At 73.2% G+C, this 55,590-nt stretch carries 52 protein-coding genes; 20 read left to right on the forward strand and 32 right to left on the reverse strand.

Annotated features, from left to right (window positions below):
- Window positions 1–246, forward strand: a 246-nt coding sequence (locus tag ABZ565_RS30890; protein ID WP_361034145.1) for a winged helix-turn-helix domain-containing protein, incomplete at its 5' end; no start/stop codon positions are given.
- The gene (locus ABZ565_RS30895) at window positions 243–1,439 is read left to right on the forward strand and encodes a HAMP domain-containing sensor histidine kinase (RefSeq protein WP_361034148.1); all 1,197 of its coding nucleotides are present in this window, start codon (window positions 243–245) and stop codon (window positions 1,437–1,439) included. The genes ABZ565_RS30890 and ABZ565_RS30895, both read left to right, overlap by 4 nt.
- Here ABZ565_RS30895 and ABZ565_RS30900 read toward each other — a convergent pair.
- Complete coding sequence (locus ABZ565_RS30900; protein ID WP_361034151.1) at window positions 1,388–2,764, reverse strand: VWA domain-containing protein; 1,377 nt, start codon at window positions 2,762–2,764, stop codon at window positions 1,388–1,390. The genes ABZ565_RS30895 and ABZ565_RS30900 overlap by 52 nt on opposite strands.
- Before the next feature lie 267 nt (window positions 2,765–3,031).
- Between ABZ565_RS30900 and ABZ565_RS30905 the strand changes: the two genes are divergently transcribed.
- Entirely contained in the window at window positions 3,032–3,439 is a 408-nt protein-coding gene (locus ABZ565_RS30905; protein ID WP_361034154.1) for a S4 domain-containing protein, read from the forward strand.
- Between the two features lie 15 nt (window positions 3,440–3,454).
- Here ABZ565_RS30905 and ABZ565_RS30910 read toward each other — a convergent pair whose 3' ends face one another.
- Both ABZ565_RS30910 and ABZ565_RS30915 read right to left on the reverse strand, forming a co-directional pair.
- On the reverse strand, window positions 3,455–4,408 hold the full coding sequence (locus ABZ565_RS30910; RefSeq protein ID WP_361034157.1) for an NADP-dependent oxidoreductase: 954 nt from the start codon (window positions 4,406–4,408) through the stop codon (window positions 3,455–3,457).
- 43 nt (window positions 4,409–4,451) lie between these two features.
- Window positions 4,452–5,342: a hypothetical protein gene (locus ABZ565_RS30915; protein ID WP_361034160.1), complete on the reverse strand. Its 891-nt coding sequence runs from the start codon at window positions 5,340–5,342 to the stop codon at window positions 4,452–4,454.
- 121 nt (window positions 5,343–5,463) lie between these two features.
- Here ABZ565_RS30915 and ABZ565_RS30920 point away from each other — a divergent pair, with 121 nt between their 5' ends.
- Complete coding sequence (locus ABZ565_RS30920) at window positions 5,464–5,862, forward strand: hypothetical protein (protein ID WP_361034163.1); 399 nt, start codon at window positions 5,464–5,466, stop codon at window positions 5,860–5,862.
- A gap of 92 nt (window positions 5,863–5,954) precedes the next feature.
- Window positions 5,955–7,082, forward strand: coding sequence for a MerR family transcriptional regulator (locus tag ABZ565_RS30925; protein ID WP_361034166.1), 1,128 nt, complete (start codon window positions 5,955–5,957; stop codon window positions 7,080–7,082).
- Between the two features lie 63 nt (window positions 7,083–7,145).
- On the opposite strand, the gene ABZ565_RS30930 is transcribed toward ABZ565_RS30925, so the two are convergent.
- The 3 genes from ABZ565_RS30930 to ABZ565_RS30940 form a co-directional block, all read right to left on the reverse strand.
- Complete coding sequence (locus ABZ565_RS30930; RefSeq protein ID WP_361034169.1) at window positions 7,146–7,568, reverse strand: universal stress protein; 423 nt, start codon at window positions 7,566–7,568, stop codon at window positions 7,146–7,148.
- A gap of 96 nt (window positions 7,569–7,664) precedes the next feature.
- Window positions 7,665–8,318, reverse strand: coding sequence for an FMN reductase (locus tag ABZ565_RS30935; protein ID WP_361034172.1), 654 nt, complete (start codon window positions 8,316–8,318; stop codon window positions 7,665–7,667).
- Between the two features lie 2 nt (window positions 8,319–8,320).
- Window positions 8,321–9,400, reverse strand: coding sequence for an LLM class flavin-dependent oxidoreductase (locus ABZ565_RS30940; RefSeq protein ID WP_361034175.1), 1,080 nt, complete (start codon window positions 9,398–9,400; stop codon window positions 8,321–8,323).
- A 179-nt stretch (window positions 9,401–9,579) separates the two neighbouring features.
- Between ABZ565_RS30940 and ABZ565_RS30945 the strand changes: the two genes are divergently transcribed.
- A complete protein-coding gene (locus tag ABZ565_RS30945) occupies window positions 9,580–9,978 on the forward strand; it encodes a VOC family protein (protein ID WP_361034178.1) in 399 nt (132 codons plus the stop codon).
- Window positions 9,979–10,011: 33 nt separating this feature from the next.
- Here the strand turns inward: ABZ565_RS30945 and ABZ565_RS30950 are convergent, their stop codons facing one another.
- From ABZ565_RS30950 to ABZ565_RS30965, 4 genes are all read right to left on the reverse strand, one after another.
- Window positions 10,012–11,931 carry an NAD-binding protein gene (locus ABZ565_RS30950; RefSeq protein WP_361034181.1) on the reverse strand — a complete coding sequence of 640 codons (1,920 nt, stop codon included), beginning with the start codon at window positions 11,929–11,931 and terminating at the stop codon, window positions 10,012–10,014.
- 30 nt (window positions 11,932–11,961) lie between these two features.
- A complete protein-coding gene (locus tag ABZ565_RS30955; protein WP_361034184.1) occupies window positions 11,962–16,848 on the reverse strand; it encodes a DNA repair ATPase in 4,887 nt (1,628 codons plus the stop codon).
- A 286-nt stretch (window positions 16,849–17,134) separates the two neighbouring features.
- The gene (locus tag ABZ565_RS30960) at window positions 17,135–19,234 is read right to left on the reverse strand and encodes a flotillin family protein (RefSeq protein ID WP_361034186.1); all 2,100 of its coding nucleotides are present in this window, start codon (window positions 19,232–19,234) and stop codon (window positions 17,135–17,137) included.
- A 116-nt stretch (window positions 19,235–19,350) separates the two neighbouring features.
- The gene (locus ABZ565_RS30965) at window positions 19,351–19,995 is read right to left on the reverse strand and encodes a hypothetical protein (protein WP_361034189.1); all 645 of its coding nucleotides are present in this window, start codon (window positions 19,993–19,995) and stop codon (window positions 19,351–19,353) included.
- 321 nt (window positions 19,996–20,316) lie between these two features.
- On the opposite strand from ABZ565_RS30965, the gene ABZ565_RS30970 reads away from it, so the two are divergent.
- Window positions 20,317–21,402: a helix-turn-helix domain-containing protein gene (locus ABZ565_RS30970; RefSeq protein WP_361034192.1), complete on the forward strand. Its 1,086-nt coding sequence runs from the start codon at window positions 20,317–20,319 to the stop codon at window positions 21,400–21,402.
- Window positions 21,403–21,523: 121 nt separating this feature from the next.
- Here ABZ565_RS30970 and ABZ565_RS30975 read toward each other — a convergent pair whose 3' ends face one another.
- Entirely contained in the window at window positions 21,524–23,752 is a 2,229-nt protein-coding gene (locus ABZ565_RS30975) for a hypothetical protein (protein ID WP_361034195.1), read from the reverse strand.
- Window positions 23,753–23,932: 180 nt separating this feature from the next.
- On the opposite strand from ABZ565_RS30975, the gene ABZ565_RS30980 reads away from it, so the two are divergent.
- Window positions 23,933–25,435, forward strand: a complete 1,503-nt coding sequence (locus ABZ565_RS30980; protein WP_361034198.1) for an MFS transporter — start codon at window positions 23,933–23,935, stop codon at window positions 25,433–25,435.
- On the opposite strand, the gene ABZ565_RS30985 is transcribed toward ABZ565_RS30980, so the two are convergent.
- A complete protein-coding gene (locus ABZ565_RS30985) occupies window positions 25,432–25,944 on the reverse strand; it encodes a nitroreductase family deazaflavin-dependent oxidoreductase (RefSeq protein ID WP_361034201.1) in 513 nt (170 codons plus the stop codon). The two genes, ABZ565_RS30980 and ABZ565_RS30985, sit on opposite strands and share 4 nt — an antisense overlap.
- 131 nt (window positions 25,945–26,075) lie before the next feature.
- Here ABZ565_RS30985 and ABZ565_RS30990 point away from each other — a divergent pair, with 131 nt between their 5' ends.
- On the forward strand, window positions 26,076–26,621 hold the full coding sequence (locus ABZ565_RS30990) for a MarR family transcriptional regulator (protein WP_361034205.1): 546 nt from the start codon (window positions 26,076–26,078) through the stop codon (window positions 26,619–26,621).
- Window positions 26,622–26,631: 10 nt separating this feature from the next.
- On the opposite strand, the gene ABZ565_RS30995 is transcribed toward ABZ565_RS30990, so the two are convergent.
- The 6 genes from ABZ565_RS30995 to ABZ565_RS31020 form a co-directional block, all read right to left on the reverse strand.
- The gene (locus ABZ565_RS30995) at window positions 26,632–27,873 is read right to left on the reverse strand and encodes a cation:proton antiporter (RefSeq protein ID WP_361034208.1); all 1,242 of its coding nucleotides are present in this window, start codon (window positions 27,871–27,873) and stop codon (window positions 26,632–26,634) included.
- A 2-nt stretch (window positions 27,874–27,875) separates the two neighbouring features.
- Window positions 27,876–28,346 (reverse strand): TrkA C-terminal domain-containing protein, encoded by a 471-nt coding sequence (locus ABZ565_RS31000; protein ID WP_072487793.1) that lies wholly within the window; start codon window positions 28,344–28,346, stop codon window positions 27,876–27,878.
- A 195-nt stretch (window positions 28,347–28,541) separates the two neighbouring features.
- Window positions 28,542–29,987 carry an SPFH domain-containing protein gene (locus ABZ565_RS31005; RefSeq protein ID WP_361034212.1) on the reverse strand — a complete coding sequence of 482 codons (1,446 nt, stop codon included), beginning with the start codon at window positions 29,985–29,987 and terminating at the stop codon, window positions 28,542–28,544.
- Between the two features lie 69 nt (window positions 29,988–30,056).
- Window positions 30,057–30,566 carry a hypothetical protein gene (locus tag ABZ565_RS31010; RefSeq protein WP_361034215.1) on the reverse strand — a complete coding sequence of 170 codons (510 nt, stop codon included), beginning with the start codon at window positions 30,564–30,566 and terminating at the stop codon, window positions 30,057–30,059.
- 108 nt (window positions 30,567–30,674) lie between these two features.
- A complete protein-coding gene (locus ABZ565_RS31015) occupies window positions 30,675–31,160 on the reverse strand; it encodes a peroxiredoxin family protein (protein ID WP_361034218.1) in 486 nt (161 codons plus the stop codon).
- An 82-nt stretch (window positions 31,161–31,242) separates the two neighbouring features.
- Window positions 31,243–32,436, reverse strand: coding sequence for an MFS transporter (locus tag ABZ565_RS31020; RefSeq protein WP_361034221.1), 1,194 nt, complete (start codon window positions 32,434–32,436; stop codon window positions 31,243–31,245).
- A gap of 77 nt (window positions 32,437–32,513) precedes the next feature.
- Here ABZ565_RS31020 and ABZ565_RS31025 point away from each other — a divergent pair, with 77 nt between their 5' ends.
- A complete protein-coding gene (locus ABZ565_RS31025) occupies window positions 32,514–33,266 on the forward strand; it encodes a helix-turn-helix transcriptional regulator (RefSeq protein ID WP_361034224.1) in 753 nt (250 codons plus the stop codon).
- A gap of 144 nt (window positions 33,267–33,410) precedes the next feature.
- On the forward strand, window positions 33,411–35,111 hold the full coding sequence (locus ABZ565_RS31030) for a SpoIIE family protein phosphatase (RefSeq protein WP_361034227.1): 1,701 nt from the start codon (window positions 33,411–33,413) through the stop codon (window positions 35,109–35,111).
- Window positions 35,112–35,117: 6 nt separating this feature from the next.
- On the opposite strand, the gene ABZ565_RS31035 is transcribed toward ABZ565_RS31030, so the two are convergent.
- From ABZ565_RS31035 to ABZ565_RS31050, 4 genes are read right to left on the reverse strand one after another with little or no spacing between them, the layout of a single operon-like run.
- Window positions 35,118–35,711 carry a hypothetical protein gene (locus ABZ565_RS31035; RefSeq protein ID WP_361034230.1) on the reverse strand — a complete coding sequence of 198 codons (594 nt, stop codon included), beginning with the start codon at window positions 35,709–35,711 and terminating at the stop codon, window positions 35,118–35,120.
- Window positions 35,708–36,955 carry an MAB_1171c family putative transporter gene (locus tag ABZ565_RS31040; protein WP_361034233.1) on the reverse strand — a complete coding sequence of 416 codons (1,248 nt, stop codon included), beginning with the start codon at window positions 36,953–36,955 and terminating at the stop codon, window positions 35,708–35,710. Before ABZ565_RS31040 ends, ABZ565_RS31035 begins: the two co-directional genes overlap by 4 nt.
- A 47-nt stretch (window positions 36,956–37,002) precedes the next feature.
- The gene (locus ABZ565_RS31045; protein WP_361034236.1) at window positions 37,003–37,563 is read right to left on the reverse strand and encodes a toxin; all 561 of its coding nucleotides are present in this window, start codon (window positions 37,561–37,563) and stop codon (window positions 37,003–37,005) included.
- A 3-nt stretch (window positions 37,564–37,566) separates the two neighbouring features.
- Window positions 37,567–38,013 (reverse strand): hypothetical protein, encoded by a 447-nt coding sequence (locus tag ABZ565_RS31050; RefSeq protein ID WP_073966530.1) that lies wholly within the window; start codon window positions 38,011–38,013, stop codon window positions 37,567–37,569.
- Window positions 38,014–38,613: 600 nt separating this feature from the next.
- On the opposite strand from ABZ565_RS31050, the gene ABZ565_RS31055 reads away from it, so the two are divergent.
- Window positions 38,614–40,077 (forward strand): DEAD/DEAH box helicase, encoded by a 1,464-nt coding sequence (locus ABZ565_RS31055; protein WP_361034239.1) that lies wholly within the window; start codon window positions 38,614–38,616, stop codon window positions 40,075–40,077.
- On the opposite strand, the gene crcB (ABZ565_RS31060) is transcribed toward ABZ565_RS31055, so the two are convergent.
- The 3 genes from crcB (ABZ565_RS31060) to crcB (ABZ565_RS31070) are packed head-to-tail and all read right to left on the reverse strand — an operon-like array spanning window position 40,049 to window position 41,189.
- Window positions 40,049–40,423 (reverse strand): fluoride efflux transporter CrcB, encoded by a 375-nt coding sequence (gene crcB / locus ABZ565_RS31060; protein ID WP_361034242.1) that lies wholly within the window; start codon window positions 40,421–40,423, stop codon window positions 40,049–40,051. The two genes, ABZ565_RS31055 and crcB (ABZ565_RS31060), sit on opposite strands and share 29 nt — an antisense overlap.
- On the reverse strand, window positions 40,420–40,773 hold the full coding sequence (locus ABZ565_RS31065) for a DUF190 domain-containing protein (RefSeq protein ID WP_361034245.1): 354 nt from the start codon (window positions 40,771–40,773) through the stop codon (window positions 40,420–40,422). Before ABZ565_RS31065 ends, crcB (ABZ565_RS31060) begins: the two co-directional genes overlap by 4 nt.
- Entirely contained in the window at window positions 40,770–41,189 is a 420-nt protein-coding gene (crcB, locus tag ABZ565_RS31070; RefSeq protein ID WP_361034248.1) for a fluoride efflux transporter CrcB, read from the reverse strand. The genes ABZ565_RS31065 and crcB (ABZ565_RS31070) overlap by 4 nt, the downstream gene beginning before the upstream one ends.
- Before the next feature lie 261 nt (window positions 41,190–41,450).
- Between crcB (ABZ565_RS31070) and ABZ565_RS31075 the strand changes: the two genes are divergently transcribed.
- Both ABZ565_RS31075 and ABZ565_RS31080 read left to right on the forward strand, forming a co-directional pair.
- A complete protein-coding gene (locus ABZ565_RS31075) occupies window positions 41,451–42,230 on the forward strand; it encodes a peptidoglycan recognition protein (protein ID WP_361034251.1) in 780 nt (259 codons plus the stop codon).
- 47 nt (window positions 42,231–42,277) lie between these two features.
- Window positions 42,278–42,862, forward strand: coding sequence for a GNAT family protein (locus ABZ565_RS31080; RefSeq protein WP_361034254.1), 585 nt, complete (start codon window positions 42,278–42,280; stop codon window positions 42,860–42,862).
- Between the two features lie 44 nt (window positions 42,863–42,906).
- On the opposite strand, the gene ABZ565_RS31085 is transcribed toward ABZ565_RS31080, so the two are convergent.
- The gene (locus ABZ565_RS31085; protein WP_361034257.1) at window positions 42,907–43,323 is read right to left on the reverse strand and encodes a DUF4267 domain-containing protein; all 417 of its coding nucleotides are present in this window, start codon (window positions 43,321–43,323) and stop codon (window positions 42,907–42,909) included.
- A 32-nt stretch (window positions 43,324–43,355) separates the two neighbouring features.
- A complete protein-coding gene (locus ABZ565_RS31090; protein ID WP_361034260.1) occupies window positions 43,356–43,745 on the reverse strand; it encodes a VOC family protein in 390 nt (129 codons plus the stop codon).
- 121 nt (window positions 43,746–43,866) lie between these two features.
- On the opposite strand from ABZ565_RS31090, the gene ABZ565_RS31095 reads away from it, so the two are divergent.
- The 4 genes from ABZ565_RS31095 (at window position 43,867) to ABZ565_RS31110 (ending at window position 48,557) form a co-directional block, all read left to right on the forward strand.
- A complete protein-coding gene (locus ABZ565_RS31095; protein ID WP_361034263.1) occupies window positions 43,867–44,448 on the forward strand; it encodes a TetR family transcriptional regulator in 582 nt (193 codons plus the stop codon).
- Between the two features lie 82 nt (window positions 44,449–44,530).
- Window positions 44,531–46,720 (forward strand): MMPL family transporter, encoded by a 2,190-nt coding sequence (locus ABZ565_RS31100; protein ID WP_361034266.1) that lies wholly within the window; start codon window positions 44,531–44,533, stop codon window positions 46,718–46,720.
- Between the two features lie 5 nt (window positions 46,721–46,725).
- Entirely contained in the window at window positions 46,726–47,916 is a 1,191-nt protein-coding gene (locus ABZ565_RS31105; RefSeq protein WP_361034269.1) for a sensor histidine kinase, read from the forward strand.
- Window positions 47,913–48,557 (forward strand): response regulator transcription factor, encoded by a 645-nt coding sequence (locus ABZ565_RS31110; protein ID WP_361034272.1) that lies wholly within the window; start codon window positions 47,913–47,915, stop codon window positions 48,555–48,557. The genes ABZ565_RS31105 and ABZ565_RS31110 overlap by 4 nt, the downstream gene beginning before the upstream one ends.
- A gap of 2 nt (window positions 48,558–48,559) precedes the next feature.
- Here ABZ565_RS31110 and ABZ565_RS31115 read toward each other — a convergent pair whose 3' ends face one another.
- The 3 genes from ABZ565_RS31115 to ABZ565_RS31125 all read right to left on the reverse strand — a co-directional run bounded on the left by ABZ565_RS31115 (window position 48,560) and on the right by ABZ565_RS31125 (window position 51,896).
- Window positions 48,560–48,898, reverse strand: coding sequence for a P-II family nitrogen regulator (locus ABZ565_RS31115; RefSeq protein WP_361034275.1), 339 nt, complete (start codon window positions 48,896–48,898; stop codon window positions 48,560–48,562).
- Complete coding sequence (locus ABZ565_RS31120) at window positions 48,895–50,205, reverse strand: ammonium transporter (protein WP_361034278.1); 1,311 nt, start codon at window positions 50,203–50,205, stop codon at window positions 48,895–48,897. The genes ABZ565_RS31115 and ABZ565_RS31120 overlap by 4 nt, the downstream gene beginning before the upstream one ends.
- Window positions 50,206–50,357: 152 nt before the next feature.
- Window positions 50,358–51,896, reverse strand: a complete 1,539-nt coding sequence (locus tag ABZ565_RS31125) for a hypothetical protein (RefSeq protein WP_361034303.1) — start codon at window positions 51,894–51,896, stop codon at window positions 50,358–50,360.
- A gap of 388 nt (window positions 51,897–52,284) precedes the next feature.
- Here ABZ565_RS31125 and ABZ565_RS31130 point away from each other — a divergent pair, with 388 nt between their 5' ends.
- Window positions 52,285–53,301 (forward strand): glycoside hydrolase family 11 protein, encoded by a 1,017-nt coding sequence (locus ABZ565_RS31130; RefSeq protein ID WP_361034281.1) that lies wholly within the window; start codon window positions 52,285–52,287, stop codon window positions 53,299–53,301.
- Window positions 53,302–53,364: 63 nt separating this feature from the next.
- Here ABZ565_RS31130 and ABZ565_RS31135 read toward each other — a convergent pair whose 3' ends face one another.
- Entirely contained in the window at window positions 53,365–54,276 is a 912-nt protein-coding gene (locus tag ABZ565_RS31135; RefSeq protein WP_361034284.1) for a glycosyltransferase, read from the reverse strand.
- Window positions 54,277–54,422: 146 nt separating this feature from the next.
- On the opposite strand from ABZ565_RS31135, the gene ABZ565_RS31140 reads away from it, so the two are divergent.
- Window positions 54,423–55,211 (forward strand): PASTA domain-containing protein, encoded by a 789-nt coding sequence (locus tag ABZ565_RS31140; protein ID WP_361034287.1) that lies wholly within the window; start codon window positions 54,423–54,425, stop codon window positions 55,209–55,211.
- A 29-nt stretch (window positions 55,212–55,240) separates the two neighbouring features.
- On the opposite strand, the gene ABZ565_RS31145 is transcribed toward ABZ565_RS31140, so the two are convergent.
- Window positions 55,241–55,588 carry a hypothetical protein gene (locus ABZ565_RS31145; protein WP_361034290.1) on the reverse strand — a complete coding sequence of 116 codons (348 nt, stop codon included), beginning with the start codon at window positions 55,586–55,588 and terminating at the stop codon, window positions 55,241–55,243.
- Window positions 55,589–55,590: the final 2 nt, after the last annotated feature.

Below are 55,590 nucleotides of genomic sequence, written 5' to 3' on the forward strand. Positions count from 1 at the left end.
GTACGGCGGTCGGCGACCCGGGACGGGCGGGACCTGGATCTGTCACCGAAGGAGTTCACCGTGCTCCAGCTGCTCCTGGAGGCCGACGGCGGGACAGTCAGCGCGGAGGAGCTGCTGGAACGGGCCTGGGACGCCAACGCCGACCCCTTCACCGGTGCCGTCCGGGTCTGCATGAGCAAGCTGCGGAGCAAGCTCGGGGAGCCGGCCGTGATCCGCACCGTCCAGGGCGTGGGGTACGCGCTGTGAGGCGCCCGGCCCGGCTGCCGCACTTCACGGTCAGGACCCGCATCGCCCTCGTCTACGGCGGGGTCTTCCTGGTCCTCGGCGCGGCCCTGCTGGCCACGGTCAATCTGGCCTCCCGCGCCGGTACGGACTCGCAGGCGCGTGCCATCGCGGACACCGCCGTCGTGGTCCAGCCGGGCTACGCGGTCAACGGTCCGCTCGCCAGCCGCCGCCGGCTCGGCCCGCCGTCCGTCTACGACCTCACCGACCATGTCAGCGACGCGGCCGGCCACCAGCTGCTCATCTGGTCCGCCGCCGCGCTGCTGGTGATGACGGCCTGCGCGGTGGGCGTCGGCTGGTGGACGGCGGGGCGGGTCCTGAGGCCCGTCCACGTGATGACCGCCAAGGCGCGCAAGCTCTCCGCGCACACGCTCCACGAGCGGATCGCCTCCAGCGGGCCCGACGACGAGCTGAAGGAGCTGGGCGACACGCTCGACGCGCTGCTGGCACGGCTGGAGCGGGCCTTCGACGGCCAGCGGCGGTTCATCGCCAACGCCTCGCACGAACTGCGTACCCCGCTGGCCACCCAGCGCGCGGCGATCCAGATCGGCCTGGACGACCCGACGCCGGAGGACCTCGTCCGCACCCGGCAGACGCTCCTGGACAACAACCGGCGCAGCGAACGGCTCATCGACGGCCTGCTCGTCCTGGCCCGCAGCGAGCGAGGGCTCGACAAGAGCGAGCGGGAACCGGTGGACCTGGCCCGGGTGGTGGCGGAGGAGGCGGACCGGCATCCGGGCGTCCGGCTCGACACCCGGCCCTGCCCGGTGCGCGGGAACCGGCTGCTGCTGGCCCAGCTGGTGGCGAACCTGCTGGCCAACGCGGTGACGTACAACGTGCCCGGCGGAAGCGTCGATGTGTCGGTGCTCCCGGCCGGCGGCGGGGTCCTGCTGGAGGTCCGCAACACCGGTCCCGTGGTGGACGCGGCGGACATCCCCGGGCTGTTCGAGCCGTTCCGCCGGGGCGAGGGCAAGGACCGGATGGGGCCGGGCTCGGGGCTCGGCCTGTCGATCGTCCGGTCCATCGCGCTGGCCCACGACGGTACGGTCACGGCGGTGCCGGGCCCCGGGGGCGGGCTCGCCGTGACCGTACGCCTGCCGGCGTCTCAGGAACGCGTGGCCACCCACGCGGGGAGCGCGGCCAGCAGCTCGCGGTAGAACGTGGTGTCCGGCACCTCGCGGGGGGCGGGGCCGGCGTGGAAGAAGCCGGTGTTCGGGGCGTCCAGCTTCCGCAGGAAGTCGAAGCCCTTGGCGTCCTTCTCGCCGAACGCGACGAACTGGAAGAACAGCGGCAGCCGGGCCGCCGCGTCGAGCGCCTGGCGGGCGGCCTGCCGGACGTCCGGCGGCCCGTCCGTCTGGAAGACCACCAGCGCGGGGCCGGTCGCCCCGGACTTCTCGTAGTGCGCGACGACCTCCTCGACCGCGCGGTGGTAGTTCGTCCGGCCGAGCCGGCCGAGGTCCGCGTTGAGCGCGTCGATCCGGCCCTCGTGGCCGTCCAGCTCCACCGTGCCGGTGCCGTCGATGTCGGTCGAGAAGAACACGACCTGCACGGTGGCGCTCTCGTCCAGGTGGGCGGCGAGCGCGAGCGTGCGGTCGCCCAGGTGCTGGGCGCTGCCGTCCTTGTAGAACGGGCGCATGGAGCCGGAGCGGTCCAGGACCAGGTAGACGGTGGCGCGCAGCCCGGTCAGCCCGTGCGCCTTCAGCCCGGCCTGCGCCGCCTTGTACGCCCCCGCCAGCTCGGGCGCCCGCGCCTTGACCTTGGCGAGGGTGAGCGCGGGCTTGCCGGGGGCGGCCGGGGCTGCCGTGGCCGCCTCGGGCTCCGGATCCATGTCGATGGTGATCGGCGCGGGGGCGGCGGCCGCCTTCGGCTCGGGGGCCACGATCGGGGCCGCTTCGGCCACCGGCTCCGGCTGTGGGGCCTCGCTCGCGATGACCGGCTCCGGCTCGGGGGCCTCCGTGGCCACGACCGGCTCGGGGGCCGCGATGGGCTCGACGGCCGGCTTCGGTACCTCCGGCTCCGCGACGGGGGCGACGGTCTTCGCGACCGGCTCCGGCTCGGCGACGGTCTCCGCGACCGGCTCCGGCTCCACGACGGGCGCCGGGGTCTCGGCCACCGCCTCCGGCGCCACCGGGTCGGGGGCCTCCGCCTCGGCGGCCGCCACCGGGGTCTCGGCCTCGGGCGCCTCCGGCTCCACCGCGTCCGGGCCCTTGCCCTGGGCCGGGACCGTGGGTGTGGGCGGGTTGTCGAAGGCCGCGGCCACCAGGTCCGACGCCTTGGCGTCCTCGTCCGACGCCTTCGTGTCCTCGTCCGACGACGCGGGGGCGGGCACCGAGATCCTGACCGGCGCCTCGTCCTCCGCCGCCGGCTCCGGCCCCGTGGCACTCGAGTGCTCGCCCTGGGGCGGGACCGTGGCCGTCGTCGGGTCGTCCTGGTCCGTGCGGTCACGGCCGAACACCTTGCGCAGCAAGCTCCGAATGCCCATGGGCGAGCCTTTCGCGTGAGTTGGGTGCGATGAATGTCCGTACTGCGGGAATTGATCCCTGGCCAGGGCGGATACGTAAGGTTAGCGGCCGGATAAGGCCGTTCGGCGGCACGGCCCGCATGTGGGACAACCGAGAGCGAACCGAGCCCGGACCGAGTCCTGAGGCTCCGTACGGCCGTTCACGGCGCCCCCACTTCACCTGCACCGCGTAGGCGTCGAGTTGACGCGGGAACGTACCGGCCGGGACCACCGCATACAGTCGGACGCATGGTTTCGGGTGAGGCTCCGCAGACGGAGGGCAGTGTCCGGGTCGATGTCTGGATCTGGTCGGTCCGGCTCACGAAGACCCGGGCGCAGGCCGCTGCCGCCTGCCGTGCGGGTCATGTGAAGGTCGCGGGCGAACGCGCCAAGCCCGCGCAGTCGGTGCGCGTCGGTGACGAGGTACGGCTCCGCCACGCGGGCCGGGACCGGATCGTCGTCGTGTCGAAGCTGGTGAAGAAGCGGGTGGGCCCGCCGGTGGCCGCCGAGTGCTTCATCGACAACAGCCCGCCCCCGCCGCCGCGCGAGGCCGCGATCCAGGTCCCGGTACGCGACCGGGGCGCGGGGAGGCCGACGAAGCGGGACCGCCGCGAGATGGACCGGCTGCGCGGAATGGACCCCGGCCCGACGGAGTAGCCGGCGTCCCGCGCGTCAGCGGTGCAGCGCGATCACCGTCTTGCCGCGCGCCCCGCCCGCCCGGTTGCGCGCCAGGGCCGACGGCGCCTCCTCCAACGGCAGTTCGGCGTCGACCGGCACGCGCAGGATGCCGTCCGCCGCGCCCGCCGCCAGTACGTCGAGCAGGACCGGGCTCGGATCGAGACGGAAGTCGACGCCCCTGACGCCCTCGGGCAGCCGGGCCCCGGCGGCGGCGCCCCGGGTGGAGAGCGCGATGCCGCCCGGCCGGACCGCCGCCGCGTGCGCCGCGAACGCGTCCGGGGCCGCCGACGCCAGGTCGGCCAGCGCGTCGATGCCGTCCGGGCAGGCCCTCCGCAGCGCCTCGGCGGGCGGGCCGTCCGTGAGGTCGACCGAGGCGGCGGCGCCCAACGACCCCATCCTGGACCGCTCGTCACCGCGCACCGCCGCGATCACGCGGACATCGCGGGCCCGGGCGAGCTGGGTCAGACAGCAGCCGACCCCGCCCGCCGCCCCGACGACCAGCAGGGTCTCGTGGCCGCGCAGCGCCACCGCCTCCAGGATCTGCGCGGCGGCCATCCCGGCGGACGGCAGCGCGGCGGCGGCCCGGGCGTCGAGGCCACGCGGGACGAGGGCGATGGCGGAGTCCTGCGGCACGCACAGGTACTCCCCGTACGAGCCGCACGCGTCGGCCACGCCCGCCCGCCCGAAGACCCGGTCCCCCACCCGGAAGCGGTTCTCGCCGCCGCCGATCATGTCGACGCGGCCCGCGTAGTCCACGCCGACGACGAACGGGAAGGTCCGGGGCGCCGGGGCGAGTTCACCGGCCGAGCCGTCCGCGACCTGCCAGTCCAGCGGGTTGAGCGACGCGTACTGGACCCGCACCCGGACCTCGCCGGGCCGTGGCTCCGGCTTGGGCAGCTCGACCAGCACCGGGTCGCCCCGCAGCGCGCTGACGGCGATGGCTCGCATCCGTACACCTCCCAGTCGTGCCGCTCCGGCGGGAGCGGCCGCGTCATTCCGCCGGCGCCGGCAGCACCCGCTGGGCCCAGATCCGGGCCGCCACCGCGCACACCGCGACGGCCAGGCCCAGGCCGAAGACGATCCACACCGTGGTGCGCAGCGAGGAGGTCAGCGCGTCGTAGACGGCCGCGGCGGCGCCGGTGTCGCTGTCCGGCACCTCGTCGAGCACCCGGTCGCGGGCGAGCGCCAGCGCTCCGCGCAGCACCAGCGCGCCGAGCGCGAAGCCCGCGCCCGTCACGGCGGTGCCGGCCAGCGCGGCCAGGGCGCGGGGCCGGCGGCCGGGTCCGCCGCGCGTCCAGGCGAGCGCGATGGCGAGCAGCGCGAAGACGAGCGTGCCGACGGCCGGCCACACACTGGCGGAGCGCAGCCACCGGAAGCTCTGCCGCAGCTGGTCCGCACGGTCGGCGGAGACCAGCTGGATGTCGGTGTGCTGGACGGGGATCTGATCGGCGAACGGCACCCCGTTGTCCACCAGGTTCTGCTTCACCTGCTCGGTGACGGGTGCCAGGTCGATCGTGACGCTCTCGCCGCTCTGCCCGTCCAGTGCGGCGGTGACCGTCTCGTGCGCGGTGCGGTTGGCGGCGGTCCAGGCGTCCTGGAAGGCGTCCGTGGTGGTGAAGGACCGCACGGCCTGGTGCAGGAACTCGCGCACGGTGTCCTGGAGCGGCCCGACGTCGATCTGCTTCATCGCGCCGTCGGTGATCAGATCGGCCACGGTGCCCTGCACCTCCGGGTCGTCGGCGAGCGGGGCGACGGCGGACACGTAACGGTCCGTGTCGTCGATCTCCAGGTCGACCCAGGCGGACAGCGCGCTCAGCGGCACCAGGACGGCCAGCAGCACCAGCAGTACCGCCGACAGGGCCACCGAGAGATACGTCCGCACCCCTCCAGGGAATCCCGGATGGCGCCGGGACGCCCCGGACCGTGGGCCATCCGAGTTGCCGGGCGGCCCGACCAGGTGTGCTCTGGAGGGAAAGCGGGGGTGACGGAAGGAGCTCTCTGCCATGGCCGCACACGCTTCGGTGCCGGCACGCGGGAGGCATGCGACACCCGCCCGGCACCGCCCGGTCCTCAGCTGGGCGATCCCGGTCGCGCTCGGCCTGATCATGGGCTGCTACGCGACCGCCATCGTCCGCGGCGGCGGGGTCCTCACGGGCACCCGGCTCGCCCTCGGACTGGTCTCAGGCGCCGTGCTCGCGGTGCTCTGCTTCGGTCTCGGCCGGATCCAGAACCGGCTGCCGCGCGAGCTGCGGGCCGCCGCGTACGGGGTGCTGACCGGCGGTTCGATCGGCTTCCTCTACAGCCTCTCCGGTGCGAGCATCCTGTCGGCGTCGGTGATCGGGCTGATCCTCGGACTCGGCGGACTGCTCGCCGCGTACTACTACTTCTACACGCGGGAGTGACGCCCGCGCCCACCCGCACGTCCTCGGTCCTTGACCTTCTCCATGGGGGAAGGCCAAGGATCGAGTGTGCCGGGGCGGGGAGTCCGCCCGGTATGAGGAGGCGTGCGGTGACGGAGTACGGGCAGGGGCGGGGCCCCGGCGCGGAGCTGGTGACGATCGGGGCGTTCGCCCGGCTGTCCCGGCTCTCCGCGAAGGCGCTGCGCCGCTACGACGAGCTCGGCCTGCTCCCGCCGGCCCTGGTCGACCCGGTGAACGGCTACCGGTACTACGACCCGGCGCAGGTGCGGGCGGCCCGGCTGGTGGCCTGGCTGCGCCGGATCGGGATGCCGCTCGCCCGGATCAGGGAGGTGATCGCGCTGGACTCAGGCGCGGCCGCCGCGGCGATCCGGGCGTACTGGGCGCGCGTCGAGGCGGAGACGGCGGCCCGCCGTGACCTCGCGGCCTTCCTCATCGACCAGCTGTCGACGGAGGACGTCATGACATCGGTGGGCACACTCGGAATCCGCTACGCGGCCCGGACGGACACGGGCGCGGTGCGCGAGACCAACCAGGACGCGGTCTACGCCGGGGCCCGGCTGCTCGCGGTCGCCGACGGGTTCGGCGCGGGCGGGGCGGGGGCCAGCACGGCCGCGATCGAGGCCCTGAAGCCGCTGGCGCCGGGCGCGGTGCCGGCGGCGGAGCTGCTGAACACCCTGCACGACGCGGCGGAGCGGGCGGCGCTCGCGGTGCGGGACGCGGTGGCGGGGGACGGCGGGGGCGGGGCGCCGGAGGAGTCGGGCACGACGCTCACGGCGATGATGTGGACGGGCTCGCGGCTGGGGCTGGTGCACATCGGGGACTCGCGGGCCTATCTGCTGCGCGGGGGCGAGCTGTTCCGGATCACGCACGACCACAGCCTGGTCCAGTCGATGATCGACGACGGTTCGCTGACGGAGGAGGAGGCGTTCTCGCACCCGCAGCGCGCGATGCTCCTCAAGGTGCTGTCCGGTGACGGCCCATACGGCGGGCCCGATGTGGACGTCCGGGACGCGCTGCCCGGCGACCGCTACCTGCTCTGCTCGGACGGGCTCTCGGCGGTGGTCGACGGCGCGGAGCTGGCACGGGTGCTGGCCGCGGCGGACGGGCCGGCCACCGCCGTGGGCGCGCTGATCGAGCTGGCGGAGGCGGCCGGCGCGCCGGACAACGTGGCGTGTGCGGTGGCGGACGTCGTGGAGCTGTGAGTACGCGGGAGGGCCCCGCACCACGCGTGGTGCGGGGCCCTCCCGCCGTACCGGTCGTGCCGGTCAGGTGCGGACGACGGTCACCGGGCACGAGGCGTGCTGGGTGACGTGCAGGCTGACCGACCCGAGCAGGGTCGCCTTGAAGCCGCTGTACCCGCGCGCGCCCACGACCAGCAGGTTCGCGCCCTCGGCCCGGTCGAGCAGGGCCTGTGCCGGGTTGCCGATCACGACGACCTTGCTGACGGCGGCGGCGGCCTGGGCGCCCAGCGCCTCCTCCAGCGTCTCGGTGAGCGACACGGTGGCCATGGCCTGGGGGTCGAAGTCCTCCGGGAGGCCCGGCATCATCGACGCCCAGCTGGTAGCGGGGTACTCCCAGCTGTTGACGGCCTCCACCGTGTCACCGGTCAGCTCTGCCTGGCGTACGGCCCAGTGCAGTGCCTTGACCGACGACTCGGAGCCGTCGACGCCCACCACGATCCTGCCCATCTCTGCCTCCAGCTGGGTTCTGCGGTTGTGCTCGGGTCACCTGTTCCCGTACGACTCTAGTCAAAACGGGCGAAACGGCGATCTCCGCAGGTCCGGTCAGGCCGGGCGGAGTGCCGCGAGCTGCTGCTCGAAGGGGACCACCTCGTCGTCCAGCCCGGGGGTCCGGGACGCGCCGGAGACCGCGCGGCCGCCCGTGACGGCGTCGGCCAGCTCCCCGCCCGCACGCCGGATGCGGGCGGGCAGGCCCTCGGTGTACTCGTCGCCGGACGCGCCCCAGTCCTCCGACGCCGCGTAGACCGAGGTCGGCAGCGTGACGGCACGCAGGTAGGCGAAGAGCGGGCGCATCGCGTGCTCCAGGACCAGCGAGTGCCGGGGCGTGCCGCCGGTCGCGGCGACGAGCACGGGCTTGCCGGTCAGCGCGGTGTTCTCGACCAGGTCGAAGAACGACTTGAACAGACCGCTGTACGAGGCGGTGAACACCGGCGTGACCGCGATCAGCCCGTCCGCGCCCGTCACCGCGGCGAGCGCGTCCTCCAGGGCGGGCGGCGGGAAGCCGGACACCAGGTGGCTCGCGATGTCCGCGGCCAGGTCGCGCAGTTCGATCACCCGGACGTCGACCGGGCGGTCCTGCCCGGCATCGAGGCGCTCCCGGGTGGCGGCGGCCAGCCGGTCGGCCAGCAGCCGGGTCGAGGACGGGTTGCTGAGCCCGGCCGATACGGCGACGATCCTCACGGGTTCGGTGGCGAACACGGTCAGCTCTCCTTCGTGGCGGCGTAGGCGGGGTGCAGCGGCGCGGTCTCGGGGACCCCGGCCGGGCGCAGGGCGGCGAACTCCTTGCGCAGCACGGGGACGACCTCCTCGCCGAGGATGTCCAGCTGCTCCAGCACGGTCTTCAGCGGCAGTCCCGCGTGGTCCATCAGGAACAACTGGCGCTGGTAGTCGCCGACCGCGTCCCGGAAGCCCAGCGTCCGCTCGATGACCTCCTGGGGCGAGCCCACGGTCAGCGGCGTCTGCCGCGTGAAGTCCTCCATCGAGGGCCCGTGGCCGTAGACCGGCGCGTTGTCGAAGTACGGGCGGAACTCGCGTACCGCGTCCTGGGAGTTCTTCCGCATGAACACCTGGCCGCCGAGGCCGACGATCGCCTGCTCGGCGGTGCCGTGGCCGTAGTGCGCGTACCGCTGGCGGTACAGGTGCACCATCTTCTTCGTGTGCTCCATGGGCCAGAAGATGTTGTTGTGGAAGAAGCCGTCGCCGTAGTACGCGGCCTGCTCGGCGATCTCCGGGGAGCGGATGGAGCCGTGCCAGACGAACGGCGGCACGCCGTCCAGGGGGCGCGGAGTCGCGGTGAACGACTGGAGCGGCGTACGGAACTTGCCCTCCCAGTCCACGACGTCCTCCCGCCACAGCTTGTGCAGCAGGGCGTAGTTCTCGATGGCGAGCGGGATGCCCTGGCGGATGTCCTTGCCGAACCACGGGTAGACCGGGCCGGTGTTCCCGCGTCCCATCATCAGGTCCACGCGGCCGTCGGCGAGGTGCTGGAGCGTCGCGTAGTCCTCGGCGATCTTCACCGGGTCGTTGGTCGTGATCAGCGTGGTCGAGGTCGACAGGACGATGTTCTTCGTCTGCGCCGCGATGTAGCCGAGCGTGGTGGTCGGTGACGAGGGGACGAACGGCGGGTTGTGGTGCTCACCGGTCGCGAAGACGTCGAGCCCGACCTCCTCGGCCTTCCGCGCGATGGCGACGGTGGCCTTGATCCGCTCGTGCTCGCTCGGCGTCGTACCGGTGGTGGGGTCGGTGGTGACGTCCCCGACGGTGAAGATCCCGAACTGCATGGCGTCCGCCTCCTGGTCGGTGGTGGTTGAACGTTGAACTAACTGGACGCATCGTACAACGGGGGGTGGGGGCGGGGTATTCCTTCCCCGGGACCAGGACCGATGGCCGATGCGCGCCGCCCGGTGGCCCTCATACGCTGCGGCAACGCGGCCACGCGCCGCCCGACGAAGGGACGCCCGTGTCATTCACCGCCGAGACGCATGTCCGCCTCGCCCGCCCCTCCCGCGATCTCGGCGCCGCCGAACGGTTCTGGGTGGAGGGGCTGGGGCTGACGGTCCTCTTCCGCGCGGACGCGGGGCGGGAGCCGGGAACGCATGACCTTCTCATGGTGGGGCATCCCGGTGGCCCCTGGCATCTGGAGCTGACGCGGGGACCGGTCGACCCCCGGCCCACCGAGGAGGACCTGCTCGTCCTGTACCTGGACGGGCCGGTTCCGGACGACCTGGTCGCCCGGCTGCTCGCCTGCGGCGGTACGAGGGTGTCCTCCCCGAACCCGTACTGGAACGAGTGGGGGGTGACGGTGGAGGACCCGGACGGGTACCGGCTGGTCCTGTGCCGCCGGGCCTGGCGGCCGTAACCCCGTCCAGCCCGGAGCACCCGGCAACGGGCCTCAGCGGCGCGTGAGCGCTCGCCGCCCCAGCAGCTCCGCCAGGCCCCGGCGCGTCGCCGCGATGATCACGCGGTCCGTGGGCCGCAGCACGTACCCCGGGTGGATGTTCCAGACGAGGGAGCCCGGGGCCACGTCCAGGGCCAGGACGCGCCACGCGCCCTCGCGGAACGCCTGGTCGACGGTGCGGCCCTCCAGCTGGGGGTGGCCGCCGACCTCCACCGACGCGAACAGGAGCACCTTGCGTTCGACCGGGATCGCGCCCAGGATCTGCCGGCCCATCATCGCGACCGCGAAGGAGGGGCCCGCCAGGTGGGAGACCGAGCGGGAGCGGGTGATCGCCTGCGGGTGCGCCGTGCGCAGCGTGCGGTAGACCGCCGTGGCGAACTCGTCGTCGAAGAGGCGGACCGTCACCCGCAGGCTGGGCTTCAGCGACCTGGCGTACAGCGCCGCCTCCAGGTTCGTCGTGTCGGCGCTGGTCAGCGCGAGGAGCCCGCGCGAGCGGCCGATCTTGGCCGCCTCCAGGACCCCCTCGTCCGTGACATCGCCGAGCACGACCGGCACGTGCAGCCGCCGGGCGAGGGGGATGCCCCGCGCGTCCGGGTCCTCCTCCACGCAGACCACCGGGATGCCCAGCTCCCGCAGGTGCACCAGGACCCGGGTACCGATCTTGCCGAGGCCGAGCAGCACCACGTGCCCGGAGAGCCCGCGCGGCGGCCGCCGCAGCGAGGAGGCGCTGCGCAGCGAGCCGAACGCCTCCAGCACACCGGCCACCAGCAGCGGCAGCAGCATCAGGCCCGCGATGCCGGACAGGATCTGGATCACCTGGCGGGCGGTGGGCTCACCGATCGCCGGGTCGCCCATCGCGAACAGGTCGAGCAGGGTGAGGTAGGCCGCGTGCAGCGGATGGTCGCCGGTGGTGAACGAGGACGCCACCGCGAGCCCGAGCACCGCGAGCCCGACGCCCAGTGCCGACCACCGCAGCCGCCGCGAGAAGAACTGGCTGAGCGGCGCGCTCCGCCCGCTCATCCGGGGCTTCGGGGCGGCCGGGCCCGACTGCGTGACGGCCTCCAGGACGACCGTGCCGCGCCCGGTCGCGGCGGCGATCTCCGCCGGCCCGGGCAGCAGTTGCGGCCCCTCCGCGCCGCTGCTGTCGGAGCCCTCGGCGCCCGCCGGGTCGTGCGTGGTGGAGGAGAGCAGGGCCAGGGTGCACAGGCCCGGATCGGCGACCTGGCCGCCCCGGGGCGGCGTGCGCTCGGCCGCCCGCAGGAACAGGCCCTCCGCCCGGATCACCCGCGTCGATCCGGCGAGCGCGGTGGCCGCGAGGGCGGGCGCGGCGGTGTCGGCGTCGGACAACACCGTGGTGGAGGCGTCGATCGCGGCCGGGTCGAGCCCGGGGGACGCGACGGCCGCCGCCTGGTCGAGCAGGGTCTCCAGATGCTGGCCCAGCTTCCGGTTGTAGAGCCGGATCACCAGCCGGACACGGGGGTTGAGCCGGCGTGCGGTCAGCGCCGCGCGGATGTTGCGCTCGTCGTCGTCGTAGACGAGGGCGACCGCCGACGCCCGGGCGATGCCCGCCTCCGCCAGCGACTCGTCCGACGGCTCGGCCGCCTGGAGGATGCGCACCGCCTCGACGCCGGCGTTGGTGTCCCCGTCCGAACCGTGCGGCAGCCCACCGCCGTTGCGGTTCATCGCGGACGCCATCCGCCCGAACAGCGCGGCGGCCCGCCCGCGCCCGTTCAGCGGCTCGTCCGGCCTGACCGCACCCCGCTCCGGCGGCACGACGAGGGTGACCCGTTCCCCGTAGACGTACCGCAGCTCCACGGCGAGCCGCTGGGCGAGCGCGTCGTCCCCGCAGACGACCATGTGGCCGGTGAACGGGGAGGGTTGGGGTTGCTGGGGGAAGGACACGTGTCCCAGCATGCCTTGCTCCCTTCCGTTGATCGAGGAGGGTCAGCGGTCGTCGTGCGGCCCGGCCGGCAGGCGGCGGGGGTCGGTGGCGCGCCCGATCGCCGTCTCGACGGCCGCGATCCGGTCCGCGAGCAGCCCCAGCGCCGCCACCGCACGGGTCATCGGATCGCCCTCGGGCCCGCCGAGCGCCTGGGTGCGGACGTACGAGGCGCAGAGCGCCGCCCACCGCTCGGCCTGCGCGAGCGTGAGCGTGCCCCGCAGCGCGGCGAGCTTCAGGAGCGCGGCCTCCGCGCCGCTGGTGAGGGTCTGCGCCTCGCCCGCGTAGTGGTCGTCCACGACGGCGGACAGCTCGGCGTCGTTCATCACGGGCGCGATCCGCTCCGCGATCCGGTTCATGTTGCGGTACGAACCCTGGAGCCGGAACGGCGGTTCGGTGCGGGTGGCGTCGGTCTGCGCGGCCGACGCGATGTACGCGGCGTTGACCGCGAGCACCGTGTCGCGGGCCCGCAGCAGATGCCGCAGCACGGCGGTGATCCGGTCCACCTCGGCGGGCGCGTAGGGGTGTCCGAGCTGTTCCGGACGGGCCGTGGGGTCGTCGGACGCGAGCCGCAGCAGCAGCGCCAGGTCCTCGCGGGAGCGGCCGGCGAGCGGGGCCAGGACCGGATTCGCGGTCAGCGCGTTCTCCACGAAGCTCAGCGCGAAGACGTCCTCACGGCCGCTCAGCACCTCGCCCAGGTTCCACACGTCCGCCCGGTTGGCGAGCATGTCGGGCACCTGGAAGCGCGCGCCGGACTCGGTGTACGGGTTGCCCGCCATGCACACCGCGAACCGCTTGCCCCGCAGGTCGTACGTGCGCGGCTCGCCGTCCCGGACGCCCTCGACGCGGCGCGTGGCGTCGCAGAGCGGGATGAACTTCTGGAGGAGTTCCGGCGAGGTGTGCTGGATGTCGTCCAGGTGGAGCAGCGTGTTGTTGCCCGCCTCAAGGGCGAAGTTGATCTTCTCGATCTCCTGGCGCGCGGTGGCGCTGCCCGCCTGGGCGGGGTCGAGCGAGGTCACGCCCTGGCCCAGGTTCGGGCCGCTGACCTTGACGAGGACGAGCCCGAGCCGGTGGGCGACGTACTCCATGAGCGTCGTCTTGCCGTAGCCGGGCGGAGATACGAGCAGCAGCAGGCCCTGCGAGTCGGTGCGGCGGTCGGCGCCGGCGGTGGAGAGCTGCTTGGCGAGGCTGTCCCCGATCAGCGGCAGGTAGACCTCGTCGAGCAGCCGGTTGCGGACGAACGCCGGCATCACGCGCGGCCGGTGGTCGTCGAGCCGCAGCCGGGTCCGCTCGGCGGCGACCAGGGCGGCGCGCCGGCGTTGGTAGGCGCGGAATCCGGGCACGGCGACGCTGCGGAACTCTTCGGTGCGCGCGAGGAGTTCGTCGATGCGGACGGTGAGCCGGCCGCGCTCGATGCGCGGGTGGACGCCGAGGAGACCGTCGACGGTCTCGGTGAGCGGCGCGTCGGCCTCGTACCGGCCGAGCAGGGGCTCGGGGCACAGCTCCACGGCGACGGCCTCCGCGAGGTCGCCCGGGTCGGTGTCCGTGCCGCTCGCCCCGGCGTACGAGGTGAGCCAGCCCTCCACGAGCTGGCGCCGGGCCGGCAGGTCGTCGGCGAGGGCGGCGAGGTCGTCGTCGTACGCCGACGTGCCGGTGGCGTGGCGGAACTTGTCCAGGAACGCGACGGCGGAGGCGCCCGTCACGAAGCCCTCGGGGCCGGCGGTCAGCTCCTCGAAGAGGTACGCGGCGACGGTACGGGAGCTCTCGCCGCCGATCACCGACGCCCACTCCTCCTGGAGCGTGGCGACCGCCGGGGCGAGCCCGAACGCCTCCCGGGCGCGCGCCAGCGAGCGGGCCCGGCGCGTCCAGGACACCCGGCGGCCCTCGTCCGCCTCATGGGCCCAGAAGAGCTGGGCGGCGGCCCGGACGGCCGGCGGGAAGCGCAGCAGCCCGGCGCCCGCGCGCAGCCGCAGCAGCGCGGCCAGGATCGCGGTCGCGTCCTCGTCGTGGACCCCGCGCTGGTATCCCTCGTCGTACGCGGCGGCAGCCGCTTCCCTTACGAGCTTGGCGAGTTCGCCGCTGTCCAGGGCGGACAGCCGGTCCGCGCCCTGCTCGCCGAGGAGGCGGGCGGCCAGGTGCTCGCCCCGGTAGACGGTCGCGGATTCGGAGGGGAGCGTCCGGTCCCAGTACGGGCGGGTCGCGGCGAACTCCGGGTCGGTCACCGGCATCCGGTAGTCGGTCCCGGTGACGGCGAACGCGAGCGTGCCGCCCTGCGGCACGAGGGTCAGCTCGAACGGCTGGGTGTTCACCGCGAACCGGTGCCGGCCGAGGCGGATCACGGACCCGCCGTCCGCGTACAGCTCGTCCCGGTCGCGCAGGGCCCGGCCCGCCTCCTGGCGGGCGGCGAGCAGCCGCCCGTCCAGCTCCTCCGCGCGCACGGTGTCCCCGAGCGCCCGCAGCTCCTCGGAGGTCCGCCGGACCTTGGCGACCATCGGGTCGGAGGCGAAGTAGGTGTGGACGGCGTCCGCGTCCGGGAGGGCGGCGCCGCGCCGGGCGACCGACTCCAGGACCCGCGCCGCGGAGTCCGCGAGGCGTTCGGCGCGGCGGGCCAGAGCGTCCTGGAGGCCCTGCTTGCGCGCCGAGAACGCCTCGTACACCTCCGTCCGGCGCTCGCCCAGCTCGGCCAGGAAGTCGTCGTACTCCGCGAACCGCGCCTCCAGGTCCTCCAGCTGGAGCAGCAGCCTCGCCAGCTGCTCGTCGCAGGACTCCGGGGTCCCGGCGGCGGCCAGCGCGGCGGTGACCGCCTGCCCGAGCAGCGCGGACCCGGCGGCGAACTCGGCCCGGCCCTCGTGGTCCGCGAGGGCGCGGCGGCGGGCGTCGAGCGTGGCGCGGGCCCGGTTGACGGCGCCCAGGACCTCCGCGATGCGCTCCAGGATCGACGTACGGACCACCCCGTCGCCGATGTCCAGTCCGGCGACGACGTCCGTGACCGTGCTCAGGCCGTCCGCCATGGCGGCCAGCCGGTCGCCGAGCGCGGTGGCGTCGGTGACCGTGGCGAGCCCGGCGGCCTCCTCGGTGAGGCGGGCGATGTCCTCGTGGTAGCCGGCGAACGCGTCGTCCCCGGCCAGGAACGTGACCGCGCGGCGGGCGGCCGCCTCGATGTCCTCGGCGGTGGTGGCGGTCAGCTCCTCGATGCGCGCGGTGTCCGCGTACCGCATCTCGGCGAGGGTCGCCAAGCGGCCGTGCGCGCGCCGCAGTCCGGTGAGCCGGTCCACCCACTCGGCGGCGGTGCGCGGGGCCTCGCCGCGGACCCGGCGGACCAGGGCGGTGATGCGGTCGGCGGTCTCGGTGAGCGCGTCGGCGGCCTGCCGGGTGAGCGCCTGGACCGCCTCGAACTCCGCGACGACCTGTTGCGCGGTGTCCCGCAGTTCGCCCAACGGCGTGGCGAGCGCGCCGAGGCCGGCGTCGTCCAGCCAGTGGTAGCGGTCCCCGGCCCGTACGCAGTCGGCGGCCAGCCGGTCGTACACGGCGGCGGTCGGCGCCGTCCCGGACGCGGCGTGCGCGAGGGCCAGGCAGTCGGAGATGCCGCGCACGAGGTCGGCGTTGCCGACCCGGGCCAGCGGGCCCTCGCCCGCCGGGCGGGACGCGGCATACGTGTCGGAGACGTACGGCGTCCGCCAGCGCTGCAACGGGTGGACGCGCGCCGCGCCGCCCTCGCCGCCCTCCACCGGGTCGCGCAGCACGACGAGCGTGCCGTCGTCCAGCAGCGCGTGGCCCCGGCCCTGGAGCGGGGTCGCCACCTCCTGGCGGATCACGTTGTACGGCAGAAGGAGGCTGCGGCCGTCCTGCCGGGACCGGAAGACGTACAGCACGTCCTCGCCGTTCGGGGAGCGGACGGCCTCCTCGAAGACCGGGTCGGTGAGCGGCCGCGCGATGTCGAACGTCCTGGCTTCGCCGGTCGTCAGGTAGAACCCGCCGGGGAAGATGATCCCCTGGTCCTCGGGTAGCCGCCTGCAGGCCGGACCGATGGCGTCGAGGCGGGTGACGGTCCCGAGCAGCGCGTTGAAGACGAGGTGGCGCCGCGCCTCCTCCTTGTACGGGCGCACCCGCAGCAGCACGAGCGGGCCCAGCTCCGCGTACTCGACCTCGGCGTCGGCGAGCGACTGGAGGGGTTCGGTGACGGGCTCCTCGTAGATCCCGTCCGGGGTCTCCGTGTCGTTGACGGTCTTCACGGTGAGCCTGCCGCCGAGCGTGTCCACGTACAGCTCGGCCTCGCAGCCGATGGCGATGTGCGGGTGGCGGCCCGCGACGTGGGCCTCGCGGCCTGCGGCCGTCCAGGCGAAGTCGTGCGCCGGCGGGAAGACGTGGTCGCGCTCGCCGCGCGCGTCGAGGAACGCGCCGGGGGAGCCGTCCGGGTTCAGCGCCCAGCGCAGGACCCGGATGTCCTCGGCGGTCTCGCCGGTACGGAAGACCGCCAGGAGGCGGCCCTCGGTCCGGCGCAGCCGCAGCAGGCGGGCGTCCCGGAAGTAGCGGTGCAGGCCGTCGAACTCGCGGACGAAGTCGGTGTCGGTGAGCGGGGTGCCGGTGCCGGGGGTGAGGTCGGCGGCGTACAGGGCGAGTACGTCGTCCACGGTGGGCCGGCTCTGCCGGCCCGGGCCGCGTTCGAAGCCGAACAGCAGCTCGCCGCCGAGTGCGACGAGGTCGCGGGGGGTGACGGGGCGGTCCGTCCGGATCTGCTCGCTGCGGACGAGCTGGAGGCCGGTGGCGCCGAATGCCTCGGTGCGGCGGGCGTTGAGGGCGGTGGCCCTGCGGGCGAGCTCGGTGGCGTGGGTGCGGAGGCGGCGCCGCAGGACGTCGTAGTCCCCGGCGGCGGGGGCGGTCACGGTGTCCACTGGGTGCTCCTTGCGGTGTGGCGTGCGGCGGTGTCCTCGATCGCCGGACGGGCTTGTCATGCCCGCCGGGCGGGCCAGTTCGATCTGCGGGCGGGCCGTGGCGTGCTGTCCGGGCGCCCTCGATCGCCGGACGGGCTTGAGAGGTCCGCCCCACCCAGCCCCGTCCGGCGCTTGCGGACGGACGGGGCTGGAGTGGGCGTTCAGGCTGCGGACGTCGGGCCCTGCAAGCCCGTCCGGCGCTTGGGGACGGACGGGGCTCCAGTGGGGCGTTCGGGCAGCGGATCCCCTACGCCACCGGCGTACCGTTCAGGCCGGCCGGGGTCAGGCCGCTGACCGGGACGTCCGCCAGGCCCAGCGACTTCGCGTGGTCCAGCAGCGCGCGGACCTGGTCCGCACCCACCCCCGCCGATGGCGCGGCCATCAGCCGCATCAGCAGCGCCGACACCGTCAGGTTCTGCACGTCGCCCGTGGACACCGACGACAGCACCCGCGTCAGGTCCTCCGTGAACGAGGACGCGTCGTTCAGCCACGGGCCGGCCAGGGCCCTCGCCGTGTCCGAGTTCCCCACGAAACCGTCCAGGCTCTTGCCCATCGAGATGGACGACACCAGCCGGTCGAAGAACACCGACTCGCCGCCGACGATGTCGATGTCCGCGTTCTCCAGACCCGTGGCGAGCACCGTCGCCTGCGCCTCGGCGACCTGCCGCTGGACGTCGAGTCCCGCGAGCCGGATCTCCTTCTCGGCGGCCAGCCGCAGCCGGTACTCCTCGTGCCCGCGCGAGGCGTCGTCCAGCGCCGCCATCGCGGCCGCCTTCTCCGTGAGGCCCGCCGCCTCCGCCTTCAGCTTCTCGCCGATCATCGCCGCGTCGGCCCTCGCCTGCGCCTGCGTACCCTCCGCGTCCGCGAGGGCCTTGAGACGGGCGCCCTCGGCCTCGGCCCTGAGCCGCGCGGACGTGGCCTCGGCCTCGGCGAGCCCCGTCTTCTCGATCACCTCCGCCGCCGCGTCCCGCACCTGGACGTCCGCGAGGCCGGGCGCCGCCGACTCCGCCCGGATGCCCTCGGCCAGCCGCAGCTTGGCCTGCGCGTCCAGGTCGGCGGTCTTCAGCCGCGCCTCCGCCAGCGTCAGCTGCTCGGCCGCCCGGTGGGTGGCCGCCGCCTCCGCCGCCTCGGCCGCCTTGATGTCCTTGACCAGCCGCTCCTGCGCCTCCGCCTCGGCGGCGATGATGACCGACTTGCGGGTGCGCTCGGACTCCTCGACGGACCGGAGCGTCTTGATGGACTCCTCCTGCTCGGCGACCGTACGGTCCACCGCGATCCGCTCGCGGATGACGTCGGCGACCTCGCGGCGCTCCGCCTCGACCTCCTTCGTCGCGGCGATGCGGTTCAGTTCGGTCTCGCGCTCGCGCCCGATGACCTCCAGCAGCCGGTCCTTCTCGATGCGCTCGTTCTCCACGGCGATGACCCGCTCGCGGTTCTTCTGCGCGACGGCGATCTCCCGGGCCTGGTTCTCCCGCTGGATGCCCAGCTGCTCCTCGGTCCTGATGAACGCGGCCTGAGCGCCCAGGCGTTCCTCCTCCTGGACCCGGGCGGTCACCGCCTCCTCGCGGGCCCGCAGCGTCTCAACCTCGCGGCGCTGCTTGATCTCCGCCTCGGCCTGCCGGCGCTCCAGCTCCAGGATGGTCTCCCGGGCGTCGACGTCCTGCCGGGTGATCTCCTTCTGCTCGGTGCGCTGGAACTCGTTGGTGCGGACGTGCTCGATCGCGGTCAGCTCGGTGATCTTCCGGATGCCCTGGGCGTCCAGGATGTTGGCGCTGTCGAGCTGCGCCATCGGGGTCTGCTCCAGGAAGTCGATTGCCGCGTCGTCCAGGTGGTAGCCGTTCAGGTCGGTACCGATGACCCGGATGATCCGGTCTCGGAACTCCTCGCGCTTCGTGTACAGGTCCACGAAGTCCAGCTGCTTGCCGACGGTCTTGAGCGCCTCGGAGAACTTCGCCGCGAAGAACTCCTGGATGGCCACCTTGTCGCTGGCGCGCTCGGTGCCGATGGACTGGGCGACCTTCTTGACGTCCTCGACGGTCTTGTTGACCCGCACGAAGAACGTGATGTGGATGTCGGCGCGGATGTTGTCCTGGCAGATCAGGCCCTCGCGCCCGGTGCGCCGGATCTCGATGGTCTTGACCGAGATGTCCATGGACTCGGCCTTGTGCAGCACCGGCAGGACGACGGCACCGGTGAAGGTCACGTCGACCTTCTTGGTCTTGGAGATGATCAGGGCCTTGCCCTGCTCCACCTTGCGGAAGAGCCGGGTGATGATCAGCAGCACGGCTACGGCGATGAGCAGGACCACGGCGACGAGCAGGCCGAGGCCCAAGGAGATGGCATCCATGACAGTCCTTGGCGGCAGGTGGTGCGGAAATGAGCGGTTTCACGTGAAACACGGCGTGACGGCACACGGCGTCCGGGCAGGCCGGAGGGGCGCACCGCGCTGAGAGGAGCGGTGGCTCAGACGGCGGGGCCGGAGGCCGTACGGCCGGGTGGCGGACCCGGATCGAGCGCCTTGTCGTAGGCCGAGACCCAGAAGAACTCCCCGGCCTCGTCGTACGCGTACAGCAGCCCGGAGCGTCCGGAGGCCAGCTCCGCGTCGACGGGCTCCAGCTGGCGCACCTGGACGGTGGCGGTGGTCCCGTCGTCGGCGGTGACCTCGGCCTGGCCGAAGTCGGCGGAGACCGAGCCGGTACGGATCGTGCAGACGCGGCCCAGGAAGTCCTGGCGCGATGGCGGGGGCTGGTCGGGGAAGAGGCGGCGGAAGTGGTGGACGAGCAGTCGCACCGCACCCCAGGCGAGCAGCAGCGCCCCGGCGAGCACCGCACAGGCCAGCACGGCGCGCAGCGGTCCGGTGGCGCCCGAGCGGTGCACCAGGACCGAACCGGTCAGGGCGGAGAACCAGCCGACGGCGATCATCAGGGACACCGAAACGGTGACCGGGACGCCTCCGACGCCCGCGAGATCGGCGTCCAGGTCGGCGTCGAACGAGTGGTGGTCGGCCGCGCCGACCAGGACGAGCAGCCAGAAGGCGATGACGACGACCAGCGCGGCGGCGAAGAGCACGGCCGGGAAGGACAGCGTCGCGTCCATGAATTCCCGCATCGGTTCCGACCCCCTGCCGTTCCGCCGGCGGTGGTGGTGCCGCCGGTGCCCGCGCGGACCGGTCGGTGACCACGGTGCCGCGGTGTCACCCTCGACGACACCGCGGCATCCGGGTCTTCCCCCGATCCCCCGTGCACCCCCGTGATTCCCCCGTTTTCCCCCGTGGTCCCCCGGTTGGTGCTGGCAGGATCGTGTCATCCGTGGACGCCCGGTCGCATTGCCGGAACACGGCAACGTTCGCCGTTCCCCGGTGCCGGGCACCGGCACCGGCCCCCGTGCGTTGGGCGGGTGTCGGTACGGAACAGGAACGGAGGCGGACGCGTGGCGGAACCGGTGATCCCCGACAGCTTTCTGGAGGGTTACGCACGGATACTCGGCGAGGCGGCCGTCTCGGGCCGGCGGCTCACCCGCGAGGAGCTGGACTCCCGCCGCGCCCTGGGGCGGGAGGCCGCCGAGGCCGGCCACCAGCTCCGCGCCCTCGTCCGCATGCATCTCGCCGAGACCCGCGCCGCCTGGCCCGCCCCCGCCCCCGGCGCGACCCCCGCCGCCGCGGCCGCCTCCGCCGACAGCGTGCTGGCCGCGATGGAGCAGGCGGTCGACGCCTTCGCCGACGGTTTCGAGCGCGCCCAGCGCCTCACCGTGCGCCGCGAGGAGGCCGCCAGGCGCGAGTTCATCGACGACCTGCTGTACGGGCGCAGCGATCTGGGCCGGCTCGCCGAGCGGGCCACCCGCTTCGGGCTGCGTCTCTCGCGCGCCCACGCGGTGGCGGTGGCGACGGGCCCGGAGGCGTACACCGAGACGGAAGCGGTGCCCCGGCACGTGGAGTCGGCGATGCTGGCCCGGTTCAGCGGGCGCAAGATCCTGCTCACCACGAAGGACGGGCGCATGGTGTGCGTCGCGCCCGGCAGCCAGCCCGACGTCCTGCGCTACTTCGCGAAGCAGGCGCACGCGGCGACGGACGGCGGCCGGGTCGCCATTGGCCGCCCGCACCCGGGCCCCGGCGGCGTCGTCCAGTCGTACGACGAGGCGCTGGACGCACTGGACCTGGCGGACCGGATGGACCTCGACGACCCCGTGCTCTACGCCACCGACCTGCTGGTCTACCCGGTGCTGACCCGGGACCGGCAGGCCATGGCCGATCTCGTACGCAGCGAGCTGGGCCCGCTCCAGAAGGCCAGGGGCGGCGCCGAACCGCTCCTCAGGACGCTGTCGGTGTACTTCGACGCGGGCTGTGTCGCCGCCGAGACCGCCCGCCGGCTCTCACTGAGCGTCCGGGCCCTCACGTACCGGCTGGAGCGCATCCACCAGCTGACCGGCTCCGACCCGGCGGACCCCCAGCACCGCTACACGCTCCAGACCGCGGTGATCGGCGCCCGGCTGCTGGACTGGCCCGCCAAAGAGGTCTGAGGCGTGGTGCGAAAGCAGCGCCGTCCGCCCGCGGGGCGGGCCCGGCAGGCGGACTTTCGGCCGGCACACGGATCGGCGCCGCCCCTGGGAGGGTGCGGCGCCGACCGGTGCGCGGGGTGCGTCAGCCGCCGCTGTGCTGCTTGCCCTCGTGCTTGTGACACCTGCACTTCTTGCCCTTGACCGTGACGGTGACCGTGGCCGAGGCGGTGTCGCTCGCGATCCCTTCGCCCTGCGGGCCGGTGGCACCGGCCTGGGCCACGTTGGTGATCCGGCACGTGATGGTGCCCTTGCCACCGCCGCCACCGCCGCCGCGGGTGCCGCTCTGCCGGCAGAGGTCGATGTCTGCCTGGGTGATGCGGTAGGTGCCGTGGCAGGTGGTGCTCGCCCCGGGTGCCAGCGTGGTCGCGTCGCAGACCACCGAGGCGACCCGGTTGTCCGCCACGTGCACGTCGTGCAGCTGGGTGCTGCCGGTGTTGGTGACCGTGTACGCGTAACGGACCTCGGTGCCGACCCGGAAGGGGCCCTTGGAGACGGCCTTCTTGTGCAGCGTCAGATGGGGCTGCCCGACGGGGAGGGTCTGGTACGTCTCCGGCGAGGTGACGGTCTCCCCGTCCGCCGTACCGGTCGCCGTGGCGGTGTTGGTCACGGAACCGGCCGCACCGTCGGCCGCGGTGATCGTGTAGGTGCCGGTGCACGTGGTGCTGTCACCGGCCTCCTCCGCCGGGGCCAGCGTGGTCGCCTCGCAGGTGATGTCCGTGACGTGGTCGTCGTGCACCACGACGTCGGTCAGCTCCGCTCCGCCGGTGTTGCGGACGGTGTAGGCGTACGTGACCGTCTGCCCGACCGAGTAGGGGCCGGGGGTCTCGACCCGCTTCTCGACCGAGATGCCGGGCACCCGCTCGATCGGCACGGTCTCCGACGAGGGCGGGGAGGTGACCGGCTCGCCACCCGACGTACCTGACGCCGTGGCCGTGTTGTCGATCGAGCCGTTGGCGACGTCGGCGGGCGTCACCGTGTACGTCGCCGTGCAGGTGACCGTCTCACCGGGCGCGAGACTCGTCACGGGACACGAGACCGGGCCGGTCTTCGGGTCGTCGACGGCGAGGTCGTCGATGGTCGTGCCTCCCGCATTGGTGACCACGAAGTCGTACGGCACCTGCGAGCCGACGGTGAGGTCGCCGGGCAGCGGCTGCCGCACCTGCTTGACGAGGTTCAGCCGGGGCAGCGGCCGTTCGGTGCGCACGGCCACGTTGCGGATGAGGTGGGTGTCCGTGAACAGGCCGGTGGAGGCCGCGAATCCGAACTTGTACGTCGACGGCACGGGGGTCGGCGCGTCGGCCTGGAGGACCTGCTGGGAGCCGTTGCCGTCGTTGAAGTCGATGGACACGGTGACCTGCGGGTCCGGTGCCGGGGTGATCACCACGTGCACGCGGCGGCGCGAGGGCTCAAGGTCCTGCTCGGCCTGGACGGGATCGCCCGACACCTCGGTGGTCGGCCCCTGCAGTTGTCCGGGGAGGGTCGACGGCCAGGGGCCGGTGGTCGAGAAGTTGCTGGTGGTGGCGGTGAGGAAGCAGTAACCCTCGATGCCGTCGCCGGGGCCGCGCAGCGTGACCATGTTCGGCCCGGGTGCGGGCACGTGGAATGCCGTGCCCGCGGGCGAGCGCTGGTCGGGCGGGCAGCCGTTGCCCCGGTGTTCCCAGTCGCCGAAGTAGTTGCCGAGGACGTCGAGTCCGACTCCCAGATAGCCGCGGTCCACACCGGGAAGGAACTCGGCGTTCGGGTCGTCGTCGGGCAGCTTCTGCGCATATCCGAGGCTGCCGCCGAAGGCGCCGGGGTGGGTCAGCTGGGCCTCCCCGTCGACCAGGAAGAACGAGATGCCGTCGGCCGGGGCGATGGCGCCCGTGGTGGTGCCGTACTGCCACTGGTCGAAGGTGACGTCCAGGCCGTGGTCGGCGGGCAGCGCGTGGTTGTAGAGGACTGCGCCGGACTGGTCGTTGGAGGAGTCCGTCAGCCGCAGGTAGCCGCGCGGGGCGGCGTCGTTGGGCGGCACGGGGCCGATGCCCGCCGTGCAGCCTCCGAGCGGGTGGTTGCCGGGCCCCGGCAGGGCGTCGGCCTCGGGCGCTCCGGTGAGGCAGGCCGAGCCGACCCCGGTGAACTCCGGGGCCGTGGCCTGGGTGAACGTCTCCTCGAGCAAGGTGGAGCCGCCCTGGCGCGGCTGCGCGTGGGCGAGTTGGCCGGTGTCCAGGGCCAGGGAGCCGGCCACGCCGAGGGCGAGGGCCAGCGCCGCTGCGGCGAGCCGCGGGGCCCGTACGGATCCGCCCAGCGGCGACGAGAGTTGTCTGCGGGTCATGCAGCAGAAATAGCAGTCACTATGTGTGATCAACTGCTTGTGGGTCGCGTGTCCGCCGCGAGCACCCGGCCAGCCGTACCCCGCCCGTCCGAACGGCTCCACATGCGGGACCGGCGCCCTCCGCCTAGCGTGATCAGCCGGGGGATTCCGGCGGTGTGCGCAGCGAGGGAGATCCGCCCCATGGCCCGTGAAGCAGGTCCCCGGGAAGCAGGAGCCCGCCGGGCGAACCCCCGTGAGGAGCACCCGTCCCACCGCTGGTGGGTGCTCGGGGTGATCGGCCTCGCCCAGCTGATGGTGGTGCTCGACGCGACGATCGTGAACATCGCGCTGCCGTCCGCCCAGCAGGACCTCGGCTTCAGCGACGGCAACCGGCAGTGGATCGTCACGGCGTACGCCCTCGCCTTCGGCTCGCTGCTGCTGCTCGGCGGACGCATCGCCGACCTGGTGGGCCGCCGGGTGGTCTTCCTGACCGGCCTCGTCGGCTTCGCGGTCGCCTCCGCGATCGGCGGTGCCGCCCCGAGCTTCGAGGTCCTGGTGCTGGCCCGCGCCCTCCAGGGCCTGTTCGGCGCGCTGCTCGCCCCGGCGGCGCTGTCCCTGCTCACCACGACGTTCACCGTGCCCAAGGAGCGGGCCAAGGCGTTCGGGATCTACGGCGCCATCGCGGGGGCGGGCGGTGCGGTGGGGCTGCTGCTCGGCGGGGTGCTCACCGAGTACCTGGACTGGCGCTGGTGCCTCTACGTCAACCTGATCTTCGCGTTCCTCGCGTTCACCGGTGGGTGGCGGCTGCTGACCGCGGGCGCGCCGGGCGACCGGCCCCGGCTCGACATCCCGGGGACGCTGCTCGTCTCGGCCGGTCTCTTCTGCATCGTCTACGGCTTCTCCCAGGCCGAGTCGCACGCCTGGAGTTCGCCGCTGACCTGGGGGTTCCTGGCGGCGGGCGCGGTGCTGGTGGCGGCCTTCGCGTGGTGGCAGACCAGGGCGGCGCATCCGCTGCTGCCGATGCGGGTGGTGCTGGACCGGGACCGGGCGGCGTCGTTCCTCGCGATGTTCATCTCCGGCGGGGGGATGTTCGGCGTCTTCCTCTTCCTCACGTACTACTTGCAGAAGAGCCTGGGCTATTCGCCGGTCTCCACCGGGCTCGCCTTCCTGCCGATGGTCGCCTGCATGATCGTCTCGTCGGTGACGACGACGAACGTGCTGGTGCCGCGACTGGGCGCGAAACCGATCGTCCCGACCGGGATGGGCATCGCGGCCGCCGCGATGGTGTGGCTCACCGCCCTGGATCTGTCGAGCGGTTACGCCGCCCATGTGCTGCCGCCGACGCTCTGCCTGGGCATCGGCCTCGGCATGGTCTTCGCCACGGCGATGAACCTGGCCACCGCGGGCGTCGCGGCGCGGGACGCCGGGGTGGCCTCGGCGATGGTCAACACCAGCCAGCAGGTCGGCGGTTCCATCGGCACGGCCCTGCTGAACACCCTCGCCACCAGCGCCGCCACGAACTACCTGGTGGGCCGCCGGCCGACCCCGCCCGTCGTCGCCCGGGCCCAGCTGGAGAGCTATGCCACTGCGTACTGGTGGTCCGCGGGCTTCTTCGCCCTCGGGCTCGTCGTCACCCTGCTCCTGTACCGGCCCGGAGCGCCCCGCCCGCACCTGGCCGAGGAGCCGGAACCGGCGCGCGCTTAGCGCTTCGCGCCCTCGGTGAGCCGGACGAACGGGATCGCCTCGCCCACCCGCCGGTAGTCCTCCGTACCGCCGTCCACCTCGAAGCCCATGTACGCGCAGAGCCGGCGGGCGACCCCGGGGTGGCGGGGCGCGTACCGCACCATCAGCTCGCCGCCCTCCTCGGCGGTCAGCACCTGCGCGGTCACCGCGTGGAACCTGCGGCCGACCTGCACCGTGGCGTGCGGGGTGCGCTCCAGGTTGCGGAACCAGTCCGCGCCGGGGCCGAAGCCCGAGGCGACGGTCCAGCAGGCCCGGCCCTCCTGGGAGCCCGCCTCCACGACCTCGATGGCGGTCCGGCGGGGGAGGCCCGAGACGCGTCCGGTGTGGACGAGCAGCAGCAGCCGGCCCCCGAAGAGCGGCCCGAGCCCCATGCGGAACATGTGGACGGGCAGCCGGAAGGCGGTGCGCCGCCAGCCGGTCGGCGGGGCCGGGCGCCGGGGAGCGGGCGAAGCCGCGGATTCATGCGTCACTATGCAAACGTTGCACAATCCAAAGGTCGGGGCCAGTGCGCGCCGCTGTCGGTCCGGTACCGGTTGGGCGGCGTTTCCGTATCGGATGGCGGCCGGTTCGAGTAAGCGGGCCGGGCGCGGTAAAAAGGGGCATGGCCGCGCACGGACAGGCACCCGATGACCCCCCGACCGCCCCGGGCGGGGACGACGTCGACGCGGTGACGCGCGCGGTGCTGACCGCGTCGAGACTGCTGGTCGCGGTGTCCGCCCGGTCGCTCGCGGCGGTCGAGGACCGGGTGACGCTGCCCCAGTTCCGGCTGCTCGTGGTGCTCTCCACGCACGGCGAGGCCAAGCTCGTCACCCTCGCCGAACGCCTCGGCGTGAACCCCTCGACCGCGATGCGGATGCTCGACCGGCTGATCGCGGCGGGCCTCGCGGAGCGTCAGGTCAACCCGGTCAACCGCCGCGAGACGGTGCTCCGGGTGACGCCCGAGGGCCACCGCCTGGTCGAGGAGGTCACGGCCGGCCGCCGCCGGGAGGTCGCCTCGATCGTGGAGCGCATCGCACCCGAGCAGCGCGCCGCGCTGATCGACGCGCTGCGGGCGTTCACCGACGCGGGCGGCGAGGCGGCGGCCCCCGCGGAGGGCACCGACGCCTACCCGCTGGGGTGGACGCCGGACCTGCCGGCCGGGGCCTGACGCCACGCGGTCACTCGGACGACGCCGAGACCTCTTCCCGGGCCGGGGGGACCGCTTCACCGCCGGCCGCGACCGGCGCGGGAGCCCCCGCGTCCTTGCCGCGCCACTTCTGGACGCGTTCGACCACCGGCTGGGTCCAGCGCGCGGTGAGCGGGCCGACGATGACCAGGATCAGGACGTACGCGGTGGCGATGGGGCCGATGCGGGGCTCCGTCGCCACGGCCAGACCGGCGATGACGATGGAGAACTCGCCGCGCGCGACGAGCGTGCCGCCCGCCCGCCAGCGCCCGCGCGGTCCGATGCCGGCGCGCCGGGCCGCGTACCAGCCGGTGCCGATCTTCGTGAAGACGGTGACGACGGCGAGCAGCGCGGCCGGCAGCAGCACCGGCGGGATCTCGGCCGGGTCGGTGGAGAGCCCGAAGAACACGAAGAAGACGGCGGCGAACAGGTCCCGCAGCGGGGTCAGCAGCTTGCGCGCCCCCTCCGCGACCTCACCGGAGAGCGCGATGCCGACGAGGAACGCGCCCACGGCGGCCGACACCTGGAGCTGCTGGGCCACCCCGGCGACCAGGACGGTCAGCCCGAGCACGACGAGCAGCAGCATCTCCGGGTTGTCGGAGGAGACCGCGCGGCTGATGAGGCGGCCGTGCCGCAGCGCCAGGTAGAGCACCAGGCCGACCGTGCCGAGCGCGATCAGCAGGGCGATGCTGCCGCCGGCGAGGCCGACGCCCGCGAGCATGGCGGTGAGCAGTGGCAGGTAGACCGCCATCGACAGGTCCTCGATGACCAGCACGCCGAGGATGACCGGGGTCTCCCGGTTGCCGAGGCGTCCCAGGTCCGCGAGGACCTTCGCGATCACGCCGGAGGAGGAGATCCAGGTGACACCGGCGAGCGCGACGGCCCCGACCGGCCCCCAGCCGAGCAGCAGCGCGGCGACCGCGCCCGGGGTCGCGTTGAGCACGAAGTCCACGGCCCCGGACGGGTACTGCGTCTTCAGGCTGGTCACCAGCTCGGAGGCGCTGTATTCGAGGCCGAGCAGGAGCAGTAGCAGGATGACGCCGATCTCGGCGCCGACGGCGGTGAACTCCTCGCTGGCCCCGAGCGGCAGCAGCCCGCCCTCGCCGAAGGCCAGCCCGGCCAGCAGATAGAGCGGGATCGGCGAGAGCCCTATCCGGCCGGCGAACCGCCCGATGATGCCGAGTCCCAGAATGACGGAGCCGAGCTCCACCAGCAGTGCGGTCGTGTCGTGCACGGTCAGCCCTCCGCGATGATCTCGGAGAGCGTGTCGACGCCCTCGCGCGTTCCGACGGCGACGAGCGTGTCGCCGATGGCCAGCCGGAAGTCCGGCCCGGGTGACGGGTGCGCGCTGTGGGTGCGCAGCACCGCCACGATCGAGGCGCCGGTCCGGGTCCGCGCCTTGGTGTCGCCGAGCAGCCGGCCGCCGTACGGCGAGCGGGTGCCGAGCGGGATGTGCTCGGTGACCAGGTCGATGCCCTCGGTCCGTACGGCGTCGATGGGCGCCGCGTCGATGAGGTGCGCGAGACCGGTCGCCTCCTGTGGAGTCAGGGGGACGGAGAGCCGGCACGAATCAGGGTCGTCCTGGTCGTAGAAGCCGATGAACCGCCGCCCGTCGTGGTGGACCACCACGGAGATGTGCTGCCCCGACTCGGTGGTGTAGTCGTACTGGACGCCGACTCCGGGCAGCGTGGTGCGGTGGGTTCCCATGGCTTCCTCCCGAGGAGCGCGGCACGCGCGAGGCACTTGGTGATCTCTTTAGGCTCGCATTACCTTATCCGGAGGTATGCGCCACCCCTGAGGGGCGTTTTCCGGCCACCGTCCCGTTACGTCCCGGACCCCGGCACACGAACGCCCGGCCGGTTGCGCAACCGGCCGGGCACGCGGGTCCGTTCGTACGGTGGATCAGTCGCCGATCTCGATCTTCCCGTTCTTCTCCGGCGAGGCCGCCGGGGCCGGTGCGACGGGCTCGGCCGGCTTCGGCACCGCGCCCTTGAGGTTCTGGAGCAGCGCGGCGAGGTCGACCCCGGTGGTGGAGCTGAGCAGCTCCATGCCCTGGGCGACGTTGTCCGTGACCGTACGGGACAGCCGGCTCGCGCCGTCCGTGGAGATGACGGTCATCTTGTCGATCGCGCTCATCGGCTCGGCGGCCTTGGCGACGACCTCGGGCAGCACCTCGACGAGCATCTGGAGCACGGCCGCGTCGCCGTACTGCGCGAAGGCGTCGGCCTTCTTCCGCATGGCCTCGGCCTCGGCCGCACCGCGCGCCGCGATGGCGGCGGCCTCCGCCTCGCCCTCGATGCGGACCGCCTCGGCGAGCGCGGAGCGGTGCAGCTTCTCGCCCTGACCGGTGAGCCGGGCGCGCTCGGCGGCCGCCTCGGCCTCCTTGACCTGGGCGATGCGGCGGGCCTCCGCCTCCTGCTCCGCCTGGTAGCGGGCGGCGTCGGCGGGCTTGCGGACCTTGGTGTCGAGCTCGCGGTCGGTCAGTGCGGCCTGGCGCTCGGCGACCTTCTCCTGCTCGGTGAGCACCTCCTGCTGACGGGCGGCCTCGGCGAGCGGACCGGCGGCGTTGGCCTTGGCCGCGGCGGCCTCCGTCTCGGCCTTGATCTCGGCCTGCTTCAGGTAGAACGTCCGCTCGGCGATCGCGATCTCCTCGGCCGCCTTCAGCCGGGCCTGCTCCGAGGCGCGGCGGGCGATGGCCTCGGCGATGTCGGCCTCCTGCTTGGCGCGGGCGGCCTCGGGGCGGCCCAGGTCCTCCAGGTAGGAGCCCTCGGTGGTGATGTCCTGGATCTGGAAGGCGTCCAGGATCAGGCCCTGGCCGGACAGGCTGGCCTCGGCCTCCTCCGCCACCTGGCCGGCGAACGCGGCGCGGTCGCGGATGATGTCCTCCACGGACATCCGGCCGACGATGGCGCGCAGTGCGCCGGAGAGCACCTCCTGGGTGAAGCCGACGATGCCGTCCTGCTGGCGCAGGAAGCGCTGGGCGGCGGCCCGGATCGCGTCCTCGCTGCCGCCGACCTTCACGATCGCGACGCCTTCGAGGTGCGCCTTGACGCCGCGCAGGGTGACGGCGCCGCGCACGGCGACCGGGATGTGCCGGCTGGACAGGTCCAGGGTGAACTTCTGCTGGACGAACGGCACGACGAAGACGCCGCCGCCGACGACGACCTTCTGGCCGCTGTTGTCGATGCTGGTCCGGCCGGTCACCGGGTCGACGGACTTCTTGCCCCGGCGGCCGGTGATGATGAACGCCTGGCTGGGGCCGGCCACCTTGTAACGGGTGATCACGGCGAGGGCGAGCAGGAAGAGGAGTACGACGACTCCGGCGATCGCGATCATTACGGGACTCATGCGGTTTCCCCCTCTGCCTCCTGACGGGGGCAGTCGTGAGACGAGCGGTGATGGGGCCGGGCGTACCGGTCAGCGTTCGACGGGACGGACCGACACCGACGTGCTGGAGAGCGACGCCTCGACCCAGACCTCGGCGCCGCGCGCGACCGGCACCGCGCTCCTCGCGGACAGCTTCACGAGCTGGCCGCCGAGGCGGAGCAGGACCTCGCCGTAGCCGTCGGCCGGGATGGCGGTGACCACCGACCCCGACGTGCCGACCAGGTCCTCGTCGCGCGGAGTCGCGTCGGTCTGGTCCCGCATCAGGGCGCGGCTGAACTTCCAGGTCAGCAGGGCGGCGACCAGCCCGGCCGCGACCCCCGCCAGGGTGGCGACGAGGGTGCCCGCACCGGTCGTGCCGAGCACGATGGCGCCGCCGAAGCCGAGCATCGACAGGAAGCCCGCGATCACCGGAAGGGAGACGAGCCCGCCGAACAGGCCCTCCAGCAGGCCCCCGAAAAGGCCCTCCAGGATTCCGTCGAAGATCAGCGACAGGGCGAGCAGGGCGATCCCCGCGATGCCGAGACCCAGGAACAAGGTCATCCGATCACCCCTCCCGGCCCCGTCGTCCCCTGTGCTGCTTTTCCGTCGAACTGGCTGGATGGTCCCATACGCACCCCCGAGGCAACACTGCCGGAACCCGGCAATCTTTTACTTGTTGTTGATGCCGGAGAGACGGTCGGCCAGGGAGTCCAGGGACTGGAACGTGGCCCCCAGCAGCGCCACGTGCTTCCACCGCAGCACCCCCTCCGCGTCGACCAGGAAGACCGCGCGCCGCACCCCGATCCCGGGCGCCGCGACGCCGAAGGCCCGGGCGGTCTCCCGGCCCGGGTCCGCCAGCAGCGGCATGCGCAGCCCATGGGCGCGGGCGAACGACTCGTGGCTGTCCACACCCTGTGGACTGATCCCCCACACCTCCGCGTCCAGCGCCTCGAAGGTCTCCATGCCCGAGGAGTACGCGCACAACTGCTTGGTGCATACGGTGGTGTTGTCGCCCGGGTAGAAGGCGAGGACCAGGGCCCGCCCGCCCGCCTGGGCGAGCGAGTAGGCGCGCCGCTCGAAGGCGTCCCCGGTGAGGACACCGCCCGCGAGGGTGAAGTCCGGTACGGGCGTGCCGAGTTGCGGTGACGATCCCATGGGGTGCCCTTCGGTGTGCTGCTCCCGGGCGGCGGTGGTGCCGCCCGTGTCGCGTACAGCATGCCTCCGTCACCGGGGACGGTCAGACACCCGAGGACGGTTCCGGCTCGGTGAGGAACAGCCCGAGGAGCACGGCCGGTACGGGGATGGCGCAGAGGATCGTGAACACGCCCTGCGGCCCGTACGCCTGCGCCGCCGCGCCCAGCGCCGGGGCGATCAGCCCCCCGATGCTGACGGCGAGGCCCAGTGTGACCCCGGCCGCCGTGCCCGGGCGCCCCGGCAGGTAGTCCTGACCCAGCTTCACGAGGACGGCGAACGGCACGTTGAGCGTCAGCCCCGCCAGGACCGCGAAGACCAGCGGCAGCAGGGTGCCCGGGGTCAACCGCAGGGCAAGCAGGGCCGGTACGGCGGCGAGGCCGCCCAGCTGCACCGTACGGACCATGCCGACGCGGTCCGCGATCCGGCCGCCGAGCAGCGTGCCGGCGACCCCGCCGACCAGGAAGCAGGCGAGCGCGACACCGGCGACGCCCCGGCCCGAGTGGAGGTGGCGGATCCAGAACAGCTCGATGAAGGTGATCGCCCCGAAGAACGCCACCGAGCGCACCACCTCGATCCCGGTGAGGAAGAGGAACGGCCGCCACCGGTCCCGCCCGGCCCGGCCCGCCCTGCGCACCGGGGCGGCGGCCGGGCGGTGCCGGAGCAGGACGAACGCCATCAGGACGGCGGGCGGGGCGAACAGCGCCGTCGCGCCGACCCCCATCGCGACGAGCGCCGGGGTCGCGAGCACCGGGGCCAGGAAGAAGCCGACGCTGCCGCCAGCCGCGAAGACGCTCATCGCGGACGCGCTGTCGCCCGCCGCCTCCCGGGCCGCCTTGCCCGCCGCCGGGTGGAACATCGCCACGCCGAGCCCGGAGAGCAGGATCAGCAGCCAGACGGCCGCGTACGGCCGCACCAGACCGGACAGGCCGAGCCCGATCCCGGCGACGGCCAGCCCGGCGGGCGCCAGCCGGGGCAGCCGGTAGCGGTCCACCGCGAGTCCGATGAACGGCTGCGGCACCGAGCTGCCGAGGGCCGCCGCGAGGGTCAGCCCGGAGGCGGCGACATAGCTGTAGCCCCGGTCGAGCACGAAGTACGGGACGCAGGCGGGCACCAGGCCCTGGTAGAGGTCGTCCACGGCGTGCGCGGCGCCCCACATCCGCATCCGCCGCCAGGCGGAGACGGGCGCGGCGGCCGCGGCGGGCGGGGCGCCGGCCGGTGCGGCGTCGTCGGTGGTCATGAAGGTGCTCCTCGTTGAAGGTCCCTTCGAGGATTCCGGCCGGGCGTGGGAGCGGGCTAGCGATAATCTGCCTGCTTATGTCGCCAACCTGCCGCACTCTGCACGGCCCGGCCCGGGTCCCGCTCGCGCACCAGGAGCGCATCGAGAGCCACCACCACCTGGAGCACCAGCTCGTCTGCCCGTCGCGCGGGGTCCTGGAGGTCGCCACCCCGCTCGGGGTCTGGGCCGTGCCCCCGCACCGGGCGGTGTGGATCCCGGCCGGTGTCCTCCACGCGCACCTCGCGTACGGGCCGACCGAGCTGCGGGCGCTCAGCTTCGCCCCGGACGACAACCCGCTCCGGCTCGACCGGCCGACCGTCCTCGCCGTCACCCCGCTGCTGCGCGAGGTCGTGGCCTGCCTGACCGACGACACGGAGCCGTCCGGCGACGCCCGCCGCCGGCGCAACCTGGAGCGCGTCGCGCTCGACCAGCTGCGCCGGGTCGAACCGCTCGGGGTCTGCCTGCCCACCCCGGCGGACGCCCGGCTGCGCGACATCGCCCGCATCCTCCAGGACGACCCGGCGGACGGGCGGACCCTCACCGAGCTGGGCGCGGCCGTCGGCGCGGCGCCCCGCACCCTGAGCCGCCTCTTCCGCGCCGAGACCGGGATGTCGTTCCCGCAGTGGCGCACCCAGCTCCGCCTGCACCACGCGCTGACCCTGCTCGCCTCGGGCGGCTCGGTCACCTCGGTGGCCGTGGCCTGCGGCTACAGCGGCCCGAGCGCCTTCATCCAGTCCTTCAGGCACGCCTTCGGCACGACCCCGGGCTCCTACGCGGCAGGCACCCCCTAGGCCCTGTCCGGCGGATCTTCGCGGGCCCACGAAGATCCTCAGGACAGGCCCTGGGCGGTGCTGCGGATGCGGGAGCGTGCGGGGCGACCGAGGATGAAGGGCCGGGCAGCAGGCGGCCCGCGCCCTGCCTCCAGGAGGTTTGTCTTGCCGGTGCACGCCGACCATCCGCCGTCCATCGATGTCACGGCGCTCGCCGCCGTGCTCGACGGCACGACGGCGGGCGTGGCCGTGTTCGACACCGAGTTGCGCTACGTGTACGTCAACCCGTCCCTCGTACGGCACAACGGCATCCCGCCCGCCGCCCACATCGGCCGCCGTCCCGGCGAGGTCATGCCCGACATCGACGCACGCGAGGACCTGATGCGCGCCGTGCTCGCGGACGGCCGGGCCCGCGAGGTCACCTCCAGCGGCCGGCTGCCCGCCGAGTCCGGGACCGCCCGGGTCTACTGGCACGGCGCCTACCACCGCCTGGAGGTGGACGGCCGGGTCGCCGGCATCGTCGGGATCGTGCTGGAGGTCATGGCCGACGACGAACAGCGCCGGCTCGCCCAGGCCCAGCGCCACCTCTCGCTCCTCGACAGCGCGAACACCCGCATCGGCACCACCCTCGACATGGACACCACCTGCGCCGAGCTGGCCGACCTCGTCGTCCCCGGCCTCGCCGACATCGCCGCCGTCGAGGTCTTCCCCCCGGACGTGGCCCCGCCGGTGCGCCCTGCCCCGCCCGACGTGGTCCGGCTGCGCCGCGCGGCCATGTCGGCCGTGCGCGGGCTGAGCGGTGAGGTCGCCCGGTTCGGGGTGGCCGGTGACTACATCGACTACCAGGAGGAGGCCGCCGTATCGCGCTGCCTGGCCACCAATCAGCCCGTCGTCGAGGACATCACCGACGACGAGCGGCTGAGCCGGTCCGCGCCCACCCCGGAGCGCGTCGCCGCCTACCGGGAGCTCGGGCTGCACTCGGCGGTCGCCGTGCCGATCGCGGTGCGCGGGGCCCCGATCGGCGTACTCGGCCTGCTCCGGGCCGGCGGCTCGCCCGTCTTCTCGGACGACGACGTGGTGGTGGCCCGGGAGCTCGCCGGGCGGGCCGCCGTCCATCTCGACCACGCCCGCCGCTTCACCCACGAGCACACCATCGCCCTGGAGCTCCAGCGCTCCCTGCTCTCCGAGCCCCGGCCGCCGCACCCGCACATCGAGGTCGCCACCCGCTATCTGCCGGCCGACCGCAGCGTCCTGGTGGGCGGCGACTGGTTCGACGTCATCCCGCTGCCCGACGGGCGGCACCTGAAGGCGATGGGCGACGTCATGGGGCACGGCGTGGAGGCGGCCGTCGCGATGAGCCACTACCGCTCGCTGCTGCGCCTCCTGGCCGACGAGGAACTGCCCCCGCACCGCATCCTGGAACAGCTGGACCGGATGGTGGAGCGGTCCGGGATGGACCGGGCGGCGACCTGTCTGCTCGCCGTGGTGAACGCGGACGGCGGCCTGTGCGAGGTGGCGAGCGCGGGCCACCTGCCGCCGGTCTTCCTCGACCCGGGCGCGGCGGGCACCCGGATCTGCGACGTGCCGGCGGCCCCGCCGCTCGGCACCGGGTTCGGCGGCTACCGGTCCACGGTGATGGAGTGCGGGCCGGGCACGGTGCTGTTCATGTACACCGACGGGCTCGTGGAGCGGCGCGGCGAGGACATCGACACGTGCGTCGCCCGGCTGGGGGAGCTGACCCTGCCGGACAACGGCGATCTGGAGACCTTCCTCGACCGGGTGCTCGAACGCTTCGGCCCCAACGCCGAGGACGACATCGCGGTCATGGCCTCGCGGACCCGGGACGACCCGGACGCGGGGCCCTGAGCGGGGTCACACGAACAGGAACGCCGCCGCCGTCGCCGCGCCCAGCGCCGTCCCCGCCGTGACCTGGCCGACCGTGTGGTAGCCCAGGGCCACCCGCGACCAGGAGACGGCGGCCGCCATCGCGTACCCGAACAGCCACCACGGCGAGTGGGCGGCGGCGAGCAGGGCGACCACGGCGGAGGCCACGGAGGCGTCCACGGAGATCTTCCACACCGTGTTGACCGCGAGCAGCACCACCGTCATCGCCCACAGCGCGAGCATCGCGGCCAGGATGCCGGTGGGCGCCCCGCCCAGCACCATGACCGCCGAGCCGGTGCCGATGGAGCCCAGGATCACGAAGAAGATCGGCGCCCGCTTGGTGCGGTCCACGACATGGCGGTCGCCCCAGGTGCCGCGCCCCCGCTCCCACTCGATGTACCCGGCGGGCACGATTCCGGCGCACAGCGCGCCGAGCAGCCCCCAGGGCACGCCGGTCCAGTCCCCGGCCGCCGCGAGGCCGATGGCGAGCATGCCGACGAGCAGCAGGTTGCGGGGCTGGAGGACGTCGGTCACCCTCCGCGCGAGGGCGTGGTCGGGGGCGGCCGTGGTGTCGGTGGTCATGCCGGCTGCTCCTTGCCCGCTGCGGAAGCGTTCTCCAGAATCCGGCGCGCCCGTTCCGGGGTGACCGTGCGATAGGCGGCCGCGACCCGGACGAGCCAGGCGACCTCGTCGTCCTGGTCGGTGGCGTGCTGGGTGCCTACGGCCGCCGCCTCACCGGCCGGCGCCCCGGCGTCCCGGGCGATCAGCGCCGCCTTGATCCAGTACGCGTCGGCGAGCGGCGACCCGGAACCGGCCCCGGCGGCGGCCTCGGCGGCGGGCAGCAGTGTGTCCGGCACGTAGTGGCGCAGTTTCTCGACCGCGTCCGCGATGTCCGCCGCCCAGCGGTCGACGCGCAGGTCGGCGGGCGTGTCGAAGCGGGTCAGCTCGCGCCGCAGCGGGCGCGGGGGCTCGAAGGGCTGGTCCGGGAAGGCGGTCATCAGCTCGTACCAGAGGCCGTGCAGCCGGGCCTGCGCCCGCCAGAGCTTGGCGCGGCGGCGGACGTTGCTCAGGGCCGGGATGGAGGCGCCGACCGCGAAGAAGAGGAACAGGACGACCTGGGCCGCCTCGGTGACCTCGTCGAAGTCCAGCGCGAAGGACTCGCTCGGCCGGTCCACGACGCTGACCCAGAGGAAGAGCGTCCGGCTGACGGTGTACCCGACGCCGATGAACATCGCGAACGTCATCATCCCGAGCCCGACGCGCAGATGGCGCATCCGGGCGCTCCCGGTGGCCAGCGCCCACTGGTACGCGCAGACGGCGGACGCGGCGCCGAGGTAGAGGTAGAACACGCTCATGTACAGCGTGGCGCCCCACTGCCCGGCGTGGTCGGCGACGAAGCGGTCCGAGGGCGTGGAGCGGTCGACGACGGTGAAGAACAGCACGGTGAGCAGGACGAGGGTGGCGACCGACGCCTTGGTGGCCACCTGCTGGATGAGCCGGGCGAACCGCACGTGCCGGGGAATCGCCCCCTCGTCCGCGTACCGGCCGTAGATCGCCACGATGTAGCTGAGAATGGCCAGAATCGCGATGGTCGCCGTGTAGTGCTTGATGAGGACCGACAGGTCGGTCACCGGGCTGTCGTTGAGTCCGACGCGCACGAACCGGGTCTTCGTCCAGAGCGCCAGCGCGAATCCCGCGTAACACCCCCACAGCGCCCGGCGGCGCCGGTCCTCCTCGTCACCCCACAGGGCGGCCGGCATGCGCCACAGGGCGACGGCTGTCATCAGGCCCGCTATGAGATAGCCGGCGAGGTCGAGCGGGGTCACGTCGGAAGTCCTCGGGTGTGGGGGAGTGCGGTCGGGCGGTAGGGATGCTACGTACGCCGGAACAGGCCGCCGCGGCGGTGGGCGACCGGGCGCGAGAGCGAGTTGGCGAGGCGACCCACCATGTCATCGCTCGTGACGTCCCGGGCCATCCGGGGGATCAACGAGGCACCGAATTCGGCCATGCGTTCGTCGTGGGTGTCGTACTGCGCGCGTGCCTGCACGGCGTCCGGGGTGACCACCGCGTCCGGGCCGACCATCCGGGAGATGAGCGAGGTGTCGAAGACGGGCAGCAGCCGCTGGAGCTGTTCCGCGTCGAGCGAGGTGCCGTGGTCGAACCACTCGTGGCACAGCTCGTGCAGGATGACGTGCTGCGTCTGGTACGCGGTGGGGCGCCTGCGGTACAGCACGAAGCTGGTCTCCCCGGTCTTCAGGCGCAGCCCGCAGGCGGCGTTGACGCGCGCCAGCCGGTCGGGCATCTCGTGCAGCACGATGGTCCGGCCCCGGGCCGCCTCCATGTTGGCCACCAGGCCGGGTATGGAGAACGGCGAGGGCAGCGGCAGCTCCGCGAGTCCCTCCTCGCACTCCCTCCGCAACTTCCGCATGGACATGGCTCAGCCCTGCTGTCCGCCGCCGGCCGGGGGCGTGCGCTCCTCGGCGTCCCGCAGCAGGGACATCGCGAACCGCAGCAGCTCCGGCGGCAGCCCGTCCTCGTCGAGGCCGCGTCCGGCGAGCCCGCTGATCTCGCCGGTCCGGCGCTTGGCGAGGAACTGGAGCCCGGCCACGACGTCGTCCACGACCTCGGACTCCTCCTTGAAGAACCGCCAGTCCACGCCGAAGCCCAGGCCGAGCGCCTTCAGGATCTCCTCGGACGGCTGGGTCACCTTGCCGGCCAGGATGTTGGAGAAGTAGCTGTGGGAGAGCGATCCGCCGCGTTCCTTGACCAGGTCGGCGAAGAACCGGCCCGAGATCCTGCGGCCGGGGAAGGTCTTCTCGACCATGTACTCGACCTTCTGGCGCAGCGTCCGCAGCTCCGGCGCGCGCTCTACGCCGTTGTCCATCCGGCCCCCACGTTCACGTCCGCCGCGGGCCCTGCCGGCCCCGGGCGGCGCTCGATTCGGTCAACGGGCTCGTACTGTAACGAACCGCGGACCGCGGCCTTCCGGTCGGGCTCCCGGAGTGGGCAGGAAGCGGAACAATCTGATCCGGTGCCCGGAGCGGGCTTGCGCAAACACTCTACGTCACTGTTAACTCGAAAAAACATGGGCAGGGGGCCACGAGGGGAGTCCCTTGCCCGTGAAGACGCCCGCGCGCCGCTGCGCGCGCCCACAAAGGGGTGTAGCCCTTCACGACGGGGGATGCGTGAAGGGCTACCCGCACATTATGGCCCCTGCCCGGGCAGTCATCAACTGACCGGCCGGTCAGTGTCCTTGTCCGGGGCATATTTCCGGGCCCGGCGCCCCGCACCCGCCCCGGTTACCATCGGAAAGAGCCGCCGGACGCGGCCCCGGGGGCCGGTCACGTATCCGTGCGAGAGACACCCGGCTCCGTACGAGACACACCCGGCGTACGAGAGACACCCGGCCCGTCCCCGCGCAGCCCGCCCGCCCACCGGCGCATCGCACAGCCCCGGCGCGCATCCCTAGACGAAAAGGTCCCGCTTGAACCGCGACCGCACACCCCGCTCCCACGACCGCTCCTCCCGCTCCCGTGGCCAGGGCGCCCCGGGCTCGGGCTCCCGCGCGGGCGGCGGCTTCCGCACCCGGGGTGCCGGGCGTTCCGGACAGGGCCGCTTCGGGGCCCCCGATCGCCGGTTCGGCGGGAAGGGCGGCAAGCCCGTCGCGCGGCAGGGCGAGTACGAGCTGCCGCGGACCGTCACGCCGGCGCTGCCCCCCGTCGCGGCCTTCGCCGACCTGGACCTGCCCGACGCCGTGCTGGCGACGCTGACCGCGCAGGGCGTCACCGAGCCGTTCCCGATCCAGGCGGCCACCCTGCCGAACTCGCTGGCCGGGCGCGATGTGCTGGGCCGGGGCCGCACCGGCTCCGGGAAGACCCTCGCCTTCGGCCTGGCGGTGCTGGCCCGCACGGCGGGGCACCGCGCCGAGGCCCGGCATCCGCGCGCCCTGGTCCTGGTCCCCACCCGCGAGCTGGCCCAGCAGGTGACCGCCGCGCTGACCCCGTACGCGAAGCCGCTCCGGGTGCGCCTGGCGGCCGTCGTCGGCGGGATGTCGATCGGCCGCCAGACGGCCGCGCTGCGCGGCGGCACCGAGGTCGTCGTCGCCACGCCGGGGCGCCTCAAGGACCTCATCGAGCGCGGCGACTGCGTCCTGGACCGGGTCGAGGTGACGGTGCTGGACGAGGCGGACCAGATGGCCGACATGGGGTTCATGCCGCAGGTCACCCAGCTGCTCAACCAGACCCCGGTGGACGGCCAGCGCATGCTGTTCTCGGCGACCCTGGACCGCGACGTCGACCTGCTCGTCCGGCGCTACCTGAACGACCCGGTCGTCCACTCGGTGGACCCGGCCGCGGGCGCGGTGACGACGATGGAGCACCACGTGCTCTACGTACGGCCCTCCGACAAGTTCGCCACCACGACGGAGATCGCGGCGCGCGACGGCCGGGTGATCATGTTCCTGGACACCAAGCACGCCGTGGACGAGCTGACCGCCCACCTGCTCAACAGCGGGGTCCGGGCGGCCGCCCTGCACGGCGGGAAGTCGCAGCCGGAGCGCAACCGCACCCTGGAGCGCTTCAAGAGCGGGCACGTCTCGGTCCTGGTGGCGACGAACGTCGCTGCGCGCGGCATCCACGTCGACAACCTGGACCTGGTCGTCAACGTCGATCCGCCGGCCGACCACAAGGACTACCTGCACCGGGGCGGCCGCACCGCCCGGGCCGGCGAGTCCGGCAGCGTCGTCACGCTGGTGCTGCCCAGCCAGCGCCGCGAGATGACCCGGCTGATGGCCGACGCGGGCATCACCCCGCAGATCGCGGAGGTCCGCTCCGGCGGCCCCGAGCTGAGCAGCATCACCGGAGCGCAGGCGCCCTCCGGCGTCCCCGTCACCATCACCGCGCCGGCATCCGAGCGCCGGGTCAGGCCCAGACCGCCTCGGCGAGCGTGACGCCCGCGAAGGCCGCGCCGAGGCCCACGACGACGCTGACCACGACGTTGGCCGCCGCGTAGACCTTGGCTCCGTCCTCCGCGAGCCGCAGCGTCTCGTAGCTGAACGTGGAGTACGTGGTCAGCGCCCCGCACAGCCCCGTTCCGAGCAGCAGCTGAAGGTGCGAGGAGGCCGCCCCGGCCGCCACCGCGCCGGTCAGCGTGCCCAGGATCAGGCAGCCGGCCATGTTGACGGTGAACGTGCCCCACGGGAAGACGGTGTCGTGGCGGGACTGCACCGCCCGGTCGGTCAGGTAGCGCAGCGGGGCGCCGACCGCCGCTCCGGCGATCACGAGCAGCCAGTTCACCCCTGGTCCCCCCGTATCCCGGGGCTCCGTACGATCTCGCAGGCGTCCAGCGTCACCGGGCAGCCGCCGGTCAGCTCGGCGATCTCCGGCAGGAACGCCCGTACGGCCTCCTCCGCGTCCACGATCACCACGGCCACCGGCAGGTCCTCGCTCAGGGACAGCAGCCGCTGGGTGTGGATCATCGACGAGGCGCCGAAGCCCTCGATGCCCCGGAAGACGCTGGCGCCGGCCAGCCCGGCGGCGTGCGCCCGGTGCACGATCTCCGCGTACACGGGCCGGTGGTGCCAGCTGTCGGACTCGCCGACCAGAACGGTCAGCCGCAGCCCCGGTTCGGTCACGGGTGTCGTCATGCCTGCCTCCACGCCAGTGCGCGGCGCGTCAGCCACACCGCGCTCCACACCGCCGCGAGGGCCGCGAGCAGTGTCACTCCGAGATAGACCAGTCCGGTGCCGGCCCGGTCCTTCGACACCAGTTGTTCGATGTCCACCGCGTAGGTCGAGAAGGTGGTGAACCCGCCGAGGACCCCCGTCCCGAAGAACGGCCGGACCAGCCGGTGCGCCGCCCACACCTCGCTGATCACCACCATGAACACCCCGATGACCGCGCAGCCGGTCACATTGACGACCAGGGTCGTCCAGGGGAAACCGCCGGCCGCGGCGGGCCAGAGCAGCGAGGCGCCGTAGCGGGCGGAGGCACCGGTCGCGCCGCCGAGCGCGACCACGGCGACGACGGCGGTCTGCGGGTTCCTCGCGAAGGTGCCGGGCATACGTCTCCTACCTGCCGGGGCGCCCGCCGGGCGCGGGCGCGCGTCTGCGCAAGTAGGGACCGTTGGCGGCGCGTCACGCGTCCGCGGTTCGGGTACGGCGGGCCCCACCGCCGCGCGGCGACCGTCCCCGGCCTCCCGCTGCCCCCAGGATATCGCCGGAGCGCGGCGGCCCGGGACGCCGTACTTATTCCGGGTCCGGGCGATTTCACCCGATCGGCCACCGTATCTGCGGGCCGGGCGGGACAGCCGCAGGGTGGAGCCATGTGGCCCCACCGAATATGGCTGGGTGCCGCGGTCCTCCCGCTGGCTCTCCTGGTGCCGCGGGACGCCCCGGTGCCCCACATTCTGGCCGAGCCGCCGCCCACCGCCCCCCGCACGCGGGCGGTGGCCGCGCCGCAGCCGGTGATCGTCAGCCGGACGGCCTGGCACGCGGACGAGTCCATCGTCCGGGAGCGCGCCGCCTACACGGGCGCCGTCCGCGCGGTCTTCGTCCACCACACCGGCGAGACGAACGACTACGACTGCGCGCAGGCCCCGGAGCTGATCCGGAACGTCGAGGAGGCCCACGTCAAGGGCCGGGGCTGGGACGACATCGGCTACAACTTCCTGGTCGACCGGTGCGGCACGATCTACGAGGGCCGGGCCGGCGGCATCACGCGCTCGGTGCGCGGCGCCCACACCACGGGCTTCAACGCCGACAGCGTGGGCATCGCGGTGCTCGGCGACTACCGCGACGGCGAGAAGGTACCGGCCCCCGTCGTGCGGGCCCTGGCGACCCTCGCGGCGTGGAAGCTGCGCCCCGGCGAGGATCCGCGCGGCACGGTGCGGCTGCGCTCGACCAACGACGCGAGCCGCTACCCCAAGGGAAAGGTGGCCGTGCTGAACGTCATCTCCGGCCACCGCGACACGTACCGGACGAGCTGCCCCGGCCAGGCGCTCTACGACGAGCTGCCGGAGATCCGGACCATGGCGGCGGCCCTGCGCGCGGCGGCCGGGCGCGAGGGGCGGGCGGACACGGAGGACGCCGGAAATACGCACTAGTGCATAAACTACTTGACGCTAGTGCGTACATGGGTAGGGTTTCCGTCATGACCGCCACGCACCCCCTCCCCGTGACCCTGACCGGCCGCCACGTCCGCGTCGAACCGCTCGCCCCGGCCCACCTGGACGACCTGTTCGCCGCCGGCGGTGACGACGACGAGGTGTGGCGCTGGCTCGGCGGTCCGGCGCCGCGCACCCCGCGGGAGATGGAGGACACGCTGACCGGCCTGCTCACGGACCCGTCGTACGTCCCCTTCGCGGTCATCCACCGGGAGAGCGGGCGGGCCGTCGGCTGGACGACGTACATGGACGTCGACGTGACGAACGAACGCCTGGAGATCGGCTGGACCTGGTACGGCCGCGCGTACTGGCGCTCGGCGGTCAACACGGAGGCCAAGCTGCTCCTGCTGACCCACGCCTTCGAGGAACTGGGCATGGGTCGCGTGCAATTGAAGACCGACCACCTCAACGAGCGCTCCCGGAAGGCGATCGCCCGCCTCGGCGCCCGCCAGGAGGGCGTCCTGCGCCGCCACCGCCGCCGCCCGGACGGGAGTTGGCGCGACACGGTGTACTTCTCGCTGCTCGCGGAGGAGTGGCCGGAGGCGAAGGCACGCCTGGCGGCGCGGGTCTGAACGCGACGACGCCCGGCGGGACTTCCCGGCCGGGCGTCCTCGCGTCAGGCGGTCCGCGGGACGGGGCGTGTGCGCGCCCGGCCGGTCTCGCGGAGGGTCAGCAGTCCGGTGACCGCGATGAACGCGCTGGTCAGGCCGTGGATGCCGAACGCGGCGGAGAGCGGTCCGTGATGGGCCAGGACGTTGATCATGTCGCCGAACGGGGCGACGGCCTCCATCAGCAGGACCAGGCCCAGGGCGCGGCGGTGGCCCGTGATCAGCAGGACGCCGATGATCAGGCCCATGGCCAGTTCCCGGGTGCCCTTCATGATCAGGAAGCCGTCGCCGTTGCCGGACGACCACACGGGCAGGCCCACGCCGTGCGTGGACGCCTCGGGGGCGAGGATGAAGATCAGTCCGAGGTAGAGGACGAACAGCGTGCAGACGGTGGCCAGGGCGGTGTTGACGTTCTTCAGTGACATGGCGCCTCTTCGTCGGTCGGGTGTGGCGGCGGTCAGCGGCGCTCGGTGGCGCCCGGCGTGAGGATCTCCATCAGGTGTCCGTCGGGATCGCGGAAGTAGGTGCCCCGGCGCCCCGGGACCTGCTCGCTCTCGTAGATCCGCCCGGCCTCCCGGCACGCGGGGTCGGCGTAGTGGGTGATTCCGCTGCCCTGGATGCGGCCGAGGGCGGCGTCGAATTCCTGGTCGCCGACCAGGAACGCGTAGTGGTGCGGCTCGAAGCGCTCCGCCCTGTCGTAGTCCAGGGTGACCTGATGGGCCAGCCCGACCGGCGTGAAGTGGGCCAGTGGCGGGCCGACGCCCAGGCCGAGGATGTCGGCCAGGAAGCGCGCGGACACCTGCGGATCACGGGCCGGAACGATGGTGTGGTTGAGCTCCACGGACATGGCGGTCCCCCTCCAGGGATACGGCTGCGCTGGTTTGCCAACGCCTGTTGGCCAACGCTTGTTGGCTAACGTAGGACCGTGACCCTGGAATGTCAACGGATGTTGGCCTACGCTCGTTGGCATGACCGGTACCACGGAGAACCAGCAGGCCGCGCGGCGTTCCGACGCCACCCGCGCCGCGATCCTCGCCGCGGCCCGCGCGCGGTTCGCGGCCGACGGCTACCAGAAGGCGACCATCCGGGCCATCGCGTACGACGCGCGGATCGACCCGTCGATGGTGATGCGCTACTACGGCAACAAGGCGGGCCTCTTCGCGGCGGCCGTCGCCATCGACCCCGAACTGCCCGGCCTGCGCCTCGAACCGCACGACGAGATCGGCCGCACGCTGGTCCGCCATTTCCTCACCCTCTGGGAGGAGAACGGGGAGCTCACCGCGCTGCTGCGGGTCGGCTCGACCGATCCGGCCGCCGCCGAGCGCATGCAGACCGTGCTGCGCGACCAGCTCATCCCGCTGGCCCGCCGCCTGGGCCACGCATCCGAACAGGCTTCGACCCGGGCGGCACTGTGCGCGTCGGCGGTCCTGGGACTCGCGCTGACGCGTTACGTGCTGCGCTTCCCGGCGAGCGTGGCGCTCGGCCGGGAGGAGATCGTGGACTGGCTCGGAGCCACGGTCCAGCGGTATCTCACCGCCCCTGAGCCGTAGTCCGGGTCCACCGACCGGTGGACCCCCCGTTCCACCGGTCGCCGCTGCCGGACGTGCCCCCCTCCGAAACAGCATGGAGGGCATGAGACTTCGACCCGTACACCTGGCCCGGTGGAGCGCACGGCACCCGTGGCGCGCGATCACCGGATGGTTCCTCTTCGTCCTCCTCTGCCTCGGGGCCGGCATCGCGGCGGGCTCCAACGCGGCCACCACGAAGGACTTCTGGGTCGGCGAGGCCGGTCACGCCGAGTCGATGGCCACCGACGCCGGACTCCAGCGCCGGCCCACCGAACACATCCTCATCCGGTCGGCCTCCGGCCCCCTGGACACCGCCCGGGCGGCCGAGGCGGCCCGCGAACTCACCGCCCGCATGCGGTCCTTGGACGAGGTACGCGACGTGGAGGCGCCCGTCCCCTCGAAGGACGGCACCGCCCTGCGGGTGAGCGTCGTCATGGAGGGCGCCGAGCTGGACGGCAAGAAGAACGTCGTCCCGCTCCTCGCCGAGACCGCCGAGGTGGCCGGTGCCCACCCGGAGCTGGTCGTGGAGGAGACCGGTTCGCCGGCCATCAGCAAGGGCGTCAACGACCAGCGCGGCGACGACCTCGCGCTCTCCGAACGGCTCTCCCTGCCGGTCACGCTCGTCATCCTGCTGGCCGTCTTCGGCTCGGTGGTGATGGCCGGGGTGCCGCTGCTGCTCGCGCTCTCCTCGATCGCCGCGGCCATGGGCCTGTCCATGCTGGCCTCGCACCTGCTGCCCGACCCGGGCGTCGGCACCAACATGCTCCTACTCATGGGCCTCGCGGTCGGTGTCGACTACACGCTCTTCTACCTCAAGCGCGAACGCGAGGAACGGGCCCGCGCGGGCGGCCGGCTCGGCCCCGAGGCACTGGTGGAGCTCGCCTCGGCGACCGCCGGCCGGGCCGTGGTGGTCTCCGGCCTGGCGGTCATCGTCTGCACCGCGACCCTCTACCTCGCCACGGACGTCATCTTCTCCTCGCTGGCCACCGGGACGATCCTCGTCGTCGCCGTGGCCGTGCTCAGCTCACTCACCGTGCTCCCCGCCCTGCTGGTCAAGCTGGGCCACCGCGCCGAGCGCCGCGCTGCCCGCAAGGCCGCCCGACGGGTGAAGCGCGGTGCCCCGGCCGCCACCAAGTCCCCGAAGCCCGAGAACGGCCGGATGTTCACCGCCCTCCTGCGCCCCGCGCGGCGGCACCCCGTGGCCACCCTGTGCGCGTCGGTCCTGGTCATGCTCGCCGTCGCCGCGCCCGCCCTGGGCCTCAAGCTCGTCGACCCCGGCAAGGACACCTTCTCCCGCTCGATCCCGGCCATGCAGGTGTACGACCGGCTGACCGCGGCCTACCCCGAACTCCTTGTGAAGCACGAGGTGGTGACCCGTACGAGCCCCGGCCGGGCGTCCGAGGCCAGGGCGGCGCTGACCGAACTCGGGCGGCGCGCCCAGGCCGACCCGCTCTTCGCCCGGTCCGGGAAGCCCGTCCTCCGCACCTCCGCCGACGGACGTGTCACCGTGCTCGAACTGGCCGTGCCGCACCCCGCGCCCTCCGACGAGGCCATCGCCTCGCTGGGTCACCTCCGCGACCGCTACATCCCCGCCACCGTCGGCAGGCTCACCGGCGCCGACACGGCGGTCAGCGGTGACGTGGCACGCGGGCAGGACTACGTGCACCACGAACGCGGCAAGCTGCCGCTGGTGATCGGATTCCTGCTGCTGTTCACCTTCGTCACGACCGCGGTCGCCTTCCGCTCGGCGGTCATCGGCCTGATCGGCGTCGTCCTCAACCTGCTGTCGGCGGCCGCCGCGCTCGGCGCGCTCGTCCTGGTCTTCCAGGGCACCTGGGCCGAAGGGCTGCTGGACTTCGACTCGCTCGGCGCCATCGCCTCCCGCGTACCGCTCTTCCTCTTCGTGCTGCTCTTCGGCCTCTCGATGGACTACCAGGTCTTCGTCGTCAGCCGGATCAAGGAGGCCATGGACCACGGCATGACGGCCCGGGAAGCGGTCATCGAAGGCATCGCCCGCTCGGCGAAGGTCGTCACGAGCGCCGCCCTCGTCATGGTCACGATCTTCGCGGCCTTCGTCTTCCTGCACCTCACGGAGATGAAGCAGATGGGCTTCTGCCTCGCGGTCGCCGTCCTCCTGGACGCCGTGGTGATCCGGATGATGATCCTGCCGTCGCTCCTGCTGCTCCTCGGCGAGCGCGCCTGGCCCCGGAAGCGTCACGTCCCGGCCGCCGCCGAACCCCTCCCCGTAGGCTGACGCACATGCTTCAACGGCCCCAACGCGGCGACCCGCTCTGGATCTGGGTGCTCCACGGCTGGGAGGCCCTGTCCTGGGGCCTCGTCGCCCTCGTCACCCTGGTCACGATGGCAGGCGGGTCGCCCGGGGACCGGAAGCTCGGCATCCTCGCACTGACGGCCCTCATCGCCGCCTGCTACGCGCGGGTGCGGCTGCGCCCCGAGAGCCGGGTGCCCGGCCCGTACGGCTATCTGTCGGTGCTCGCCGCGGGGCTCGGGCTCCTCGCCTACCTGGGCGACGGGTACGGCGCCCTCTACACCGTGGTGCTCGCCCAGTTCATCGTCTTCGTGGACAGCCCCCGGGGCGCCGTCCTCTTCACGGGGCTCGGGGCGCTGGGGATCACGGTCGGCGGGAGCCTGAGGGAGGGCGGGCAGCCGGAGGTCTTCCTCCACAACACCCTCTCCTCGCTCCCCGTCTGGGCGGCCGCCGTCCTGATGGCCGTGCTCACCCCCAGGGCCCTGGCCCAGCGCGACGAACGGGCCGCCCTCCGCGCCGAGTTGCAGAGCACCCAGCTCGAACTGGCCGAGAGCCAGAAGCGACAGGGCGCGGCCGAGGAGCGCGAACGCCTCGCCCGGGAGATCCACGACACCCTCGCCCAGGGCTTCGCGTCGATCATCGTGCTCGCCGAGGCGGCGAGGTCCCAGCTCGCCGCGGATCCGGCGCGCAGCGCCCAGCAGTTGCAGTCCATCGAGCAGACGGCCCGGGAGAACCTGGCCGAGGCCCGGGTCCTCGTCGGGTCCGCCCCCAGCAGCGGGGTCGCCGCGGGCTCCGTCGCCGTGACGCTCCGCCGCACGCTGGACCGCTTCACCGAGGACACCGGCCTCACGGTCACCGCCGAACTCGCGGACATCGACTGCGACCAGCCGACCCGGGTCGCCCTGCTCCGCTGCACCCAGGAGTCCCTGGCCAACATACGCAAACACGCCGCCGCCACCACCGTGGGCGTCGTCCTGACCGCCCACCCCGGCAGCGCCGAGCTGGAGATCACCGACGACGGGTGCGGCTTCGTCGTGGAGGACTCCCGGGGCTTCGGCCTGGACGGCATGCGCCGGCGCCTCGCGGAGTTCGGCGGCGGGCTCACCGTCACCAGCTCGCTCGGCGACGGCACCCGCGTCCTCGCCACCATCCCGCTGAACGAGAGGCCCCAGGTGCCATGACGCCCACCCCCGCGCCCCTGCGCATCATCCTGGCCGACGACCACACCGTGATGCGTGCGGGGCTCGTCGCCCTGCTCGGCTCCGAACCGACGCTCGACATCGTCGGCGAGGCGAGCAACGGCCGCGAGGCGGTCGCCCTGGCCGAACACCTCCGCCCGGACGTCGCCCTGCTCGACCTGCGCATGCCGGTCCTCGACGGGGTCGGCGCCACCACGGAGATCGTCGCGGGCCCCGCCCCGACCCGGGTGCTGATCCTCACCACGTACGACACCGACGCGGACATCGAACGCGGCGTGGAGGCGGGCGCCACCGGCTATCTGCTCAAGGACGCCACCCGCGAGCAGCTGGTGGACGCCATCCACGCGGCCTCCCGCGGCGAGACGGTCCTCGCCCCGCGCGTCGCCCAGCGCCTGGTCGCCAAGATGCGCCGCCCGGCCCCGGTCGCCCTGACCGCCCGCGAGTCGGACGTCCTGGACGCGGTCGCGGACGGCCTCTCGAACGCGGAGATCGGCCGCCGGCTGTTCATCGGCGAGGCCACGGTGAAGACCCATCTGCTGCGCATCTTCGCCAAGCTGGACGTCAACGACCGCACGCGCGCGGTGGTGGTGGCCCTGGACACGGGCCTGCTGAAGCGCCGGTGAGCCTAGAGCGCGTCCGGCCCGCGCTCGCCCGTGCGGACCCGCACCAGCGTCTCCACCCGCTGGACCCACACCTTGCCGTCGCCGATGCGGTCCGTCCGGGCGGCCCGGACGACCGCGTCGACGGCGGCCTCCTCGTCCGCGTCGTCCACGACCGCCTCGATCCGTACCTTGGGCACCAGGTCCACGCGGTATTCGGCGCCCCGGTACACCTCGGTGTGCCCGTGCTGGCGGCCGTATCCACCGGCCTCGGTGACGGTCAGGCCCTGGACGCCGGCCTCCCGGAGCGCGGTCTTGACCTCGTCGAGGCGGTGGGGCCGTATGACGGCGGTGATGAGCTTCACGGAGTGGTCTTCCTGTCCCTCGGGAGCGACGCCGACTGCGGGGCCGCGTGGCCCAGCGCGCCGTGATCGTAGGCGCTCTCCGCGTGCAGCGTCTGGTCGAGGCCCGTGACCTCCTCCTCGGCGGAGGCCCGCAGGCCCATCAGCCGGTCGATCGCCTTGCCGATCCCGTACGTCACGAGGAAGGTGTACGACGCCACCGCGACCACGGCGACCGCCTGCTTCAGGAGCTGGGCCGCCCCGCCCCCGTACAGCAGGCCCTCCGCGCCGCCGGTCATCGTGGCGGTCGCGAACAGGCCGATGAGCAGGGTGCCGACGACGCCCCCGGCGAAGTGCACCCCGACGACATCGAGCGCGTCGTCGTAGCCGAAGCGGAACTTCCACGCGACCGCGTACGAGCAGACGGCACCGGCCGCGAGCCCCACCACGGCGCCGCCCACGAGGGAGACGGTGCCGCAGGCCGGGGTGATCGCGACCAGCCCGGCGACGGCGCCCGACGCCGCGCCGAAGGTGGTGGGGTGTCCGTCGCGCCGCTGCTCCACGAAGAGCCAGCCGAGCAGTCCGGTGCAGCCCGCGACGATCGTGTTGAGCATCGAGGCGGCGGCGAGTCCGTTCGCGGCGAGCGCGGAGCCGCCGTTGAAGCCGAGCCAGCCGAACCAGAGGAGCCCGGCGCCGAGCATCACCATCGGCAGGTTGTGGGGGCGCATCGCGTCCTTCCGGAATCCGATGCGCGGCCCCACCACGAGCGCCAGCGCCAGCCCCGACGCACCGGACGCGATCTCCACCACGAGCCCCCCGGCGAAGTCCAGCGCGCCCAGCGAGTCCTTGATCCAGCCGCCGGGGCCCCAGACCCAGTGCGCGACGGGCGCGTATACGAGCAGCGTCCACACCGGTACGAAGACGAGCCACGCGGCGAACTTGGTGCGGTCCGCCACCGCACCGCTGATGAGCGCCGCCGTGATGATCGCGAAGGTGAGCTGGAAGGTCGTGAACAGCAGGGTCGGCACCCCGCCGGTCAGCGCGTCCGGTCCGATGTCCGCCAGACCGAGGTGGCCGAGATTCCCCACGAGCCCGCCGAACGCGTCGTCGCCGAAGGCCAGCGCATAGCCCGCGACCAGCCAGACCACGGTGACCAGGGCGATCGAGACGAAGCTCATCATCAGCATGTTGAGGACGCTCTTCGTGCGGACCATGCCGCCGTAGAACAGGGCGAGCCCGGGGGTCATCAGCAGGACGAGGGCGGTGGCAGCGAGCAGCCAGGCGGTGTCGCCGGTGTCCAGGCCGGGCGCGGCGACGGTCACGGGGGTCACGGGGGAGTCCCTCCTCGGGGCGGGGAGCGGTGGGAGCGACTGCGAGCGTGACCGGCTCGCGTTTCGGTGAGGGACCCCGTGTGTTTCCGCCGTATTTCATTGCCCGGGTGTTGCCGGGATCTCACGGGAGCGGTGCGGTCCGCCCGCCCGTGTCAGCAGCCGCCCTTCGTGAAGCGGGCGAGCCCGTACGCCGAGTCGAGCCGGTACGTCCCCGCCTTCCGCACGGTCAGCCGCGTCCACTCGCCGTCCTGCCGCAGACAGGCCGCGCCCGGCCCCCGCACCCGGAGCCACGGCGAGTACGCGACCCGTACGGTGACCGGGCCGGCCCGCTCCACACGCAGGACCAGGTCCGCGTCGCCGCCGCCGGTGACCGTGGCGGGCGGGGGCGCGAGCGGGGTGGCTTCCCGGACCCGGTAGACCGTCCAGCCGTCGTCCTCCCACACCTCGTCCAGCCACGGCAACCCGCCCCTGATCAGGGCGGCTTCGGCCTCGGCGGGTCCGTCCGGCCGCCCGTGGTGCAGGACGACGAGGCCCACGGCCCAGCGGTCGAGCCAGGCGCGGTAGCGGTCCGGGGTGAGCCCGCCCTCGTAGAAGAGGCGCCCGCGCTCGACGTCCAGCTGGCGGTTCCAGCCCCGGGCCAGGGTGACGTGGGGGGCGAGGACGGCGGCCTCGCGGTGGTTGCGCGCGGGGACGGCCTCGACGCGGACCCGGTCGGCGCCCAGCCGGTCGAGCGCGGCGACGACGCCCTCGGTGCGGGACGCCCAGGCCGGCACGGGGGTGGACACGCGCAGGTCGTCCACGGTCTTGTCGACGAGCCAGAGCCCGGAGAGCACGAGGACGGCGGTCAGGAACCCCGTACGCACCCGCGCCCCGGCCCGGACCGTGTCGAGGACCGCCGCGCACAGCACGGGCACGGCGACCAGGCCGAGCAGCCGCTCGACGTTCGTGCCGATGGGGGACGCGACGAGGAACGTCAGCACCACGCCGGCCGCGTACACCACGGCCCCGTACCGGGTCAGCCGCCACTCCCGGGTCCGGGGCGCCGCGAGCGCGAGCACCGCGCAGACCAGGACCGGCATCCACACCCGGTCCGCGTGCATGGGCTGCTCGCCCCGGAACGGGAACAGCAGCGTCGTCGCGCCGACGACCGCGAAGAACGGGACCATCAGGACCGCGCCCGTGCGCCACCGCCGGTCGAGCAGGTACGCCGCGCCCACGACGACCAGGAAGAGCCCGGCCACCGGGCTCGCCATGGTGGCCGGCGCCCCCGCGACGACGGCCACCACGGGGCGGTGGGCGTACCGGCAGGCGACGAGCCCGACGGCCACGCCGAGCGCGAAGGTCGTACGCCCCGACGCGACGTTGCACCACAGGGCGAACGCGCCGAGCAGCGCGGGGGGGAGCGGGCGGCGCAGGCCCGTACGGACGAAGAGGCCGGCCAGTAGCCAGGTGGCGGCGAGCCCGGAGACGACGGAGACCGTGCGGACGCCGGCGAGGGCCATGACGTACGAGGAGAAGACGCTGTAGTTGGCGGTGTGCGTCCCCCCGTACCAGGACAGGTTGTACGCCGATCCCGGGTGGCGCGCGGTGAACCCGGCCCAGGCGAGCTGCGCGGCGAGGTCGCCCCCGCCGGTGGCCAGGACGGCCGCCCATACGGCGTACAGCGGCAGTACGGCCGCGACGGAGATCAGCGGGACGCGGTGGACCCGCCACCACGGCGCCCGCCCCGGCTCCCGACTGGAACTGTCCGTGCCCGCCCGTACACCCTCACCGATCACCACCCGGCACACCTTAGAGGGCATCACCGGCAGGGATCTCAAAACGCTTCGAAACTTTCGAAATCGATGGCGTGGAAGATCAGAGGACGGTTCGATTCCGCTCGAATTCGTGCCCTGCTACTGACGAGGAGGTGTCGACTGAGCTGGGCATTCATTCAACTCCCTTGCGGCGAAGGGCAGTCAAAGGTTTCGCAACTCGTGCCGAAACTATTGACACCCCCAAGGGCCGGTCCAACACTGAGCGCCGTCGGCAGGCCCCCGCCGACGCCCACCTGCTCACGGGACCAGGAGGACATCCCCCATGTACGCGACCCCCGCACGAACGACGAGCCGCACCAGACCCACCAACGGCCTACGGCTGTTCATCCGCAGCGCCTTCGCCCTGGTGATCGCGGTCGTCGCGGCGATCGCCCTGCCCGGCACGGCCACCGCCGACACGACCGTCACCTCGAACCAGACGGGAACCAACAACGGCTACTACTACTCGTTCTGGACCGACAGCCCCGGCAGCGTCTCCATGAACCTCGGCTCCGGCGGCAGTTACGGAACGTCCTGGCGCAACACCGGGAACTTCGTCGCGGGCAAGGGCTGGAGCACGGGCGGCCGCCGCAGCGTGACGTACTCCGGCTCCTTCAACCCCTCGGGCAACGCCTATCTGGCCCTCTACGGCTGGTCGCAGAACCCGCTCGTGGAGTACTACATCGTCGACAACTGGGGCACGTACCGGCCCACCGGCACCTTCAAGGGCACGGTCACCAGCGACGGCGGCACGTACGACATCTACGAGACGACGCGGACCAACGCTCCCTCGATCGAGGGCAACAAGACGTTCAAGCAGTACTGGAGCGTCCGCCAGTCCAAGCGGACCGGGGGCACCATCACCACCGGCAACCACTTCGACGCCTGGGCCCAGCACGGGATGAACCTCGGCAGCTTCAACTACATGATCATGGCCACCGAGGGCTACCAGAGCAGCGGCAGCTCCAGCATCACGCTGGGCAGCACGTCCGGCGGCGGTGACAACGGAGGCGGCAACACCGGCGGCGGCAGCAACGGCTGCACCGCGACCCTCTCCGCGGGCGACAAGTGGAGCGACCGCTACAACCTCAACGTCGCGGTCTCCGGCTCCAGCAACTGGACCGTGACGATGAACGTGCCGTCCCCGGAGAAGGTCCTCTCCACCTGGAACACAACGGCCAGTTACCCGAGCGCCCAAGTGCTGACCGCCAAGCCCAACGGCAGCGGCAACAACTTCGGCGTCACCATCCAGACCAACGGCACCTGGACCTGGCCGACGGTCTCCTGCACCACGGGCTGACCGTGCGGAGCGCTCCGGGGCGGCGGCGGCCGGTCCGGAGCGCACCGGCCGTTCCCGTCCGGCTCACAGAACCGGCGGCCTTCCCAGCCGGGTCATCCGCCACACCGTCCGCCAGCTCATCGGCGCCCGCCGCCCGGCCGGCGTCCTGATCCCCTCGGCGAACCCGCCCCACCACGCCTTCAGCCCGGCCGGCGAGCGCATCCGCAGCATGGCCAGCACGATCCACACCCCGAGATAGACCGGGACCAGCGGTGCTGGGAGCCGCCTGCGCGCGAGCCACACCCGGTTCCGCGCGGTGAACCGGTAGTAGACGGCGTGCCGGGCCGGCGACGTCCGAGGGTGCTGGAGGACGAGCGTCGGCACGTAACGGATCTCCCACCCGCCGTCCAGCGCCCGCCACGCGAGGTCCGACTCCTCGTGGCCGAAGAAGAACTCCCCTGGCCACAGCCCGATCTGCCGGAGCATCGGCATCGAGAACGCGTGCCCGCCGCCCAGGAACGCGGTCACCGGACCCCCGCGCATCGGATCGCCCGCCCGCAGCCGGGGCACCCAGCGCCGCTCGGTCCGCCCCTGTTCGTCGGCGACCCGGAATCCGATGATCCCCAGCTTCGGGTCCTCGGCGAACTGCCGCCGCACCTCGCGGAACACGTCCGTCGCGATGAGCAGCCCGTCGTCGTCCAGTTCGACCACGACATCGACCTCGTCCGCGTCGCGCAGCAGTTCGAGGCCGACGTTCCGGCCGCCGGGGCAGCCCAGATTCTCCGTGAGCGGCACCTTGGACACCGTGGTCGCGCCGGGGGTGCCCGCCGCGCCGAGGACATCGGTCGAGACGTCGTCCAGCGAGGTCGCGTTGCCCACCAGCACCACGCGGGCGGCCGGGACGTCCTGCTTCGCCACGGACGCGAGCAGCGCCTCCAGCTCCTGGGGGCGGGTCCCCATGGTCACGATGACAACCCCGATACGCGGCAAGGGCACGGCGGCTCACCTCACTGATCGACAGGGCCCGATCGTAGAGCCTCCCGGGCCGTCACGGATTCATCACTTATGGAGGCCCTGCCTCCCCTTGTGCCGGAGCGCGCGTATACGGTCATGCCTCCACCAATCGCACCGTGGGGGGATGAATGAACTGGAACAACAGCACTCAGCAACCCTGGGGCCCGGCCCCGGAGAAGCCGTCCGGGCCGGCCTCGGGCCTGCCCGCCTGGGCGCGCAAACGCGTCGTCGTCCCGGCGGCGGTCGGCCTGTTCGTCGCCGGAGCCGTCGCGGGGAGCGCGGGCGCCGGCGGCAGCGGTACGGAGAACGTCAACAGCGCGACGCCCGCGCCCCTCGCGACGGTCACCGTGACGGCGTCGCCGAAGGCCGGCGCCACGGCCGACGCCGAACCGCCCGCGCCGAAGGGCACGACCCGGCCGGCCGACGACGACACCGGCGCGAAGGTCTCCGTACCCGACTTCGTCGGCATGGGCCTCCAGTCCGCGCAGGACGCGGCCCAGGCCAAGGGCTTCTCCGCCCTGACCTCGCACGACAGCGCGGGCCGGGACCGGATGCAGCTGCTCGACCGGAACTGGAAGGTCTGCTCCCAGAACGTGGCGGCGGGCACGTCGGTCCCCACGACGACCGAGTTGGACTTCGGCGCCGTGAAGACCGAGGAGAGCTGCCCGGCCAAGGACCGGAAGCCCACGGAGGCGGTGGGCGGCCGGATGCCGGACTTCGCGGGCACGTCGGTGAACACCGCGCGCAACGCGCTCGATTCCGGGACCTCGCTCACGGTGAAGGACGCCGCCGAGGACCGCATGGTGCTGCTGGAGAGCAACTGGAAGGTCTGCACCCAGGTGCCTGCGGCGGGCACGAAGCTGAACGGGCAGCCGGTGGAGCTCACGGCGGTGAAGTTCGAGGAGAACTGCCCGTAGGAGGCGGGGACGTCGGCCGCCCGGGGTCATCAGCTCGACGCGTCCAGCGCGTCGGCCCGCGCCACCAGCCCGGCGGCCACGTCGTCCCAGTCGGGGCCGTGCAGCCACAAGCTCTGAGCCGCCTCCCGCAGCAGGGCCGGTTCGTCCGGCCGCTGCAACAGCACCAGCCGGTAGGCCAGGTTGCGTACCCACACGGGCAGATGGCCATCCACGATGTTCGGACAGAGTTCGCGCAGCATGGCGAGGACGGCGCCCGCGTCGGCGAACGTCAGCTCCTCGATGAAGTAGTGCTCCCGGTGTTCGAGCCCGCACGCAGGGGTGGGCCGGTACTCGTCCCCGTACAGGCATCGCGCGTGTGCCGTCAGGCTCCTGTGCATGG

Source organism: Streptomyces sp. NPDC016469, from assembly GCF_040632905.1.
In the GTDB taxonomy this organism is placed as follows: Bacteria; Actinomycetota; Actinomycetes; order Streptomycetales; family Streptomycetaceae; genus Streptomyces.

Excerpts from the sequence above, each read along its gene's own strand:
- ABZ565_RS31000 (WP_072487793.1), bottom strand. The coding sequence starts at position 28,346 with ATGGGAACCCACCGCACCACGCTGCCCGGAGTCGGCGTCCAGTACGAC.
- ABZ565_RS31090 (WP_361034260.1), bottom strand. The coding sequence starts at position 43,745 with ATGTCCGTGGAGCTCAACCACACCATCGTTCCGGCCCGTGATCCGCAG.
- ABZ565_RS30960 (WP_361034186.1), bottom strand. The coding sequence starts at position 19,234 with ATGGATGCCATCTCCTTGGGCCTCGGCCTGCTCGTCGCCGTGGTCCTG.
- ABZ565_RS31045 (WP_361034236.1), bottom strand. The coding sequence starts at position 37,563 with ATGTCCATGCGGAAGTTGCGGAGGGAGTGCGAGGAGGGACTCGCGGAG.
- ABZ565_RS31130 (WP_361034281.1), top strand. The coding sequence starts at position 52,285 with ATGTACGCGACCCCCGCACGAACGACGAGCCGCACCAGACCCACCAAC.
- ABZ565_RS31080 (WP_361034254.1), top strand. The coding sequence starts at position 42,278 with ATGACCGCCACGCACCCCCTCCCCGTGACCCTGACCGGCCGCCACGTC.
- ABZ565_RS31020 (WP_361034221.1), bottom strand. The coding sequence starts at position 32,436 with ATGACCACCGACGACGCCGCACCGGCCGGCGCCCCGCCCGCCGCGGCC.
- ABZ565_RS31105 (WP_361034269.1), top strand. The coding sequence starts at position 46,726 with ATGCTTCAACGGCCCCAACGCGGCGACCCGCTCTGGATCTGGGTGCTC.
- ABZ565_RS31075 (WP_361034251.1), top strand. The coding sequence starts at position 41,451 with ATGTGGCCCCACCGAATATGGCTGGGTGCCGCGGTCCTCCCGCTGGCT.
- ABZ565_RS30940 (WP_361034175.1), bottom strand. The coding sequence starts at position 9,400 with ATGCAGTTCGGGATCTTCACCGTCGGGGACGTCACCACCGACCCCACC.
- ABZ565_RS31025 (WP_361034224.1), top strand. The coding sequence starts at position 32,514 with ATGTCGCCAACCTGCCGCACTCTGCACGGCCCGGCCCGGGTCCCGCTC.
- ABZ565_RS31050 (WP_073966530.1), bottom strand. The coding sequence starts at position 38,013 with ATGGACAACGGCGTAGAGCGCGCGCCGGAGCTGCGGACGCTGCGCCAG.
- ABZ565_RS31035 (WP_361034230.1), bottom strand. The coding sequence starts at position 35,711 with ATGACCACCGACACCACGGCCGCCCCCGACCACGCCCTCGCGCGGAGG.
- ABZ565_RS30920 (WP_361034163.1), top strand. The coding sequence starts at position 5,464 with ATGGCCGCACACGCTTCGGTGCCGGCACGCGGGAGGCATGCGACACCC.
- ABZ565_RS31005 (WP_361034212.1), bottom strand. The coding sequence starts at position 29,987 with ATGAGTCCCGTAATGATCGCGATCGCCGGAGTCGTCGTACTCCTCTTC.
- ABZ565_RS31100 (WP_361034266.1), top strand. The coding sequence starts at position 44,531 with ATGAGACTTCGACCCGTACACCTGGCCCGGTGGAGCGCACGGCACCCG.
- ABZ565_RS30900 (WP_361034151.1), bottom strand. The coding sequence starts at position 2,764 with ATGGGCATTCGGAGCTTGCTGCGCAAGGTGTTCGGCCGTGACCGCACG.
- ABZ565_RS30980 (WP_361034198.1), top strand. The coding sequence starts at position 23,933 with ATGGCCCGTGAAGCAGGTCCCCGGGAAGCAGGAGCCCGCCGGGCGAAC.
- ABZ565_RS30975 (WP_361034195.1), bottom strand. The coding sequence starts at position 23,752 with ATGACCCGCAGACAACTCTCGTCGCCGCTGGGCGGATCCGTACGGGCC.
- ABZ565_RS30905 (WP_361034154.1), top strand. The coding sequence starts at position 3,032 with ATGGTTTCGGGTGAGGCTCCGCAGACGGAGGGCAGTGTCCGGGTCGAT.
- crcB (WP_361034248.1), bottom strand. The coding sequence starts at position 41,189 with ATGCCCGGCACCTTCGCGAGGAACCCGCAGACCGCCGTCGTCGCCGTG.
- ABZ565_RS30930 (WP_361034169.1), bottom strand. The coding sequence starts at position 7,568 with ATGGGCAGGATCGTGGTGGGCGTCGACGGCTCCGAGTCGTCGGTCAAG.
- ABZ565_RS31065 (WP_361034245.1), bottom strand. The coding sequence starts at position 40,773 with ATGACGACACCCGTGACCGAACCGGGGCTGCGGCTGACCGTTCTGGTC.
- ABZ565_RS30910 (WP_361034157.1), bottom strand. The coding sequence starts at position 4,408 with ATGCGAGCCATCGCCGTCAGCGCGCTGCGGGGCGACCCGGTGCTGGTC.
- ABZ565_RS31010 (WP_361034215.1), bottom strand. The coding sequence starts at position 30,566 with ATGACCTTGTTCCTGGGTCTCGGCATCGCGGGGATCGCCCTGCTCGCC.
- ABZ565_RS30990 (WP_361034205.1), top strand. The coding sequence starts at position 26,076 with ATGGCCGCGCACGGACAGGCACCCGATGACCCCCCGACCGCCCCGGGC.
- ABZ565_RS30950 (WP_361034181.1), bottom strand. The coding sequence starts at position 11,931 with ATGCTGGGACACGTGTCCTTCCCCCAGCAACCCCAACCCTCCCCGTTC.
- ABZ565_RS31140 (WP_361034287.1), top strand. The coding sequence starts at position 54,423 with ATGAACTGGAACAACAGCACTCAGCAACCCTGGGGCCCGGCCCCGGAG.
- ABZ565_RS31085 (WP_361034257.1), bottom strand. The coding sequence starts at position 43,323 with ATGTCACTGAAGAACGTCAACACCGCCCTGGCCACCGTCTGCACGCTG.
- ABZ565_RS30925 (WP_361034166.1), top strand. The coding sequence starts at position 5,955 with ATGAGGAGGCGTGCGGTGACGGAGTACGGGCAGGGGCGGGGCCCCGGC.
- ABZ565_RS31095 (WP_361034263.1), top strand. The coding sequence starts at position 43,867 with ATGACCGGTACCACGGAGAACCAGCAGGCCGCGCGGCGTTCCGACGCC.
- ABZ565_RS31145 (WP_361034290.1), bottom strand. The coding sequence starts at position 55,588 with ATGCACAGGAGCCTGACGGCACACGCGCGATGCCTGTACGGGGACGAG.
- ABZ565_RS31015 (WP_361034218.1), bottom strand. The coding sequence starts at position 31,160 with ATGGGATCGTCACCGCAACTCGGCACGCCCGTACCGGACTTCACCCTC.
- ABZ565_RS30965 (WP_361034189.1), bottom strand. The coding sequence starts at position 19,995 with ATGCGGGAATTCATGGACGCGACGCTGTCCTTCCCGGCCGTGCTCTTC.
- ABZ565_RS31110 (WP_361034272.1), top strand. The coding sequence starts at position 47,913 with ATGACGCCCACCCCCGCGCCCCTGCGCATCATCCTGGCCGACGACCAC.